Below are 57301 nucleotides of genomic sequence, written 5' to 3'. Positions count from 1 at the left end.
ATTTGAAAGAAACACTTTCTTTTTTCCATATTCCTACTAAATAAAGAGACACAAAAACGCATAGACAGATTTGAAGATAAAAGGTAAGCATACTTTAATGGATCGAAGATGCAGTGAACCATTATAGTTCAAAACGAATGAATTTATCTTTACGGAGAATCAGAAATACAATAAAAAGAAGAGCAGGCGTCAACTAGCCTGCTCTTCTTTTTTGTATATATACAATGTATGATCATCACCATAGTGGAAATGTATGTTGTGGCCATTACTATTTAACACAGGGATTAGGGTGTTGTGATACTCTTCATCATGAACATCCCTAAAATGAAGCTTCAAAGCTTTATTCGTCATAGAAACTTTACCGCTCAGCAATTCAAGATTCTGAGCATCTTCAATTGACGCACGGAGAAGATTTGGGTTAAGAATAAAGTATTCATGAATGTCATATAAAACAATATTTAAATTACTCATCAGCTGTCCTCCTGAATATAGATAATTTATTTATACCCAAAAGAGAAGGGGGGCATACAGCTCTTCTAATAAGTCAATTGCAGCGATTATTTTTTTTGAGCTCGTATATCAACAACCTTGGTAACGATTCATACACCTTCTAATTTTGTTCTGCGGTTCCTATTCAACTTAATGTTTGCAGATTTTGTAACATCAGATACTGAAAAGATTAATGAAGACAAAAAAACGAATGCATAAGAGCATTCGTTTAAAATAGTTATTTTGCGATCAGCACGGAAATAGCTGAGTTATGGGACACTTTATCGCTTACTCCGCCAAACAGCAATTTTTTGAGGCCGCCTGAATCTCTGCTGCCCATAACGATTAAATCAGCATTTTTTTCTTCTGCATAATTCAGAATCGCATCTGATGGAGAACCTGATAAGATTTCAATCTCTCCAATAGCCTGATTCTCATCCATTTTCATCCTGATTCTTGAAACCATTTCATCTGCATTATCAAAATAATCATGCTGGGTGTGAGTTTGATCGAGCCGATGTGACGGTTCAGGCGCGACCGGGTAGTTTTGCAGATTGTCTGTCAAATAGCCATTGGCAGGTGGACTTGGCATAACGGGCTGAATTCCTCTGGTGTGAATGGCATGTTCTTCTTGGTAAACGTGAACGACAGTCAGCCTGGATTCTAATTGTTTGCTCAAATCTATTCCTGTTCTTAAAGCTGCCTGATTTTCATCCTGTCCATCATAAGCTACCACTATATGTTTAAACGTATTCATTTTATCAAATCCTCTCTAGAGAAAATGTGTTTATAAATAAATACCCTTTTTCTGAAAAAATAATCAATTGTCATATAGAAAAAGATTTTATAAAGAATTTAGGGCCGGACAGACACATTTTTTCCTAAATAGGCGTACACCTTTGATAATTAGGGTAATAAGTAGAAGGATTTATTTTTAAATTATAAAAGAATAGAATTGGGCGCATGATGTCTAGCTCTATTACCCAACTCCCCGGCCAGAACAAATCCGGCAAAAAAATCAAACAAGGACATTTCTGCCGGATTCTTATCTGTCTGCCGGAGCTAAACGGGCACTTGCGCTTTTCTATTTTCAGGGGGTTACTCATGGTCAAGTCACTATTTTCAATTAAGGGTGTTTTTACGAAGCTGATTATTTTCTTGCTGCTGGCAATCATCCTTATGTTTATGGTACATAATGTAGTCATCGCATCACAGGATGTCAGCAAATTAGAAGAAAGAGCAAATGCGCCAACTATTATTTATGATCAAAATGGCAAGATTGCAAGCAAAATTTCAACCTCTAAAAATGAGTGGGTAGATTATCAGGATGTGCCGGAGTATTTCTACGAAGCTCTTCAAGCGACGGAAGATCAAAATTTCTACAGTCACGGCGGTATCGATTATTTCGGCATTATGCGCGCTGCCTTTAAGAATGTGGCGGCCGGAGGAGTAGTTGAGGGAGGAAGCACACTCACTCAGCAACTTGCCAAAAATACGCTGCTGACTCAGGATCAAACGTTTAAACGAAAATTCGATGAGTACTTTATTGCAAAAAAGATTGAAGAAGAATATTCAAAGGAAGAAATTTTAGAACTCTATGTCAATAAAATCTATTTCGGAGAAGGAGCATGGGGGCTGAAAAGAGCAGCTAAAGTTTATTTTGGAAAAGAGGCTGCTGATCTTACAATAAATGAATCTGCTATTTTAGTAGGACTTATTAAAGCGCCGACGCACTATTCTCCTGTGAAAAATCTTGAGAAATCATTAGACCGCAGGGATGTTGTCTTAAGTTTAATGAAAAAAGAAAAGTTCATAACGGAAGAAGAAATGAATGAAGCGAAAAATGAAAAAGTCGTGCTCGAAAGAAAGGAACTGGATGAATATAAGGGACGCTTTCCATTCTATGTGGATCATGTCATTGAGGAAGCCATTAAAAAATATGGCCTGACTCAAAATGAAATTTTAGCTGGCGGCTTTGAAATTCATACAGAGCTGCGTCAGGATATGCAATCATCTATTGAAGAGGTTTATAAGAATGATGCTAATTTTCCTGAGAGTCAGAGTGATCAGCTCGTTCAAAGCGGAGCCGTTCTCGTCAACCCTAAAACAGGAGGAGTACAGGCACTTGTTGGAGGAAGAGGGGAGCATTCATTTAGACAGTTTAACAGGGCAACTCAGCTGAAAAGGCAGCCTGGTTCGACGATGAAGCCAATTGCTGTTTATACACCTGCCTTGGAAAACGGAATGGACGTTTATTCAAAATTGAAAGACGAACCGCTTGATATAGACGGTTATTCACCTAAAAACTTTGACGGAACCTATCATGGCGAGGTTACCATGTATGAAGCTCTAATTAAGTCATACAACGTTCCGACTGTATGGGCTCTAAATGAAATTGGCGTACAAGCGGGCGTTGATGCCTCTAAACGCTTTGGCCTGCCGATTAGCGAGAATGACCAGAACTTAAGTTTAGGTCTCGGGGGTCTTGATAAAGGCGTGGCTCCTCTGAATATGGCAGAAGCTTACACTGCTTTTCCAAACGAAGGAACCCGTGTTGAGGCTCATGCCATTACCAAAATTGTAGATGTTCAGGGAAATACGATTGCAGAATGGAAAAAGAAAGAAACAAACGTTACAACAAAGGTAGTAGCGCAAAAAATGACCCATATGATGCTTGGGGTAGTAAAAGAAGGAACAGGGAAAAAAGCACAGCTTGAAAAACATGAGCTGGCCGGAAAAACCGGCTCCACACAGCTTGATATTGATGGAATAGATGGAGTAAAAGATCAATGGTTTGTCGGATATACTCCTAACGTTGTTGGAGCCATGTGGCTCGGCTACGATCAAACAGATCAAAACAATTATCTGAACACATCAAGCAGTGCGACAGCTGCACCATTATTTAAAGTTATTATGGATGCAGCCCTTAAAAATGAAAAACCAGAGGATTTTAATCTACCTCCTCTCAAGGAAACGGAAAGCAAGTCAAAGAAAAAGAAAACAGATCCTTCTAATGAAGAAAGCAAAAAGATACAAGAAGAAAAAAGAAAACAAGAAGCCGATGAAAAAGCTAAACGAGATGAACAGGAACGCTTAAAACAGGAAGAAAAAGCAAAAGCCGATGCGGCTAAGCAAAAGGAAGAAGAGCAAAAACAAGAGCAAAAACGCAAAGAAGAACAAGCTAAAAAAGAAGAAGAACAAGCTAAAAAAGAAGAAGAACAAGCTAAAAAAGAAGAAGAACAGGCTAGAAAAGAAGAAGAAGAAGCTAAAAAAGAAGAAGAACGCAGAAAAGAAGAAGAACGTAAAAAAGAAGAAGAGAAAAAACAAAACGAAGAAAAACCGGCAGAACCGGAACCGCCGGCAGAACCGACAGAACCGCCAGCGGATCCAGAGCCCCCGGCAGATGGCGCTCTGATACCGGAGATACATCAGGAAATTAAGAGGAAAGCTGAACGAGATTAATCTCGTTCAGCTTTTTTACGGACTATTTCTCATTAACAGGTTAGGGTGATTAATTTTTTTTCAAGTAGATAAATTTCGGAAATCGGCTGATAAATCTTTAAAACCGATTGATAAAAAATCGAATTTAGGGAGATGAATTAGAATGGGCAGAAATCATTTTAGCTTTGTCCAGCTTCTCAGTCAGGACGGAATCTTATTAATATAAAAAACACACCCTGCAATGCAGAGTGTGGATTAAAAAACTGAAATTAGTTATTGAAACATTGGTAAAATATAAGTAATTAAAAACCAGATAATACCGAAGAATATAACCAAATATGCCGCATATTTAATAAAAGTGGCTCCAAGAAGACTATTGTTCGTTTTATGCTCTTCTTTTCTCTCAACATTCACTTGTTTATGTTCAGACATAAGGTTCCTCTCCCTTGTTTATCTTTATAGAATTACATTAAGCAGCCAACCGATAACAACAATTGCTCCGATAACGATTAAAATAGTTCTGATCATAAGTAATAATCTCCTTTTCTCTGATGTCTGTAAGTAAGTCATACTCCCTTATCTTTTGTAAGGGTTAACTGATTTTATACCTTTACTTTTTCAGCTGTGTTTAAAAAATTAGATGACAATCTTGATTCAGTAGAACAGATGGTGTCCATTTCAGCCAAGATCTCGCTCGGGCTATCCCCATCAATCAGCACCTTAATCTGATTAGATCCAGATGTCATCAGAAAGAAAGTAATCAAAGAAGGAAACTTTGAGACATCGACGATGCTGCGTTTTCCAGCTAAGAAGTACACCTTTCCTTTATAGTTTTTTGCGAGCTGATTCAAACTGATAATTTGATCCATTCTTAATTGATCCTGGGTACATAGACTAGTGGAAACTAACTGGCTCATTGTTTTCCTCCTTCAATTTTCCTGAACTTCTGTTGTTTGTTACAGTTCTTTACCTTGTTTTCTGTTATTTGAAACATCCAGAAGGTGAAAATGATGATATGCACCTATTTTTTACTCTTTTTATGGGGGTCGATTTAAGAAAAGTAGATGAAAAGATGCAGCTGAAAGAGGGAGGTTCATGCAATCCATCTTAATGCTCCTCAGCTTCCTGACTCATTTTGCTTCACATAGTATCGATGTGTGCTTTATTTACAGTGTTAATGAAAAGGCCGGACTGTAAGAAAAAAGGAGGATGATGAAAGTGATAATCGTAACTACTGACTTTGTTCCGGGAAAAGAAATTAAAGAACTTAAAGGATTTGTCAAAGGAGCAACTGTGCAGACAAAGCATATAGGAAAAGATTTAATGGCGGGACTTAAAACGATTGTTGGAGGAGAGATTTCTGAATACACTGAGATGATGGAAGAAGCAAGGCAAAAGGCAATCGGACGCATGGCCGAGGATGCAAGAAATCAAGGAGCAAATGCGATCATAGGAATGAGGCTGCAGAGCTCTGCCGTTATGCAGAATGCATCTGAAATTATTGCCTATGGAACGGCTGTGTTTGTAGAAGATTAATCATGGAACATTAAGCAGAAAATAAGGAAAAATCCCAATTGACAAAATAATGAAAAATATGGTAATCTATCTAAGGATAAAAAACAATAAATCGGTAAAGGAGGGGTTTAACATGAAAAAATTAATTGTGATTGCGTACGATCGTAACGTTATTTCTTGTGCGGCCCCTCCGTACCTTTATACCATTTAGAGAAATCAGTCTCTGAATATAAAAAGGAAAAGGCACAGGGGTATGCTGCATTGTATACTTCTGTGCCTTTTTATGTTTGATTGTAAAAAGGCAGACCCCGGCATGCGGAGGTTTGCCTTTTTTATATAAATTAAATCTTAAAGGAGGAAGAAATTATGTATGTAATGATGTTGAAACCAGAGAAAGCAGTGAAAAAGGGAGATCCAGACAGCGGTTAGCGAAAAAGGGATAGAGAGACAAAGGAGATGATGACATGTTTTCGGTGTTAGTGAAGTTAGGATGGTTTTTTAAAAAGTATTGGAAGCGGTATACAGCTGCAATCGTATTGCTTTTAGTTGTAAATGTTCTTGAAATTATTCCCCCTAAATTGCTTGGGAATGCAATAGATGATATTCAGGTTGGACGGTTTTCGAGCGAACTGCTCGTTCAATATATTGTATTGTTTCTTGGACTTGGTGTACTTGTTTATATTTTATCTTATTTCTGGATGTACAATTTATTTGGCGGGGCTCATTTGGCTGAAAGAATCCTAAGATCAAAACTGATGGGGCAATTCTTAGTTATGACACCGCGCTTTTATGAGAAAAACAGAACGGGAGATTTAATGGCCCGTGCAACGAATGATTTGAAGGCTATTTCGACGACTGCCGGATTTGGTATTTTAACATTGGTTGACTCAAGCATGTTCATGCTGACGATTCTGTTGACAATGGGAATTCTCATCAGCTGGAAGCTTACTTTTGCCGCGATTCTTCCACTGCCGATTATGGCGATTGCCATGGGAATCTACGGCAAGAAAATTCACGCCAGATTTATGGCAGCTCAGGACGCTTTTGGCGACATGAATGACCAGGTGCTTGAATCAGTGGCAGGCGTGCGAGTGATTCGTGCTTACGTTCAGGAAAAAGCAGATGTAAACCGATTTAACACGTTAACAGATGATGTTTTTCGGAAAAATGTAAGTGTAGCAAAAATTGATGCACTGTTTGAACCAACAATGAAATTGCTTGTCGGGATCAGCTATTTAATTGGACTCGGATATGGAGCTTACCTAGTCTTTCATAATGAAATCACCCTTGGTGAACTGGTGTCCTTTAACGTTTACCTGGGAATGATGATCTGGCCGATGTTTGCAATTGGAGAATTGATCAATATCATGCAGCGTGGAAACGCATCACTTGACCGAATCAACGAAACATTATCATATGAAGCGGATGTGAAAAATCATGAGCAGCCGGAGCATATAGATTCACCCAAAAAGATTGAGTTTAAAGATGTATCGTTCCAATATCCTTCATCAGAAGTGGAGAACTTAAAACATGTCAGCTTTACTGTAAATAGAGGGGACACAATCGGCATTGTCGGCAAAACCGGCAGCGGCAAGACGACAATCGTCAAACAGCTGCTCAGACAATATCCGGCTGGAAGCGGTCATATTACAATGTCCGGGGTTCCGATTGAGAAAATCCCGCTTGAAACACTGCAGCGTTTTATTGGCTATGTTCCTCAAGATCACGTGTTATTTTCAAGAACGGTAAGAGAGAATATTTTATTCGGAAAGAAAGATGGATCAGACGCAGAACTGAATAAAGCGATCGATCTTGCTTTTTTCAGAAAAGATCTTGAAATGCTGCCGGATGGTCTGAATACATTAGTAGGGGAAAAGGGTGTTGCCCTATCCGGAGGTCAAAAACAGCGGATCTCCATTGCACGTGCACTTCTGGTCAATCCGGAAATCCTGATTTTAGATGATTCCCTGTCAGCTGTTGATGCAAAAACAGAAACGGCCATCATTTCTAATATTAGAAGTGAGCGTGCCGATAAGACAACATTCATTACGACACACCGTCTGTCTGCTGTAGAACACGCAGATTGGATACTTGTACTTGATGAAGGAAAAATCATTGAAGAAGGCAGGCACCAAACGCTGCTTGCGAATAACGGCTGGTACAAAGAGCAATATGAACGCCAGCAAATTGAAGCAGAAAACGAAGGCGGGGTGGGAGCATGAGCACAGGAAAAAGACTGATCCGCTATGCAGCCCTTTATAAAAGAACATTAATACTGGCCTTAATCATGCTTGCCGTTGCAGTCGGAGCTGAGCTTACAGGTCCATTTATCGCAAAAAAAATGATCGATGACCACATATTGGGCATTGAGAAAAAGTGGCATGAAACAGCAGAAGGAGAAAATGCTGTAAACTACAATGGATCCTGGTATAAACGGGAGGATTACTTTAAACCAGGTGAAGAAAAAGGCAAGGAAGTTCACATTCTGCAAGTGCAGCGTGATTATTATTTCATACCGGGTGAAATTCAGTTTGACGGAGACAGAAGAGCGAATGGAAAATCGGTCATTATCGAACGTGGAACAGAATCTGCTTCTTATACAGGCAGCAGGCTCACATCTGAACAGCTGTTTACGTTCTATCAGCCAGAAATTAAAGGGCTCATTACTTTGATTGCTATTTATTTTGGTTTGCTTGTATTTGCCTCATTCTTTCACTATGGACAGCGCTATTTTCTGCAGATTACATCAAATCGCATTATTCAAAAAATGCGTCAGGATGTATTTGAACATATCCAGCGCCTGCCGGTTGTTTATTTTGATAACCTTCCAGCCGGTAAGGTTGTTGCAAGAATCACAAACGATACGGAAGCAATCAGAGAACTGTTTGTAGCGGTGCTCTCAACATTCTTTACAAGCGCCATCTATATAACAGGTATTTTCATTGCATTATTCCTGCTTGATGTAAAACTTGCATTAATCTGTACGATTATCCTGCCAATCCTGGTCGTCTGGAGCATCGTATACCGAAAATACGCTTCAACCTACAATCATAAGATTCGTTCGCTTGTCAGCGATATTAACGGAACAATCAATGAATCGATTCAGGGTATGACGATTATTCAGGCTTTCCGCAGGCAGGAAGAAACGAAAGCGGAATTTGAAGAATTAAACACATCCCATTTTCACTTTCAAAATAAGCTGCTGAGTCTGAACTCCCTGCTGTCGCATAATATGGTAGGATTTATGCGGAACTGTGCGTTCGTGGCCCTCATCTGGTATTTCGGCGGAGCCTCTTTAGGCGTTGGTTCAATGGTATCAATAGGAGTTCTTTATGCGTTCGTTGATTATTTAAACAGACTTTTTCAGCCAATCACAGGGATCGTGAACCAATTCGCCCAGCTTGAAACAGCACGTGTTGCTTCTGAGAGAGTGTTTAGCCTGCTTGATGAAAAAGGCACGGATGTCAGCGAGAAAAAAGAGCCGCGATATAAAGGAAATGTCGCGTTTGAAAATGTATGGTTCGGCTATAAAGAAGGCGAATATGTTTTGAAAAATATCGATTTTGAAGCGAAACAGGGTGAAACCGTAGCACTAGTCGGACACACAGGTTCCGGAAAAAGTTCGATTATGAATTTACTGTTCCGTTTTTACGATATTAAAGAGGGTAAGATCACAATCGACGGCAAAGATATTCTATCAATGCCGCGCCAAGCGGTTAGAGAACATATGGGAATTGTGCTTCAGGATCCATTTTTGTTCACAGGAACGATCGCTTCGAATGTAAGCCTTGATAATTCGGAAATCACCAGAGAACAAGTGGAGAAAGCATTAAAAGATGTTGGCGCAGATCAATTGCTTAAGCATCTTCCGCTTGGTTTCGATGAGCCTGTTATCGAAAAAGGCAGCACGCTCTCATCGGGACAGCGTCAGCTGATTTCATTTGCAAGAGCACTTGCTTATGATCCTGCTATCCTCATATTAGATGAAGCTACGGCAAGCATTGACACAGAGACAGAAGCTGTCATCCAAGATGCACTTGAAGTTCTGAAAAAAGGCAGAACAACGTTTATTATTGCTCATCGGCTTTCTACTATTAAGAATGCAGATCAAATTCTTGTCCTCGACCGGGGTGAAATAGCGGAACGAGGCAATCACGATGAATTAATGAAGCTAAAAGGAAAGTACTATCAAATGTATGAACTGCAGCAGGGAAAACAGAATACCCTTGCAGGATAAAAAAAGCACGTTCCTGATTTTTTAGTCAGGAACGTACTTTTTTGTTTGCCCAGATGACAGGAAACCTTAGTATGCAAGTCCAGCGCGTTTACAGATAAAGGACCGTTCAGTTAGAACCTGATAAGTGAAATAACCTGTATCCTCAGCAGATATTTGCTTTCCGTCCTGGGGGAGATAATCTTCCTCAAATCTGAATTTCTTTGTTAATTTTCCATCCGGCAAATAGGTTGGACAAACGATTGTCCATTGGAGATTTGACGCTTTAAGTGTCAGGAAGGCATTTAAATGTTCGTTCGCTGCTCTTGTCATTGTCCGTTTTGACTCATTTGATTGAAATCTGTAAAGCTCAGGGTTGGACCGTGCCTGTAAAATACCAGCTGTACCAATCGTAATCACTCTGTTAATGTTTTCGTTTCTCATTACCTGGACAATAAGCGGCACTGAGACTGTCAGGGTATTATCTCCATCCGTACCGAGACAGCTGACAACAGCATTACAGCCTGAAACTGTATTTTCAATACATTGAAGGTCCAGTGCATTTCCGTTAATGATTTCAGCATTTTTATGTATGTCCTCTATTTTTGCAGGATCTCTGACAAGCATTCTGACCTGGTGACCACCATTTATGGCCTGTTTTAAAAATGCTTTGCCAACTCTCCCTGTTCCGCCGAATAATGCGATTTTCATAACAAACTCTCCTGTCTTTTTCTTTCATTTTACTTCATTTACAGGAGAAGAGAAAACATACTCTGTTCCAATCTGGTTACACTAAATAAAAATAAAACAAATGAATTGACAGAAGGAAGTCTTGGAGGTAAGATTCTAACGTACTTAAATAAAATCCGATAAGATTAGTGGGGGTTGGTTTACTATGAAAAGATTTTTTAGTCTATTTGCACTTTTATCAGTGTTTGTACTGATTTTGTCTGCCTGCGGAACAGGCGGGGATAATAAGAACGAGGGAGATCAGGCAGGTTCTGGCAGTGATGCTGAGCTGTTTGATAAAGTAAAAGAAGAAGGTGTCCTTGTCATTGGTACAGAAGGTACATATCCGCCTTTCACATTCCATGATGACAAAGATAAATTAACCGGTTTTGATGTAGAGATCGCACAAGAGGTTGCAAAGCGTCTTGGTGTGAAAGCTGAATTTAAAGAAACTCAGTGGGACGCTATGTTTGCCGGTCTTGATGCTAAACGCTTTGATATGATTGCCAACCAAGTCGGCATCAAGCCTGAGCGCGAGGAGAAATATGATTTCTCTGAACCGTATATTTCATCGGCAGCTGTACTTGTCACACATAAAGAAAACAAAGACATCCAATCATTTAAAGACTTAAAAGGGAAAAAAGCAGCTCAATCCTTAACAAGCAACTACGGGGAAATTGCCAAGGAAAACGGAGCTGAGCTTGTTGGGGTAGAAGGATTTACACAAGCCATTGATCTCATTAATTCAAAACGTGCAGATGCAACGATTAATGACAAGCTTTCAGTACTCGATTTCCAGAATCAGCGCGGCAACGCTCCGATTCAAATTGTAGATGAGAGCGAAGATGCTGCACACAGCGGATTAATGTTCCGTAAAGACAGCGGCAAGTTAGTGGAAGAAGTGAATAAAGCATTAACTGAAATGAAAGAGGACGGCACATACAAAAAAATCTCCGAAAAATGGTTTGGCGAAGATGTATCTGAATAATATTTTTGCAGACCCTGAACGGTTAGAACGTTTGGCGGATATTGCACAAAGTTCCCTTCTCCCTTTGGTGAAGGGAGCTTTGTATTATACTCTTCCATTAACACTCATAACATTTGTCATTGGACTTATTTTAGCTATTCTTACTGCTTTGGCAAGAATCTCGACAATTAAGCCTCTTCAAATAATTGCAAGAATATATGTATCAATTATTAGAGGAACACCTTTGCTTGTACAATTATTTATTATTTTCTACGGCCTTCCAAGTGTCGGAATCACAATCAGTCCGTTTATTTCTGCAGTTATAGGGTTTTCCCTGAATGTCGGAGCTTATGCATCTGAAATAATCAGGGCAGCAATATTGTCAACACCAAAAGGGCAATGGGAAGCTGGATATTCAATTGGAATGAGTTATGCACAGACTTTAAAAAGAATTATTTTGCCTCAGGCTACACGCGTGTCTATACCGCCGCTGTCCAACACCTTTATCAGTTTAGTTAAGGATACGTCACTTGCATCATTAATTCTTGTAACAGAGATGTTCAGAAAAGCACAGGAAATAGCATCAACGAATTATGAATTTCTTTTGATGTATTCTCTGGCTGGTCTTTTATATTGGATTATCTGTTTTATTCTATCTGTCATCCAGCAGCGCATTGAAGGGAAACTGGACCGTTATGTTGCAAGGTAATAAAGGAGCACTTATATGATTTCAATTAAAGGATTGCATAAAAGCTTTGGTGAGCTAGAAGTTTTAAAAGGCATTGATTTAGAGATTGAAAAAGGAAAAGTTGTTGTTGTCATTGGTCCATCCGGATCAGGGAAAACAACATTCCTAAGATGCTTGAACGTACTTGAACTTCCGACAGAAGGAATCATTCAACTGGATCAGCAAACACTCGATTTCACCGGTAATGTGGCTAAAAAAACAATTACGGAGTTTAGAAGCAATACAGGCATGGTATTTCAAAGCTATAATCTTTTTCCGCATAAAACAGCTCTTGAAAATGTGATTGAAGGACCAGTAATCGTTAAGAGAGAAAACAAAGGAACAGCCGTAAAAAAAGCAAGTGCCCTTCTTGAAAAAGTAGGTCTTGGGGATAAAAAGAATTTTTATCCTTTTCAGCTCTCAGGCGGACAGCAGCAGCGCGTGGGCATTGCAAGAGCTCTTGCGATGGAGCCTAAAGTGATGCTGTTTGATGAGCCTACCTCAGCCCTTGATCCCGAACTTATCGGAGATGTACTGAATGTGATGAAAGATTTAGCAGCAGAAGGAATGACCATGGTGGTAGTCACTCATGAAATGAGATTTGCAAAAGAAGTGGCTGATGAAGTGATCTTTATGGATAATGGAGTAAGCGTAGAACGCGGTGCACCATCTGAAGTATTTGATCGGCCAAAAGAAGAACGGACGAAACGTTTTCTTAGAAAACTTGAAGAGTAGGCGCGAGCATAAGCAGCCTGCTCTTTTTTTAGTTAATTTTTAAAATGAATTTCCAAATGGAATTCACAGCTTTACAGATTTTATATCTTTCAACAGCTGCTTTTTTTCCTGTTCAAAATAATACACTCTGGGCAAGTTAAAGTGAACAATCATTTCATGTGCAAGGCTTGCACAAACGAATGTGACAGATCTCCAATCAATGGTTTCAAACATTTGAGCATTCTCCTTCTGAATGTTTTATTCATGTATATGGAGAAGGGAACTTGTTTGATACTAAGGGGCGAATAAGAAATGCTCTCTTTTGCTCATATGAGAAAAGACCCCGGCGAAATGCCAGGGTCCTATAAGCCATGTTATTCAATTTTCTTATTTAGAAAATCCGCTCATGTTTGATTGAGCAAATGAAACTAAACGCTTTGTGATTTCTCCGCCAACAGATCCGTTAGCACGAGAAGTTGTTTCTGCTCCTAAGTTTACTCCGAACTCAGTAGCGATTTCGTACTTCATTTGATCGATTGCTTGTTGAGCACCAGGTACAACTAGTTGATTTGAAGAATTGCTGTTTGATTGTGCCATATAAATACACTCCTTGATAGAATATAGTTTTTGGGTAAGCTGGAGTTGCACCAGTGCATGAGTCATAATGATTCATGGCCTTCTCGGCTAACCCATCATGATAAGGTGCTGCGGGTTGTTTAACTGTTGTTATTACGTATTATGTATTTCCCGAGAAAATATATGCACATGCTAAAATGGTAATTATTATGGAAATATAGATATTACATATAGTGAAAGAGAGTTAGGGAATATATAAAGAGGAAGCAAGTAAATGAAGCTGCAGGTGATAAAAATGAACATGTGCCCGCTTTGTAATGGGTTTAACGACGAGATCGAAGCCGCAACCTGTCCGAATTGCAAAATTAACATGACGGATTATGGGAAAATAACCGATTATTTGGATGACTACAGCGCATATATGGAGATTGATTCAATGAAGCTTTTTGATGGGGTAATGGACTCCCTTGAATCACATCAGTGCATCCATTTGTTTTCATGCAGCAATTGTCTTCATGAAGAAGCAAAACAAATTAGGGAGCAGGAAAGGGATGGTTCTGTGGAGGGAGGAGCCCTGCAATGAAAAAAATCAGCCTGAGAGATTCTCAGGCTGATTTGGACCTTATTATTGTTCACTTGCTGGACGGATACGAACCTCTGTCTCTTTATCAAAGAAGTGAGCTTTGTTCATATCAAGAGCAAGCTGAATGATTTGGTCTGGTCTTACATCTGTGCGTGAATCTACGCGTGCAATGAAGTCCTGGCCGTCAATTTTAGAGTAGAGCATCGTTTCAGCACCCATAAGCTCAGATACTTCGATTTTGGCATCTACTTTTGATCCGTGAGAAGATTCGATGAAAACTGGCTCATCATGGATATCTTCAGGACGTACGCCCATGATCAATTCTTTGCCGGCGTAGCCTTGCTCACGGAGATACTTCATTTTCCCTTCAGGAACAACGATGGATTGAGTTCCGATTGAGAACTTGCCTTCTGTTAATTGACCTGTAAAGAAGTTCATGGATGGTGAACCGATAAAACCGCCAACGAAAAGGTTTTCAGGCTTTTCATATACTTCTTTCGGAGCGCCGACCTGTTGAATGATACCGTCTTTCATAACGACAAGGCGTGTTGCCATTGTCATTGCTTCTGTCTGGTCATGCGTTACGTAAATTGTTGTTGTTTGCAGGCGGTGATGAAGCTTAGAAATTTCAGCACGCATTTGCACACGCAATTTAGCATCCAAGTTCGATAAAGGCTCATCCATTAAGAATACTTTTGCGTCACGAACGATGGCACGTCCAAGTGCAACACGCTGACGCTGACCGCCTGATAATGCTTTTGGCTTGCGGTCTAAGTATTGATCAAGGCCCAAAATGCGTGAAGCATCTTTCACTCGGCGATCGATTTCATCTTTAGGGAATTTGCGGAGCTTAAGTCCAAATGCCATGTTGTCATAGACAGACATATGTGGATAAAGCGCGTAGTTCTGGAATACCATCGCGATGTCGCGGTCTTTCGGCGCAACGTCATTCATGAGTTTGCCGTCAATTGAGAAGTCGCCTTTAGAGATTTCCTCAAGGCCTGCAATCATACGAAGAGTCGTTGATTTACCGCAGCCAGATGGGCCAACGAAAACGATGAATTCTTTATCTTCAATATGAAGGTTAAAGTCTTCAACTGCCGTAACCTTGTTATCATACATTTTATAAATATTGTTTAATTTAAGCTCAGCCATTTGAATCCTCCTCAGAAAATGAAAACGTTTTATTTATAAATTCAGTTTAATTCAATTCTGAAGATAAGCCTATGGACAGGTTGCACAAAAAAATGTAAGGGTTTTCGTGCAAGATGAACAGCAGAGTTATTCAGTAAAGTGTTCTAGAAACTGCATAACTAAAAATGCAGCGGCAGCCTCATGGAAGTGCTTAATATCTATTCCGGTTTTTTCGATGAATTTCTCGATTCGGTATTGAACGCTATTCCTGTGCATATATAATTTTTTAGCGGTAAGAGAGACGTTAAGATTGCATTCAAAGTAAACTTGGAGCGTTTGAATAAGCTCCCCATCCTCAAATGATTCGGTTAAAAATTCGGATAATACTTGCTCGCTGATCAGGCTGCTGCCATCAAAAATAAGGATGGGCAGAGCTTCATGAAAGGTTATGCATTTCTTCCGTCTAAAGGATTTATAAATCGCCTCAAAACAGCTTTGTTCTGCAAGAATTTTCGTCTTCAATGAGCCGGTCATTCTGTGAAGCTGTCCAATATAAACATACAGCTCAATGAAAAAATCACTTGTAAATGTATCAATCCACTGATCAAAGCTTTCTTTATCAACAACGGGCTCAGAGTTTTCTTCAAAAATAATCCCTTTATGACGGCTGATCCATAATATCGTCGAAGATGGAATCGATCCCTGCATCGCTTCTTCAAAGTTTTGTTTATCTGCGACCGGGTGCTTGCTGTAGAAATAATAGCACCGGATGCTGTTTGAAGAAGGGAGAAATGGAGGAACATTTTCACCGTACAAATAATGCAGCCATTTTTCAGAACGATCGCTGTGTTCCCCAAATCTATGGTCATAGGGTGTATATAATGTGGACAGCAAGTTTTCCTCCTGCTCTGTCACAGCATTTTTCAAAATGCCAAACAGCTGTCCCTCATCTGTTTTGAACCACAAATATTCGGCCTTATCATGAGAATAGGCAAGAGAGAAGGCTTCTTTGTAATGGGATGCTAATTTCTCAATCATAATGATATCTCCTTTCCCTGCCTTTCTATTATATAAAAAGAAGAGAGCCTAAGCGATAGCCTAGCTCTCATTTTGAGCGGGAGGTTCTTCTTGTTCGAAGTCACGTGCTTCTTCAATATTCGTGTACATATCCCGCATATGCACAGAACCGCCTGATAATCCTTCATTGATCATTCGGTCTATATCCAGAAATGCTTGATCTCTGCCCTCATACTCCATATCTTTTTGTTCATGCGTTTCCTTGTTTTTCATGATGACCCCTCCTTCGATGTATGTTTTTATTTTGCGGAGGAAGGGTGGAAATTAACCATCATAAACATGAAACAGCATTAACTCGTGAATATGCGAACGAATTTGTTCTTCATCATCTAATGCAGGAGTGGAAGTTCCCCATTCGATTTCGCCATTTTTATGGTAAACCGCATCGTAGTGAATTCCTTTAAAGTAAAAAGAGACCCGCCAGCCAGGCAAATTTGTTTGTTTGAATAAAGGCTTCCATTGAAAATGTGTAATCATCTCATTCATCGCTCCTTATACTTTCATCTTAAAGGAAGTTGAGAACGAAGTGAAGATGTTCCTGAAGATAGCTGAAGAAATAAATCTGAAAGCTTCTCGATGCGGTGTGTTTGAATATGGAACTCATCAAAGCTCATGGGCTTGCTGTTCACTTCGTAAATGACCGGGCCTTTTTCCGTTACTCCAATATCCATTGAAAATTCGCCGACCTGCCCAAAATGGGAAACTAACTCCCTGCCGGCAATTTTTACAATTAACTGAAGCTCCTCCATGCTGACTCTGTCTGAAACAGATTCAAATGATAAAATCGACCCGCCATTTTGAACATGTGTGGTAAGTGACTGATTATTTGCAGCTAAACGTACGCCAATTCCGCAGATGAGAAAATCATTTCCAGATAGAAGTGCAAGTACCCGAAGGTCATATTTTTTGTGATGAAACGTATTTGCGGCTATTTCTTCTTGTATGAGATAGCCTTCATAAAAAGGGAATTTTTTTGCTGCAAAAACCTGCTTATCGAAGAATTCACATGTGCCATCAACCGATGTTACCTCATAATCATGTCCTGCAGATCGTATCCGGCAGATTCCCTGGCCCTGACTGCTCCTCAATGGCTTCAAATACGCACATGAACGGGAAGAGAGAAAAGATTTGATTTCCACTGCTGAATGAACTTTTTCTGTATAGGGAAGATAGGCATGCAAAGATTTGGACAGGACTTGGTGCACCTTCCACTTATCAAAAAAGAAAGGATTAAAAAAGGGGATTTGTGCTGAAATCATTTGTTCTTTAAATAACTGAAAGTGCTCTCTGCTTTCTTCATCCCGGGAAGCGATCCGATTGTAGATGACATCCGGGTACGGACATGCAATTTTTGCCCATTGCTGTTTTTTCATACTGAAGGCAAATCCTTCAACATGGCGATTTCTCACGCCGCTTAAAGTAAAAACATAGCAAAAGCCTCCAATTGCTTTCAATTTACGCTGAAGACTTTTAAAGTACGCACCATCCCCATGAAAGATTTTCCCCTGTCCTCCTTCACCCGTAAGGATGCCGACGATTGGTCTGCAGAGAAGCAGGCTCATTCGTAGAGGACCTCTGGTTCTTCAATCGCTATTTTCGTCAAATACAGAGCGTACTGAAGAGACAGCTTTCTCGAATGCAAATCTTCTTCTTTTAATGCAGGATGAGAAAAGATGGATCTTCCCGGTTTTGAATTTGCCTCAAACAGCCACACATTTTTGCAGGCGTCAATGCCCAAATCAAAGCCAATCTCACCAATAAAACCATCAATGCTTTGGTCAATCTTCTCGCTTAGGACGAGAGCTGCAAGAGTGAGGGAACGAAAAGCCTGATTGCGTTCATCTTCCTGTTCAAATAGCTCTTCAAGGGTTTTGATCATGCCGCCATTATCTAGATGAGTAGTAACACTGCCTTTACCTGCCATTTTGGCGGCAATGGCTGTAACATGAAAGCGGCCTTTTGAATCCTTATTCGTATGAACACGAAAGTCAATCTGCTGCTGATCAACCCGGATTAGTTTTATCCGCTCTTGAAGGAGGTAATCATCCATCTTCCTGCTTCCAAATGAATACATGAAAAATTGATCAAGCGATCTGTATTTGCGCAGAATGTTATCTTCCTGTTCTGAACGGTATCTGCAGTAGTAAGTCTGCTCATCGGGAGAATATATTAATTGAAATACACCTAGTCCAAGACTGCCGTTGCGCGGCTTTAAATACACGCTTTTATGACGGTTGAGCATTTCTTCTATTGCCTCTTTAGAGGGAGCAAGCTTAGTTTCCGGCAAATACAAGGCTGTCTCAGAGTGGGGTAGCAGGAGCTGGTGAATGGTCCATTTATCAAAAAAACCAGGATTAAACCATGGAATTCCATACTCTGTTCTAAGACGCTTTTTGACCATTTTCAAGGCATGATGTTCTTCTATCTCCCTGTTCGGCAAACGGTCATATACAACGTTCGGAAGCGGAATTTTCACTTGTCTAAAACCATCATCATCAAATGTAAAACCATTGACAATGCCAGTTTCCCAATCAATGAGGTGTGCCCCAAAAACATAAGCAAACAATCCTGCTGATTTTTGTGCTGTTAAGTACTTTGCAAAAAATAACGAGCGATTTCCTATTGGCCGCAGAATCGAGCCGGTGAATCCAGCAGTGAATATGCCTATCAGCGGTCCAAGGTAGACAGTGTTCTGGTGAAGAATCAATTGCGTTTTTCCAAGTGGAAGATGGAGATCATCCATTAAGTCCTTTGAAATTCTAATTGCTCCATTCAGCTCCTGAAATTCGACAAAACAACTGGATGCTGCAGTTCCAAAGATAACCGCCGTAATATCTTGATTTGTTTCATGCCTTGCGGAAGCCGGAAGAATTAATGTTTTTGATGCAGTGAAAGTGACGGTTATGTTGTAAGAAGAATTCATAAAACACCTCCTGCCTATTTTTTGTATTCAGCTTAATGTCTTTCATCCTGATGAGATTCGCTCAGAAATAGAGAGTAATCAATAATGGAGCGCGCTGATGGACGTGCTCCCAAGGATTTGCGCTCTTCTGCATTTTTGGAAGGCTTTGTGTTGACTTCAATAATCCAGGGATGCCCTCCTGAATCAATGGCAAGATCAATTCCGAATTCGCCGAAAAGCCCGCCTGCAAACATACCCAATGCCTCCGCAATCTCAAGTGAAAGTTCATTTAAAAGCTTTCTAATATGAGCTGCTTCTGACAATTCAAACGAAGATGATAATGCAGCTTTAATTGTGTACAGCGAGCCGCCGCGGGCTAAATTGGCTACAAATTGATTTTCCGCTGAAACCCGGGCTACGGCAGAAGAGATTTTCCACTGCGAGAAATTTCTTTTATGGCACAAAATCCGAAAATCCATTGGCCTGTTCTCATAATTCAGCAGGTCGATTCCTTCTTGTACGATAAAAGCCTCCTTCTTTATTCTTGGAAGCAGACTTTGAAAAAGCTCGTCGAAAGAAAGATAATCCCGCAGCAAATGCCCTGAAAATGTAGAATAATCAAGTTCAAATCCTTCATCCGAATGAGAGATTCTGTAAATCCTTTTTCCCTGGCTGCCGTTAATAGGTTTGAGGAAAACAGCAGGGTACTGTTGAACCATAGATTTAAGAACCGTTTTTGACGTGATCAGTTCTGTTTTCGGCAGGAAGGGAGTCAGGTGGGAATTTGAACATAAAATCTGATGAACTTCCCATTTATTTAAAAATCGATCATTAAAATAGGGAACTTTATGGTGTATGAAATCTGCTGTCATGTTTAAAAAGTCCTGTGACTTTTCCAGGGTGCGGGAATGAATGCGATTATGAACAGCACTTGGATGCGGAACGGAACATTCCTGCCATTCATTCTGTCTGAGTGTGTAGCCCCTCATCTTTTCTTTATGAAAATCAGACAGGGAGAAAACATAAAAGAAGATTCCCTTTTCAAAGCTGCATGAAGCGAGTTCTCTGCAAAAGGAATCAATACTTCCAAAGGATACAGGCTTCTCACAAGCATTGGTTTCAGTTAATACCGCAAAAACAGGCCCAAGCTCAAGCATGGTTTTCTCTGAATCGTATCTTATGCTTATCGTAAATGGATGGACAGGAAGCGAAAGCTCTTTAAGCAGCTCTTCATGAACAGAAACATGTGAATGTTCTTCATTCATACATACGATTTTTGCAAAAATACTATTCCTTCCGCACACTACTTTTGAGAAGCCTGAGGCAAATGGCAATCTTAGTTTTTCTCTCAAAGAATGACTGATTCGAATGCTTTTGCTGCCATGAGATGTAAGATGGGGTGATACATCTATTTTTTCTCTATTCATAACGAAACCCTCATTTGCTCACTGTTCTAACAAGCACTATAATAAGTTTATAGGCAGACGCTGATATGAACATAGTATGATAAATCAGGGAATCGGTGAGATTTGGAAGGCAGATGGATATGACTGGATTGACATTAATTTTGTTTATGGTAGCTATTGGAGCAGCAATTGGCGGAGTGACAAATCACCTTGCCATTAAGATGCTCTTCAAACCTCATAATGCGAAGTATATATTTGGAAAGAGAATTCCTTTTACACCTGGACTTATTCCAAAACGGCGCGAAGAACTTGCAGCTCAGATGGGGGAAATGGTTGTCGGGCATTTGCTTACCCCAGAGGGCATTCGAAAAAAACTCGCAAATGATGATTTTCATAAAACGGTGACATCATGGGTAAATAATGAAGCGAAACGGTTTATAAACAGTGAAAAAACAGTGACAGCATATGCTGCTGAAATTGGCATCACAGATTTGGATGGGAAAATTGAAACAAAGCTCAGTGAGATGATTGACTATAAATTGAAAGGGAAGGTTGAGCAATATCGGGGGCTTACTGTTAAAGAAGCATTACCTGCACACCTGAACGAAAAAATAGAGCAATCACTCCCTGCAGTTTCAGAATTTATTGTTCAGAAGGGCATCGACTATGTTCAGAGCGAAGAAGGAAAGCAGCGCATGAGAAGCATGATTGATGACTTTCTTGCAGAAAGAGGCATGCTCGGGGGAATGCTTCAAATGTTTTTAGGAAATACGAGCGTATTTGATAAGGTGCAGCCAGAAGTGCTGAAATTCCTTCGAAACGGTGAAACAAAAAGATTGCTTACTTCCATACTTGAAAAAGAGTGGAAGAGAATGAAAGACCTTAAACTGAAAAACTTTGAAGAAAAATTCAGTCTTGATGAGATACTGACTCTGACAAAGCAGGCAATTCTGAAGGAAATCGCGATCAAAGACAGGCTGAATGTTCCTGTTTCCCACTATTTACTCACTTATGCCGATTCGATCACACATGACTTTATTCCAAGAATGGTGAAATTGGCAGTTGAATACTTACAAAACAATATGGAAAAGATTCTTGGACAGATGCACCTTCAAGAGATTGTCAGAGAGCAGGTTCAATCTTTTTCTGTATCCAGACTTGAAGAAATGGTTCTCGGAATTTCGAGAAGGGAATTTACTATGATTACTTACCTCGGTGCATTACTTGGGGGAATCATTGGAGGTTTTCAGGCTATCGTCGTCATGCTTATCGGATAGAGAAATGGGCACAAAATGAAATTTGTTGAATAGTTTGTTATAGTTGTAGGGTGCTTTAAGGCACTGCGTGAAAAGATGTTAGGAGGAATACTTATGGCAGCGAATGTTTATGACTTAGGATATGATCTTGAGAAAGCACTTAGGGAAAGCGATGATTTTAAAACACTAAAGAGACTTTATGATGAAGTGAACGCTGATAATTCAGCACGCACTTTGTTTGAAAGCTTCAGGGATATTCAATTAAATCTTCAGCAAAAGCAAATGTCAGGCCAGGAAATTTCTCCTGAAGAAATTGAACAGGCACAAAAATCGGTTGCCCTTGTTCAGCAGCACGATAAGATTTCTAAGCTGATGGAAGCTGAACAGCGCATGAGCATGACAATAGCAGAATTGAATAAAATCATCATGAAGCCGCTTGAAGAGCTTTACGGCAGTCTTCAGCAGTAATATGGATAAACGGAGCGAAATAGATGCTCCGTTTTTTTTATGGGTGTACATCTTCAGCTAGTAAGTTGTGATTTTTTTCAGAATAAATCAAATAATAAAACGCTTTCATTTATTTATTAAAACCCCTTGTCAAAATAGACTTAACTTGCAATAATAAATGTAAGCGTTTTATTACACTTATTTAATGGTCTGCGATTATGGGGATAATCGCTTGAACCGTTCTGTCTTCGGAGTTTGCGGGTAACAGATTCCGGCACGTTCTACTGGGAGAAAGGTAAATATAGGGGTTTTCACTTATAGAAACAGCTCTGTGACTAAAATCACAGAGCTGTTTTCGTTTTTTAGAGGATTGTTTTCTAAATCACTTCACAGAGGATGGAGGTCATTTCGTTCTATTTCAGGATGAAGGGACATATCCTCATATTAGAAATCAGACATCAGGTGAAGGGGGATTCACAGTGATCTACCGACTACTAGCGTTAAATATTGATGGAACATTGCTTCGTTCCAACGGTCGACTTCAACCTTCTACAAGGGAAGCGGTCCATTATGTTCAAAAAAAGGGAGTCTACGTCACTCTCGTTACAAGCCGCCATTTTCAGACGGCCAAAAAACTTGCAAAAGCGCTTAAGATAAACAATATTTTGATTACGCACAGCGGTGCGTTCATTTCCGATAAAGTTGACAGATCTTTTTATGAAAATAGAATATCCGAGGAAAAAACATTTAACCTTGTTCAAGTGCTTGAAACATTTGATTGCAACGTCCGAATCGTGCATGAGCGTTTTTCGCTCGGAAACCGGAAGAAAGTATCATCAAATATCGTAGGAAAAACATTGTTAAGCCCATCGGATCCTTTGTTTTATCCAGTCCAGTTTGTTGATTCACTTGGTGAAAACTTAAGAGATGAACCGCTCTCAGCTCCAAAGATTGAAGTGTACTTTTCAGAAGAACATGAATGCAGAGAGGTTGAAAAGCTCCTTTCTGACTCGTTCGAAGGCATTACAATAAGGGGGAAAAACCAAACAGTACTTGAAATTACAGCGAAAGGCGTTTCAAAGGAGAACGGCTTAAGGGTGCTCGGTCAGCATTTAAACATTCTGCCTGAAGAAATGGTTGCAATTGGAGACGCGGATGATGATAAAGAAATGATTGAGATGGCCGGTCTTGGAGTAGCGATGGGGAACGCGCCAAATCATGTAAAAAAAGCTGCTGACTGGATTACCAGAAATAACGATGATCAGGGCGTTTCATACATGGTAAAAGAACATTTCAGAAAGCAGCATCGGATTGAGTTTTTAGATGAATTGAAGGTTGATCGATAAAAATAGATCACAGCTTATTAGGAGAGCTTTAAGGGAGAAAACATCAAAATACAGGGAAAACGGGTCCTAAATTGCAAAGCAATTTGTATCCGTTTTTTTGTTGTTTCGGGGTATCACTCACTCTCAATGAATACGTAAAACCCTGAGTTGGCGTGTATCGTGGAATCAAAGAACCTTCAAAGATCAGGATAAGGTCGAAAAGAGCCCGACTGCCCGCAGTCTTGAAAAAGGAAGCAAAGATATTAGCCAATAACTGAACATCCCGCCCCTTTAAGCTAATTGTAAATTCTATGTTAATCTGTATCCTTTTACAAAGGATTTTTATAGATTAATAAGAAGATATAAGGATGCTGAAAAAGGAGGACCATCATGATAAACAAAGCAGCTGTACGAAAGCCGTTTCTTATGAAAATGTGGGAGCATTACCCGAAGCTTTGGAAGGGTTTAATTGATTTTGGAATACTGATGAAATACAGAACATTGGATATCAGCAAACTTCCAGACAAAATTGTGCTGCCGTCCTCAACCGTTCTTTTTGTCGATGCAAAGGAGAATCGGGGCAGAGCTCTGCTGATCAGCGGGGGAGTAACACAAAAGAGGCTTCTTTCTTTTTGGCAGCAGGCTGTTGAAACAGTGAAGCCGGACTATATCATTGATATTGGCGTCAACTACGGCGAATGTATTTTCTCAGTGATCTATCCAAAACATACAAAGATTTATGGAATTGAAGCAAACCGAAACCTGCTTACATATATCAGCCAATCCCGGGATGCTCATCCGAATTATTCACAAATCAGGATTGTTCATGCTTTTGCTTCCGATTCAGACGGAGAAGATAAACTCTTTTTTATAGATAATCATTGGTCAGGCACATCTTCAGCTTCCTATATGCCTGCGCATCAAATGGTAGACGAGGTCTCAATCAAGACAATAACAGTTGATTCATTATTTAAAAAGGACATGGAAAATGAAACGGTTCTTTTTAAAGTTGATGTGGAGGGATATGAGGCTTTCGTTTTAAAGGGAATGAAGCAATTATTTGAAAAAAGCCGTTCAGTTCTTGGTTTTATTGAATTCAACAGTGAGTATTTTGAAAAGTCAGGGGTAGACCCGAATCACTTTTTCGAGTATCTCAATCAATATTTTACCATTTATATTTATAAAGAGAATGACGATATTGTAAAAGTAAATTCACTCAAAATAGAAAAACTCCATGAAATGTTCGGATCTCATTATGTTCATACAGATCTTATCTTGGCGACAGATGAAGAAATGGCAGATTCATTAACAGGGAATGGAAAGAGCTGATGCATACAGCTCTTTTTTTTTGAGATTTTTGTATTCTTATAAAAAACAATCTATGCAAAAACAGTCATTGTTCAAAAGTACGAGAAGGTATTTCCGTTTTTATTTAGAAATAATAAGGTATATATTTTTTCTAGAGAGATAAGAAAGTATAAATTTTTGCGCATTGATGTCTAGCTCCACCGCCCAACTCCTCGGACAGAGCAAATTAGTCAAAAAAGTCAAATCCGACTTTTCTGACTGATTCTTATCTGCCATGCCTTAAGCTAAACGGGCGCTTGCGCTTTTCTTATCATGTACGGAGGCAATCACACTATTCCTTGGTCATTAACTAAAGAAAGAAGGGAAAGAGATGAAAGGGGACTTCTTTTCAAATTACGAAAAGTATATTATTGTGCCGCTCGAAGTACAAAATGCTAATCAAGAATTTAATCCAGGCGAGTATCAATCGCACTTTATTCTTACACTGTCCCTTTATGATTCACTTATCTCAAATTGGAGTGAAGCTGGCAAATTCGAGATTGAAATAGGAATGGACCTTGAAAAGGTTCTTGAAGATTTTAACCGTAAACATGGGGATAGTTATCATCTGCAAGTTCTCGAACTGGATCATGAAAAGCCATATTTTGTTTTGGCTTTCTCAAGTAAAGCCAAAATTGCGAGTGAAGAAGCCGAAGACCGAATTTCCTATGTGTTAGAGATCCTGCTTTCAAATCACTTTTATGTCGGGCAAAGCTGGTACAGGCTGATTGGCGATAAAGGGAGAATTAAACGCCAGCTTTTCAGCTACTCTATTAAAGAGTACTTTGCAATGGAATCCGCTAATGTTTAATGAATAATAAATCTGTTTTAACAAGCAACATAAGACAGCAGCAGGCATTCATTTGGTTTATCAGCCGGGAAAATGATATTCTATGTAAAGAGCTGACAAGGTATAGGAGGATTTTTACATGAATATTAAACTTATTGCACTTGATATGGATGGAACACTGCTGAATGAAAAAAAAGAAATTTCAGAAGCAAATCGAAATGCGATCAGAGACGCTGAAGCTCGGGGCATACATGTAGTGATAAGCACCGGCAGAAGCATGGCAACACTGAGGGATCTTGCTAAGTCACTCAGCTTATCTTCTTATTTGGTAACTGTAAATGGAAGCGAGATTTGGGATGAGCATGGGGAACTTGTAGAGAGGAATATTGTCCATAATGATTTGATGACATGGATGTTCGACCTTTCTAAAGCACATAAAACGGGCTATTGGGCAACGAGCACAGAAAGAGTATTCTTCAATGAAATGCCAGAGGACTTAAGCACTTATCAGTGGCTGAAGTTTGGATACGAAATTGAAGATGACAAAGCACGGGAGACCATTTTAAATGAGCTCCGCAGCAGAGGAGAATTTGAAATCACCAATTCAAGTCCTACAAACCTCGAGGTGAATGCAATTGGAATCAATAAAGCCAAAGGCATTGAGAAGGTATGCGGCCTGCTCGGCATTACAATGGAAAACGTGATGGCCTGCGGCGACAGTATGAATGACCTGGCGATGATTAAAGAAGCCGGTCTGGGTATTGCCATGGGAAATGCACAGGAGATCGTCAAAGAAGCAGCAGACTGGGTCACTTTGTCAAATGATGAAGACGGAGTTGCAGAAGCAATTAAAAAATACGTGCTGTAAATTGGGAGCAGATGGCGTTTAGCCATCTGCTTTTTACCTTTTTCGGCTAAAAAAGATGATTTCAGCTAAATCATAAGATTTGCAAATAAATGCAGCAATTATTGGCTAAAACAAAAAAGCCGTTAGCTAATAAAACCTTTGAAATGGCTAAATGAATCAGAAAAACCGCTATAAAAACTTAAGTTTTCGCTAATAAAAATGTCATTTTCGCTAAATGGCCAGCTGCATTTGGAGCAGGCTCACTGCTTGCGTCTCTGCTTTTCTAAATTGACCATAAGCTCCAGGTTTTGTACACTTAAGGAAGTTTTGAATCTAAAAGAAGATAAGGTGAGAGTCTTGCGTTTTAATATAAATGGCATAAGTGATGAACGATTTTATCGTCCGCTGCAGTTAATTTCAAATTTGTTTTATGAAGAAACAGAGCTGAAGTTTGAAGAGTCAGAAGCGGACCTCAGCATCGTTTTTGAAATAGAAGTAAATAACGGCAACATCAGTGTCCGCGGAACTTTGTCTGATATGAAAGGATATGAACAAGCGGCATCGCACGAAAAAATAATTCCAGCTGACCAGAGTGAAAAAGAAACATTCAAAGCGGTCAAACATTCACTTGTTTTTGTGCATCTGAACCTGCTTCAGGAATACACTGGCATCATTCAGCAGTGGGGGATTTTAACGGGCATACGTCCAACAAAGCTTCTTCATAAAAAATTGCGTGAAGGCATGTCAAAAGAAGAAGCGCATAAAATGCTGAAGGAAGAATATTTAATTTCAGACGAAAAAATTCAGCTGATGCAGCGGATCGTAGACAGGCAGCTTAGCGTTGTGCCTGATTTATATGACCTTTCAAAAGAAGTGAGCATTTATATTGGAATCCCGTTCTGTCCTACTAAATGTGCTTACTGCACCTTCCCGGCATATGCAATCGGCGGAAGACAGGGATCTGTCGATTCATTTCTCGGCGGACTGCATTATGAAATCCGGGAGATGGGAACATGGCTGAAAGAGAAAAACATTAAAATCACGACTGTATATTATGGCGGAGGAACTCCAACCAGCATTACGGCAGAAGAAATGGATATGCTGTATGAGGAAATGAACGCAGCTTTTCCCGGTGTGGATAAAATCCGTGAACTGACAGTAGAAGCAGGCCGTCCGGATACAATTACTGAGGACAAACTGAACGTGTTAAAGAAATGGAATATTGACCGAATCAGCATCAATCCTCAATCATATATTGACGAAACATTAAAAGCCATCGGCCGGCATCATTCTGTTCAGGAGACCATTGATAAATTTCATTTAGCACGCCAAATGGGCATGAACAATATTAATATGGACTTGATTATAGGACTGCCAGGTGAAGGAATTAAAGAATTTGATTATACTCTATCGGAAACAGAAAAATTGATGCCTGAATCCTTAACGGTTCATACCCTGTCCTTTAAACGCGCATCGGAAATGACAAGAAATAAACAAAAGTACAAAGTAGCAGGCCGTAAAGAAATCGAAGAAATGATGGAACATGCTGTCAAATGGACAGATGAGCACGGCTATACACCATACTACTTGTACCGTCAAAAAAACATCCTTGGAAATCTTGAAAATGTCGGCTATGCTCTTGAAGGCCAGGACAGCATTTATAACATTATGATCATGGAGGAGCAGCAATCCATCATTGGCATCGGATGCGGCGCTGCAAGCAAATTCATTCATCCTGAAACAGGTAAAATTACGCAATTTGCGAACCCGAAGGATCCAAAATCCTATAACGACAGCTTTGAGCATTATACAGAAGCGAAAATTAAGATTCTGGAAGAAATGTTTGGGTGATCTGAATATAAGAGGCTTTCCCGTGGGGGAGAGCTTCTTTTTTATGGATTTTTAATGAAGCTGAAAAATTAGATATAATTTAGAGCCTTTATTTCACTTTTGAAAAGGATTGGGGCAGTTAGTATTTTTTACTTAACATGAAAGAAAGTATAGTATATTAGTTCACTTTCAAAATGAATAGAATTATCCATCGTTTTAATGAAAGAATTAGTATATGGTAGAAATAGGCAAGGGCAGAAAAAAACAAAATTGGAAGAATCTTTCTTTAGGAAAGGAAAAAGCGGCGGCCGTCAAAATAGTGACTATCATAATAGAGCTTTTTTTCTTTCGGATTGAGCATTTTTTGAATGCATTCTTTTGATTATGGCGGATTTCTCCCTTATAAGAATTTGCTTATTTTTCATCATATGTACGGCATCTAGTATTTACAGCTTACAAGACATGAGGCCGTGCAGAGAGCTATCATTTGTCGTATCTATATCGTATTGTGCCCAGGACATCAGATATGGAGGTAGGAGAATGAAGAAAAGATCGTATTGGCTATCCGTTGCCCTGATTCTGACGTTAGTGTTTAGTTTTTTAGTCCCTCCGGAGTCGATTGAGGCCAAACAGAATCAAGTGTCAGACGTCGAAGGTACGAGTAAACTAGAATCCTCGGAAAGTAAACCGCAGATGTATTTTATCCCGACTAGTGACCCGAAAAAAGCTGATGAAGTGAGGAAACAGCTTGAGCGAGGTAAATCTCCAAAAGAACTGGGTCTGATTTCTGAACAACAGCATGCACAAAGAAAACAAACCTTGCAGCAAATGGCATCTGAAGCTGCAAAAAGTAAAAAAATCTATCCGGTAAGTGTGGACAATTTTAAAACGGCAGCTGAAGGGGACGATTGGACTCCGCCTGCTTTTGAGTATGATGATATACAATTTGATGCATGTGTTGAGAACGATCAATCATCTGAAGGCTGGATCAAAAACCACTATTCGTATTGCTGGTCCAATTATATTGTGTACTCCGATCCAGTTGGATGCGGTCCCAGCCCATTCCCGTTCTTTTGCGATTGGGTATCATTTAGACTGACCGTCATTGGCAATAGTATGAATGGGGCGCGAACCGTCTTCTACAATTATACAGTAGACGACATTCAAATGGATTTTGACAGTAAAGGCTGGATCGGTTCTAAAGTATCCGTCAGTATCAAGTGTGACGGCATCTCTGAGAACCGCGATTGTTTAGGGGATGATTCACCAGACACTCGAACTTTGGCTCAATGGAAATCAAATGATGATGGGTCAACCTTATTTGATTCAGATCCGCCGCCAATTACTGCAGGCAATAAGGATCAAATAAGCTATATGGACCTGTGGCCGAGAGTGACAGTCGACCCCCCGGGCAATAAATACCCGGCGATTACCAATGATGGACCTAAAGAGAAGATTCGTATGGACTCAGCTGATTACCTGTTTGTGTTCAATCCTAATTTCTTTCCAAAAGAAGGGGCGGTTTTTGCTAACGTCCAACCGGTTTTCTTTTATGATATGAATAATCCTTACTTTAGTGTTATGAAGGAAGCCTTTCAACATCATAAGGACGCACTTACATCCCCAGGAAGCTTAATCCCGGGGGTAGAAGGAAGGCCGCCTCTCACTCGGTTGTATTCCAAATATGATCCTGCGCAATATGCAGCTAATAGAAAAGCCAAAGATGCAGCCTGTTCCAAACTAAGTAAGCCTGAAGGGTATGAATGTGACGAATTTCCGTTTGCCAGCACTTATGAAGGGGCCGGGGCGGGAGATGGAAGATTTTCAGTGCGGTATATTCCAAGAGCAGCTAACAATACTCATGGACGCTGGCTTGGCGCATGGTACGCTTATGATCGAATTTTACACAAAGATCCGTTCTATATCGGATTTAAATAGTATAATTGAAACGGTTTACGCTGGAAGAGGCATGATAGAAAAAGTGAGCAAAGTGTAACGAGTTCCGTTTAGAGGGTCAAAACAGTAAATCGCATAGAATGTAACACACCATTTATCATGAAATGGTGTGTTTTTTTAGTTCAATTATAATGTAAGGCTTTTTTAATTGGTCTGTAAGTATTCAATTTTTAGTTTTATAGGTCTGTTTTTGGAGCTTCTTTAAAAAAGAGGAGGGGTCTTTTTCCTTTGGTTTAATCATAAATCATATTTAACAATACCTTTTATTGATATAATGAAGGAATTTTCTGATAAAAGATGAATGTTAATAAAGGGATTAAATAATGAAGCATTTCTGCCCTTTTTGTAAACGCTTTCTATCTGAAGGAGGAGTTTCTATGTATTCAACGATTGGACGAGTATTTGATTTGACTGCTGACAAGTTCCCTGCAAAGGAAGCCATTTATGATGTCCGGAGAGGAATTAGATGGACTTATTCAGAGTGGCAAAAAGAAGTGAATAAGCTTGCGAATGCGTTTTTAGAAGCAGGCGTTAAAAAAGGTGACCGGATTTCAACGTATTTATTTAATACGATTGAGCTCGCAACGGCTTATTTTGCAAGCGCCAAAATCGGTGCGGTCATCAATCCAATCAACTTCAGGCTGAAAGCTCAGGAGGTAGCATACATTTTAAACGATGCAAAGCCTTCCTTAGTTCTGTTTGAAAGGGCACTCGAGCAGCAAATCAGCGAAATTCAATCACAGTTTGAAGATATTTCCTTCTGGTTCATTGATGGTGAACCGCCATCATATGCTTTAAGCTATCACGAGAAAGTTAAGCATTCAAGCGATAGACTCAGTGATCTTGAAGTAACTGAAAATGACCTATATGCGATCATGTACACGAGCGGTACGACGGGGCGCCCGAAAGGAGTACTTCATCGTCACCGGGATATGATTGAGCAGAATCATGTTTGTATTGCTGCAAAAAGGCTGACAAAGGATGACCGCGGTTTAGTGGCAGCACCGATGTTTCACTGTGCCGAGCTGCACTGCTGTTTCCTTCCGCGCGTCCAAGTTGGAGGAAGCAATGTCATTCTTCATCATTTTGAGCCGGAGCTTGTGCTTCAGCTTATAGAAGAAGAAAATATCACCGTTTTCTTTGGAGCTCCAACGATGTGGAACATGATGCTTCAGGAAAAAATTGAAACGTACAATCTAACTTCCCTGAGACTAGGTTTGTACGGAGCAGCCCCAATGGCACCGGCTCTAGTCAAGCTGTGCAAGGAAAAGCTCGGAACCGACCTTATCCAGGCTTATGGCATGACAGAGATGGGGCCTGCTGTAACCTTCCTGTCAGAGGATGAGCAGCTCACTAAGGTAGGCTCTGCGGGAAAGGTGTGCTTTGGGCATGAGCTGCGGATTGTAAAGCCCAATGAGAATGGACCATCAGAACCTGATGATCTTCTGCAGCCGGGACAGGTTGGTGAAATTATCGTAAAGGGACCTTGCATGATGGCAGGCTATTTCAATATGAAAGATGCATCAGAAAAGGCGCTGTACAAAGGCTGGTATCATTCAGGGGATTTAGGATATTTGGATCATGACGGGTTTTTATATGTGGCTGACCGAGTAGATGACATGATCATAAGCGGCGGAGAAAACGTGTACCCGAGGGAAGTTGAGGATGTTTTATTTGAGCATAAAGGTGTCCTGGATGCAGCTGTTTTAGGAGAGCCGCACGAGAAATGGGGAGAATGCGTAACTGCCTTTATCGTCAGAAAAGATTTGAATTTAACAGAACAAGAGCTTGATGAATTCTGCAAGTCGAGCGATAAGCTTGCGCCGTATAAAAGACCGCGCAAATATCATTTTGTAGAGGCGCTGCCAAGAAACGCAAGCGGCAAAATACAAAAATTTCTTTTAAGAGAAAAGCTCGCAGAACAGCCGAGCGCATAATACAGGGGGTTTGAGTGAAATGCCGGCAGCTTACTTGCAAAAAGAGCATCAAATTTTCCGTGAAGCACTGAGAAAATTTCTTCAAAAAGAAGCAGTGCCATACTACGACCAGTGGGAAAAAGCAGGAATGGTTCCGCGTGAACTGTGGATCAAAATGGGAGAGCAGGGCTTTTTGTGTCCCTGGACAGATGAGAAATATGGCGGATCAGGAGTAGATTTTGCCTATTCCGTCATTATAAACGAAGAGCTTGAAAAAGTGGGGGGAAGCCTGATCGGGATCAGCCTTCATAACGATATCGTCGTGCCGTATTTTGATTCTTACGGAACGGAAGAGCTGAAGCAGAGATTCCTGCCGACTTGTGTGACGGGAGAAACCATTACAGCCATTGCAATGACAGAGCCAGGGGCAGGGTCAGATCTCTCTGCAGTAAAAACGACAGCTAGTAAACAAGGAGACTACTATATTTTAAATGGAGAGAAGACATTCATTACGAATGGAATCTGTGCTGATTTAATTGTTGTAGTCTGCAAAACGGACACAAAGTCAGTGCCTGCTCACAAAGGAATCAGCCTTCTCGTCGTTGAAAGAGATACACCTGGCTTTAAAAGAGGGAGAAAACTAGAGAAAGTAGGTTTGCACGCCCAGGATACAGCAGAGCTCATATTTGAGGATGCAAAAGTGCCTGCAGCAAACCTTTTAGGAGAAGAAGGCAAAGGGTTCTATTACTTAATGGATAAGCTGCAGCAAGAGCGTCTCCTTGTAGCAATCGGAGCACAGACTTCTGCTGAGAGAATGCTTGCGATCGCCAAGCAATACACAAAGCAAAGAAAGGCGTTTGGAAAATCAATAAGCGATTTTCAGACCGTTCAGTTTCGCCTGGCAGAAATGGCAACGGAAATAGAAATTGGCCGTACCTTTTTAGATTCTGTCATTGAAGAGCATATATCAGGCAAAAATGCTGTTACACGTGTTTCCATGGCGAAGTACTGGATTACGGATATGGCGAAAAAAGTAGCGTCAGAGGTCATGCAGCTGCATGGGGGATACGGATATATGGAAGAATACGAGATTGCCAGACGATATCGGGATATTCCTGTTTCAGCCATTTACGCCGGAACAAATGAAATCATGAAAACCATCATCGTAAAAAATTTAGATTTAGCTTAATCCAATCACCATAAATCAAGGGGGACTCACTTCCATGAGCATACAGAAAATAGCCGTTATCGGTTCAGGTTTAATGGGGAGCGGGATTGCCCAATCCTTTGCAGCGGCAGGAAAAACGGTTCACTTATATGATGTTTCAAAAAAAGCGCTGGAAAAAGCACAATTTGGAATCGATAAAAGCTTATCAAGGTTCGTTAAAGCGGGTCATCTTTCAGAAGCTGATAAGTCAGCAGCATTAGAAAATATCCGCCATTTTACCGTGCTTGCAGATGCAGTGAATGCAGCAGAGCTGGTTGTTGAAGCAGTTCCTGAAAATCTGGACCTTAAAAAAGCGATCTTCAAAGAACTTGATGAATTAACCGAAAAAGGTGTTATCCTGGCAACAAATACGTCAGAACTAAGTGTTACAGCCATTGCGGCTGCAACTAAAAGACCGGATCAGGTTATTGGCATGCACTGGTTTAACCCGGCCCCTGTCATGAAGCTGATCGAAATTGTAAAGGGTATAGATACCTCTGATCAGACCATAGAAGCGATCAGGAAATTATCAGATGAAATAGGGAAAGAAACGGTTTTAGTAAAAGATGCTCAGGGCTTTGTCACAACAAGAGCTCTGTCTGCTCATATGCTTGAATGCATCCGGATTTATGAGGAAGGCATTGCAAGTGCAGAAGATATCGACAAAGCGGTTAAGCTTGGGCTGAATTATCCAATGGGACCGCTTGAGCTTGCTGACTTAGTCGGCCTTGATACGATGCTGTTTGTCAGCAATGGGATGGCGGATGCATACGGTGACCGCTTTTTGCCTCCGCAGCTATTAAGAAAGCTTGTTGAAGCCGGCCATCACGGGAGAAAAACCGGAAAAGGATTTTACACATACGAAGGAGAGAGAAAATGACACGGGAAGTAGTAATTGTTGAGGCGGTAAGAACGGCTGTTGGAAAAAGGAAGGGCGCCTTTAGAGAAACACATCCTGTTCATCTTGCAGCTGCGGTGTTAGATGAGGTTGTGACAAGAGCGGGTCTGCCGAAAGAACAGGTTGAGGATGTGGTCATGGGCTGCGTATCCCCAATTGCAGAACAAGGCTTTAACATTGGGAGGCTCGCCGCTCTTGAAGCCGGATTTCCTGTCACCGTGCCTGCCGTTCAAATTAACCGCATGTGCGGATCAGGCCAGCAGGCTATTCATTTTGCCTGCCAGGAAATCAGGTCGGGTGATATGGACATTGTCATTGCAGCGGGTGTAGAGAGCATGACGAAGGTTCCGATTCTGAGCGATGGCAACGACGAAACGATTCCTGCAAGCTTGCATGAAAAATATAACTTTGTTCATCAGGGCATTTCAGCCGAAATGATTGCAGAAAAACATCAGATTACCCGGCAGGAGCTTGATGCTTTTTCACTCAGGAGCCATCAGAGAGCACTTGAAGCAATTAAAAATGGAATCTTTCAATCTGAAATTCTGCCTCTAAAAGGATTGAATAAAGAGGGCGATGAAATCGTATTTGACCTGGATGAGGGTCCTCGTGCCGACACCTCTCTTGAAGCTCTGTCAAATTTAAAAACGGTGTTTAAAGAAGATGGCGTTGTGACGGCAGGGAATGCCAGCCAAATGAGTGATGGGGCAGCGGCTGTGCTTTTAATGGAGGGAACCAAAGCACGGGAGCTCGGACTAAAACCAAAGGCTAGAATTGTTTCACAAGCCGTTGTAGGCTCTGACCCTACCTATATGCTTGAAGGAGTCATTCCTGCGACTCAGAAGGTACTTGCGAAAAGCGGGCTTACTGTAAACGATATTGATCTTTTCGAAATCAATGAAGCATTTGCTCCTGTTGTCCTTGCCTGGCAGAAAGTGATTGGGGCAGACCTTGAAAAAGTGAATGTTAATGGAGGGGCAATCGCTCTTGGACATCCACTGGGTGCTACTGGGGCAAAGCTTATGACGAGCCTTGTCAATGAGCTTGAACACAGGAAGGCACGCTACGGTCTGCTGACAATATGCATTGGACACGGAATGGCGACAGCCACAATTGTGGAGAGAATTTAAATTATCTGAAAATAATATCAATTCTTTTCATAACTGGCTATAATAAATAGTGAGGATGGATATTTAATTAAGGGGGATGGATATGGAAACTGTTACATATTCGGTACATGGAAGATATGCGACGATTGAAATGAACAGGCCTGATGTTTTAAATGCCATGAATGAACAAATGCTGAGAGAACTTCTTCAGGCACTGAAACTTGCTTGTGAAAGTGAAGCGGATATTGTGGTTCTGTCTGGAAGCGGACGGGGATTCTCGGCTGGCGGGGATATTAAAACCATGCTGAATTCAATGGATAATTCGGGTTTTTCAGGGGTTATGGATTTAATTTCAGAGGTCATCACGACGCTTTATACACTGCCTAAGGTAACGGTAAGCGCCATTCACGGACCGGCAGCCGGCTTAGGATTCAGCCTGGCTTTAGCGGCAGATTACGTTGTCGCACATTCAAGCTCAGTTCTTGCCATGAATTTTATCGGCATCGGTCTGGTACCTGACGGAGGAGGACACTATTTCATGGAAAAACGCTTAGGCGAAGCGAAGGCCAAGCAATTGATCTGGAGCGGTGATAAGTTAAGCGCGGATGAGGCTTACAAACTTGGACTTGTTGACTTAGTCTGCGATGTTGATTTAAAAGATGCTGTACAATCCCTTGTCAGCGAATGGCTGCAGAAACCTGTAAAAGCGATGATTGCCAGCAAAAATATTTATTCAGCTGTAAAGAAATTAGAATTGGAACAAATCCTTTCTCTTGAAAAAGAAACCCAATATAACATGAGACAATCTCAGGATCATCAAGAAGGCATAAATGCATTTTTAGAAAAAAGAAAACCTCAGTTTACAGGTAAATAAATTGAGAGCGGTTACGATTGTTGTAACCGCTTTTCTATTTCACTTTGGCAATTAGGAGGCGAATGGAAAAAAGAAAGTAAATCGTTCATTTTGGAAAGTGTTTAGCAGACTTTGGAAAGTAAAAATGCGATTTTGGAAACTAAGGCGATCTTTTTGGAAAGTAAACACAGTTTCAGCTTGGAACTGTGTCCTTTCAAACAATAAAATCTAACTGCAACTAGGAAAAACCTATCCGTTTTATAACGATAAGCCAGAAAACAGAAGCATTTCATTCAAAACCCGGGAATTTTTCTGCTTTTCGCCTGGAAAAGAGCATTTAGGGAAACTTTTAGAGTTGCTTCTAAACCACCGGATTGTAATTAAAGTATGATAAAAAAGACATTCCATATAAGAAATGCCCTCATCATCTTTTTACTTATCTTATCTTTCAAACAAAATCAATTTACCGCTTGCCGATGTACAGCGGTGCGTTTTTTTTAGATAATTTTTCTCTTCAAGCTTTTGCTCGCCGACTTTTTTTGCTTCCTGGTCACTCGTGGCTTCAAAGCTTTCATCCATTAATTTTTCCCCGTCTTTATTAAATGCCGTTAAGTAATACATGCCCATTTAATAGCCCCCTTTGCATATGAAGTTTAAAATTTTTATAGGCTTATTCCTATAATTCTCATTTTCTTCTCTTTTTCCTGCAAGGAATGAAACATTTGCTTAATGAGTTTCGTACATAAGATAGACAGGAGGAATCAGGATGACATTAAAATTGGATGGAATTACAAAACGATTCGGATTACACACTTCGGTTGATCAGCTTTCATTAACGATTCCAGAGAGTGAAATGTTTGGTTTGCTCGGGGCCAATGGCGCTGGGAAAACGACAACATTCCGGATGATTTTAGGCTTATTAAATCCATCAGCCGGGCAAATTTCATGGGACGGAAAGCCAATCGGATATGATGCGAGTGATAAAATTGGCTATCTCCCGGAGGAAAGAGGGCTTTATCCTAAAGTGAAAGTGCGTGATCAGCTTATTTATTTAGGGCGGTTAAAAGGGATGAATAAGCAGGCGGCGCAAAAAGAAATGAATGAATGGCTTGAACGGTTTAAGATTCCGGAATATGCAAACAAGAAAGTAGAGGACCTCTCAAAAGGAAATCAGCAAAAGATTCAATTCATTACAGCAGTACTGCATCGTCCAAAGCTGCTGATTCTGGATGAGCCGTTCAGCGGTCTGGACCCAGTTAATGTAGAGCTCCTTAAGGAGGCTGTATTGGACTTAAAAAACGGGGGGACATCCATTGTATTTTCCAGTCACAGAATGGAGCATGTAGAGGAGCTGTGTCAGCATTTGTGCATTATGCATAAAGGAAAGCCTGTAGTTCATGGGGCATTAAAGGATATTAAGCGTTCCTTTGGAAGGAAAAACGTGATCGTTCATGCTGATTTTGATTTGTCCTACTTGAAGGAATTTGAAGGTGTGACAAAATATAAGCCGTTTTTTGAAGGAATAGAGCTTCAGGTAACAGGCGAAGATGTCTCGCAGGAAATTATGGCTTCTTTGCAGGGCAAAGGATTTGTCCGGAAATTTGAACTGGCAGAACCATCTCTGAATGATATTTTCATTGAAAAGGTTGGTGCGGAGTATGAATAAATTTTGGATCATCTTTTGGCATACATATTCAAGCAAATTAAAGACAAAATCATTTTTGATTACAACAGGAATTACGCTGCTGCTGATCTTTGGACTGACAAACCTGCAAAATGTGATTGAGTTTTTTAATAATGGGGACAAAGAAGCGACTAAGGTAGCTGTTATTGATCAAACGGAAGACAAAAGTATATATCCTGTTTTTGAGCAGAATGCTTCAGCACTGGATGAGAACCTGCAGCTGAAACGCGCAGAGAAGTCAGAGGAACAGCTGAAAAAGGATGTCCTTGATGACAAAATGGAAGGATATTTGATTCTGAGTCTTGACCAAAATGGTTTGCCGCAGGGCTCCTTTTATGCAAGGTCCATTGTAAACTCAAGTGTTTCAGAAACAATGGAGCAGGCTCTTCAGCAAACGAAAATAGCTGCAGGTACAGCAAACCTTGGCTTAAAAAGTGAGCAGCTAAATCAGCTGTTTGCCCCTTCAGAGCTTAAGAAAACGGCCCTTTTAGAAAATGCAAAATCTGAAGAAGAACTGAATCAGGCAAGAGGGCTGGTTTACGTTCTGCTGTTCATTATTTATTTTTCAGTGATCTTATATGCAAGTATGATTGCGATGGAGGTAGCGGTAGAAAAATCATCACGGGTGATGGAAATTCTGATCAGTTCTGTTTCTCCCATCAAGCAAATGTTTGCGAAGCTGCTTGGAATCGGTTTATTAAGCATAACACAGTTCGGTCTAATTATCTTGGTTGGATACAGCTCTATGAAAGGGAATATGGAAAATGCCGAATTAATGGGTGACGGATTCTTCAGTTTTTCAGAAGTACCTGTTGCGACATTAGTCTATGCCATTGTTTTCTTTATTCTCGGGTACTTTATTTTTGCAACTCTCGCTGCTTTTTTAGGATCGCTTGTCAGCAGAATTGAAGATGTACAGCAAATGATTTCACCCATGACGTATATAATTGTGGGGGCATTCATTATCGCAATGTTCGGGCTTGGAAATCCTGAAGCGCCTTTCATCACGGTTACCTCCTTTATACCGCTTTTCTCTCCAATGATCATGTTCTTGAGAGTAGGGATGCTGAGTGTTCCTGCATGGGAAATCGGGTTATCAATTGGAATTTTGGTTATTACCATAATCGCTCTTGCGGTATTGGGCGCTAAAGTTTATAAAGGCGGCGTCCTCATGTACGGTAAATCCTCATCATTCAAGGATGTCAAGAAAGCCTTGCAAATGTCAAAGGATCAATAGGAAGAAGGAAGCAGAGTCTGTGCGGCTCTGTTTTTTTAATTTGAAAGAAGATTTGCAGTAGATCTTATGGGCGCTTCCTTATTCGGTTAAAAATTGATTCGGCTGAAAAAGGATGATTTAAGCTGATAGAAAAGAAAAGCGGCTGAATGCGCAGTTAAAAAGGCTGAAAGAATTAGAAAAACGACTGTAAAAATTCAATTTCCGGCTGATAAAATTGTGAATTAGGCTGAATGATTGGCTGCGGTTATCCAGCTCCATCGCCCAACTCTTCGGCCAGAACAAATCCCCGAAAAAGCCAAAACCGGACTTTTCCGGTGAATTCTTATCTGTCTGTCGGAGCTAACCGGGCGATTCCGTATTTCTGGTTGTCCAGCTCCATCTCCCAACTCCTCGGCTAGAACAAATCCCGAAAAAGTCAAAACCGGACTTATCCGGTGAATTCTTATCTGTCTGTCGGAGCTAACCGCGCGATTCCGCATTTCTGTGCAGAACGTGCATTCGTATTTCTGAGGTGGTACAATATAGAATAAGAGAGAAGTAAAGGAAGGAAACAAGGATGGAACCTATTCGATTTATTCATGCTGCGGATTTACATATAGACAGCCCGTTTGCCGGAATGCATCAGCTGCCGGAAACCATTTTTGAAAGGCTGAAGGAAAGCACATTTGCCGCTCTGGACAATTTGATTCACCTAGCCATCAGCGAAAAGGTTGATTTCATATTGATAGCCGGGGATTTATACGATGGTGAGGACAGGAGCTTAAAGGCGCAGCTGAAGCTGAAAAAAGCATTTGAACAGCTTGAGCAGCACGGGATTCAGGTATACGTTATACACGGTAATCATGATCATATGAGCGGAAGATGGCTGGATCTTAGCTGGCCGCATAATGTTCATGTTTTTTCAGACAAAGAAGTGGAGTGTAAAACATACTGGAAAAACGGAAATACACCGGTCAATTTATATGGATATAGCTATCCAAAGCGCGCTGTCATTGAAAATATGACACCTTTCTATAAAAAGCAGGGAGAAGCCTGTTTTCATATTGGACTTCTACATGGATCGATTTCGGGCATTACAGAACACGATGTGTATTCTCCTTTTTTGATCAGCGATCTGCTTGAAAAACAGCTTGATTATTGGGCGCTTGGTCATATTCATAAACGGATGCATCTTCATGAGAATGAGCCGCCGATTTTGTATTCAGGCAATATTCAGGGAAGAAACAGAAAAGAAACCGGAGATAAAGGATGCTTTCTGGTTTCCATGTCAGAAAGCACCGTCTCTTACACGTTTAAACCGCTTCATGATGTGATATGGGAAGAACTCGCAATAGAGATTAAAGGAAGTTTTCAGGAGTGGATCGACAGTCTGCATCAGCAGCTGCAGCAGCTAAGAGGCGACAATGTGCCGCTTGTGGTTACGATCCGAATAAGCGGAACAAATGAGCTGTACCATTTGTTTCAGGAAGAGAATGTTCTAGAAGATTTAATGGATCAATGGAATGAAGATGAGACGGGGCGTGAGAACTTTTTATGGATCTCCTCCATCATCAATGAATCAATGCCGGTTATCAGCAAGGAATCGCTTCAGCTTGATTCTCATTTTTTATCGGATTTAACAGACATTATTGAAAGCTTTGATGACTTTGAGGATACCATTCAGCCTCTGAAACAGCATGCATTATACAGGAAACACATTCCGGCATTTGATAACGAAGAACAGCAGCAGATTGAAAAAGAAGCTGAATATCTGCTGTTTCAGGAACTTTTAAAGCATAGAAGACTGTGAGGGTGAAAAGATGAAAATCATTGAACTGAATATCTATGGGTATGGACAATTTAATCATATAAATTTCACCCTTCATCCCCATGCCTTTCAAGTTATTTACGGAAAAAATGAAGCAGGAAAATCTACCATTATGTCATTCATACAGAGTATCTTATTTGGATTTCCTGCAAAAATTCAAAATGAAAACAGGTATGAACCAAAACGAGTGAAAACATACGGCGGAGCACTGATTGTCGATACAGAGCAATATGGAAAAGTCAAAATTGAGAGATTGCCTGGAAAAGCAGCAGGTGAAGTTACGCTGTACTTTGAAAATGGAGAAACCGGAAGCGGGGAAATCCTTAATAAAATGCTGTCTCATTTTGATAAATCGATGTATAAGTCTATCTTTTCATTTGATATTCACGGCATTCAGCAGGTCAGTAAAGTAAGTGCTGATGAACTTGGGAAGTTTTTATTGTCATCCGGCTTGCTTGGGACAGATGCTCTCTTACAGACGGAAAGCCATCTCTTGAAAAAACAGGAACTGCTGTATAAGCCTAACGGCAAAAAACCCGAGATCAATGCAGCATTAAGCAGACTTAAGAGCATTCATTCAGAAATGCTGAAAGCAAAAGAACTGATTCAGCCTTATGAAGAACTTATGAAAGAAAAAGAAGTGATTGAACGTCAGCTTAAGGAAAAAGAAGTAAGCAAGTCCACGCTGGAAGCACAATCAAGAAGATTTGCTGAAATAATAGATGTTCTCCCATTGTGGCTTGAAGAAGAGACAATTCATACAGAATTGACAAAGACAAATCAGGCATTTCCTGCAGATGGATTAAAGCGCATGGATGAGATTGAAGCGAAGGAAGAGCCTTTGCAATCTGAAAAGCTGTCCCTTATGCGCGCAATAGAAGATCTTCAACAAACCATTTATCAGATGAATGTCAATGAATCTATCCTTTCGCATCATGCGGAAATCGACCATCTCAGGGAGGCATACTCCGCATATCATGCGAAAAGAGATCAGCATCAGCAGTACAGTCTGAAATACGAGGCACTTACACGGCAAATTTTTGATGGAAAAATGCGGTTTTTTGCAGAAAATATAGATGATAAAGCCGTGCTATCATTAAACACTTCTATAACAGCCAAAGAAGAAATAAGAGAAATCGTTTCGGATTATCAACAGCTGCAGCAAAGAAAGCAGTTGCTCGATCAGCAGTTTGAACGGGCTAAAGAAAATCTGGAGGAGAGCGAAAATAGATTAACAGATTACGCAAAAGGAATGCTTGATGCAGAAGAAAGAAAGCTTCTGGAAAAAAAGGTAAAGCAGCATGAAGCCATGCAGCAGCAAGTATTGGATGAAAAAAGATTACAAGAAGAATATCGGAATAATGAAAAGAAAATCAATGAACAAAGCAAGATGAACCAATCTAAAAAGAATCAAATGAAAATAATGAAAGCAGCTGCGGCTGTTTTACTGATTTTGTGTTCCGGATGGCTCATATATGAGCAGCAATGGCTCATCTTGCCGTTTTTCTTAGGCTTAACCGGACTCGTTTTATTCTTTATTTTTCAAAATGATAAAGGAGAAGATGCGTTTCTCATTCATTTGCGGGACAAACAGGAGGAATTAAAACGGCAGCTTGAACAATCGAGGGTGCAAGGTCATACAGAAATAGAAGAGCTGGGAGGCATCCTATGGAAGGATGAGCAGCTGAGACGATCTCATGAACTTGAGCAAGTGACATTTACACAGAATGAGAGAGCGTATCACCGCACAGTAAGCGGTTTTGATGAGTGGGAAGAGGAACTTTATCAGTTAAATCGAAAAGTCAAAAAAGCGTACAGTGATTTTAGAGTGAGAAGTGAATTCTCTCCGCTTGCCCTGCCAGATCTTCTGCAAACATTGATTCAGCTCCAGAAAGATGTCCGGGAGAGCTCTCAAATTGAAACGAAACTTTCTGAGCTCACAGCTGCCCTTTCGGCTTATGAAAAACGGCTCAGGGGTGTATGTGAAAAATGCGGTTTTGAGCAAAAGACTGATTTGAATGAAACAATGCGGAATTTGTCTGCCGCTCTTCAAGATTCGATTGAAAAGAAGAGCAGGCAGCTTATGTATAAAGAGAAAATAGCTGTTGCCGAGGATCGATTAGTAAAAATCGAAGCAGAGCTCAGTCTTCTATCTGAGAAGAGAATGGAGCTTTTCATCTTATCAAATTCAGCTGATGCAGAAGATTTCCGGAAAAAGGCAGATGAAGCGAATCACAGAAAAGCATTAGAGCAAAAATTAAAATGGATTCAGCAGCAGCTCCATGCTAAACAGCATTTGCTCAAAGATGGAAAGCTGGATCTTCTGATTGATTATAAAGAAGAGAAGCTTTTATGTGATAACCAGCTTAGAGCAGAAATGGAACAGGAAAGCAGCTTGCATAGGCGGCTGGCAGAGCTAAAGGCTTCTCTTCTGAATATAGAGAGTTCAGGACTTTATTCAGAGCTAAAACAGAAGTATGAGCTTGAAAAGGGAGCAGTGAAGCAGCTTGCACACAAATGGGCCGTGCTTGCAGCCGCGAAAAATATGCTGAATAAAACAGTGGAATTTAACCGCTCAGTGAGACTTCCGAAAGTATTGAAAGGGGCAGAGCACTTTTTCTCTGTCATGACGAATCATCAATACAGAAAAATATTTCTGCCTGATGCTGAACAAACATTAATTGTAGAAAGAATAGATGGAAACCGATTTGCTGCAAACGAGCTTTCTCAGGCAACAGCAGAACAATTATATATTTCACTGAGGCTTGCCCTTGCACGTCACTTGAGCACTGGACAGGGCCTCCCGATTATGATTGATGATGGTTTTGTTAATTTTGATTTTGAAAGGACAAAACAAGTCCTGTCATTGCTGAAGGAATTTTCAAAACAGCACCAGATTATTTTCTTTACTTGTCAGGAGCACCTGCTGCCGCTGTTTGAAGAAGATCAAATTCTTGATTTAAAAGCAGTTGAGTTAGCTTCAAAACAAGTATCTATTGGGCAGAGATTATTGTAAAATGAACTGACGAAAGGTACCTGAAAGGAAGTACGTAATGCAGCAAAATAAACATGAGAAAAAGCCGCTTGGCAAACCTCTTTTTTTACTGAGCTTTAACTTATTTATTATTATGGTGGGCATAGGCTTAGTCATCCCGATTCTGCCATTTTATGTTGAAAAATTCGGAGCAGATGCAGCAACACTTGGATTTCTGGTTGCTGTATTTGCACTCATGCAGTTTTTTTTCGCTCCGATATGGGGGCGGTTATCTGACAAAATTGGCCGAAAACCGTTGATAACGCTTGGTTTGTTTGGATTCGCATTAGCTGAATTTATTTTCGCTTTTGCAACGGATTTATGGATGCTGTTTTTATCAAGGATAATTGCAGGTATATTCGGTGCGGCGATTATGCCGAGTGCAATGGCATACGTTTCTGATGTAACAACACCTGAAAATCGCGGGCAGGGAATGGGGTATTTAGGCGCCGCAATGGGTCTTGGTATTGTAGTTGGCCCGGGGATCGGCGGCTGGCTTTCTGAATTCAGTCTTTCTTTTCCGTTTCTTTTTGCGGGAATAGCGGCATCACTGGCAGGAATTGTATCTATCTTCGTTTTGCCTGAATCTCTTTCAAAAGAAGCGATGCAAAAGACCACTGCTGAAAATGAAAAACGAGAAAATCAATTTATTCTAATCAAAAAAGCTCTTCAAAGCCCTGTAGGTTTTTTACTGATCCTTGTCTTTATGATGAGTTTCGCATTAACGATTTTTCAGGCAATCTTTGGCTTCTACGCATTAGAGCGCTTCGGTTATGGACCGCAGGAAGTCGGTCTGATTATCCTTATAACAGGGATTGTTGGAACCATCACACAAGGAGCAGCAGTTGGAAGGCTTGTGGCTAAATTCGGCGATGAACGGGTTGTCACCTCTGCTCTTTTGTTGAGTGCATTTGGATTTGTGATTATGACATTTGCTAACTCCTTCGCCACGGTCTTATTGACAACCTCTGTCTTCTTTTTAGGGAATTCTATTTTGAGACCTTCTTTAAATACGTTTATCTCAAAATTAGCAGGAAGCAAGCAAGGTATGGTGATGGGGCTTAATAATTCTTTTATGAGTCTTGGGAATGTCGCGGGCCCTATTTTAGCGGGCTACGTATTTGAGTATCAAATCAATCTTCCTTATTATATTGGTGCTGGGGTCATGCTTGCCGCACTTATTTCAACTAAGGTTTGGATTTCAAGAAGAGAGCAAGCTGATGTCTCAGCCTAGCTGCAGGCGGGAAAAATAGACAAAATTTATGCTATACTCAGGATACTGAGGCAATTTGGGAGGGACCGTTTTAATGATGACAAAAGGAATTAATCATTACGAGGTAGGCGAGCAAGCGGATGTTTTTCTGCTCGTTAAATCATCGACTAAAGGAATAGCCAGTAACGGAAAACCATTTTTAACATTGATTCTCCAAGATCAATCCGGGGAGATTGAAGCAAAGCTATGGGATGCCGGACCAGATGATGAGGTGTCCTACAGTTCACAAAGCATTGTAAAGATATATGGCGATATTCATCACTACCGTGGACGAAATCAGTTAAAGATCCGCAATATCCGAACTGCCTCAAACACGGATAACGTAAAAATATCTGATTTTCTTGAAACGGCTCCGGTTGGACAAGAAGAAATGATGGAAAAAGTAACACAATATATTTTCGAAATGAAAAACCCTAACATACAGCGTGTGACAAGATATCTCATGAAAAAGCATCAAAGTGAATTCCTTGAATATCCGGCTGCTACAAAAAATCATCACGAATTTGTATCTGGATTAGCTTATCATGTTGTTTCAATGCTTGATTTAGCAAAGTCCATTGCAGCTTTATATCCAAGTCTTGATACAGATTTGCTTTATGCAGGAGTCATTCTGCATGATCTTGGGAAAGTAACTGAGCTCTCAGGTCCTATTGGCACAACTTATACAGTCGAAGGAAACCTGATCGGCCATATTTCCATCATGGTAAATGAAATTGCCAAAGCAGCAGAACATTTAGGCATTGAGGGAGAAGAAATTGTGATCCTTCAGCACCTTGTCCTCAGTCATCATGGCAAAGCAGAGTGGGGTAGCCCTAAACCGCCGCTGATCAAAGAAGCCGAAATTCTTCATTATATTGATAATCTCGATGCGAAAATGAACATGCTTGACCGTGCATTAGAGCGGGTGAAGCCCGGCGAGTATACGGAACGTGTTTTTGCACTTGATAATCGGTCGTTTTACAAACCAACGTTTCATAACTAATCAGGAGGGTCTTTCTTCTTTGAAGAAAGGCTTTTTTTGCTGTTACTTGAAAATCGGCATAAAGCTTGAAGTCTCGGAAACTCGTAAAAAAGTGTGAAAGTCTTGGAATTAAGTTGAAAAGTCACGGAATTAAGTGTGAAAGTCTTGGAATTAAGTGTGAAAGTCTCGGAATTAAGTTGAAAAGTCTCGGAATTAAGTGTAAAAGTCCCGGAATAAAGTGTGAAAGTCCCGGAATTAAGTTAAAAAGTCCCGGAATTAAGTTAAAAGCTCTATGAAAAGCTTCGGAATAAAGCTTGAGAGTCCCGGAAAAAAATAAAATGACTATCACGATTTATTGCATCCAAGAATCATAACAAGTTCTCTTTTCATCTTCTAAAAATCATGTATAAATGGATCGAGATCCTCATATAGTGCAGTAAAGGGCTTGTCAATGAAAAGGGGGAAGCGGGAATGATCTTGCTGCCGTGGTGGGTTTACCTCTGTATACTTGGGATTTTATACAGCGGTTACATGGCTTTTTCAACAACAAGGAAAGAGAAGATTGTTGAGGAAGCGTATATAGAAAAAGAGGGTAATGTTTATATTGAAAGAATGCTTAAGGAACGTGAGATTCGAAGAAAAAATCAGGATGATGAAATGTGAAAAACTCCCCCATTTTTAAAATGGGGGAGTTTTGCTGTTATTGTCCTTCAGCAGGCTCTGCAGGAGCCGCAGGTGCTTTGAATGTATCTTCTAATTCTTTGTCTTTAACCTGAACGTCTGCTTCTTTAAGAGCTTTGTCCAATGCTCCCTGAACAGCATCAGGCTGACTTGTTTTTTGTTTTTTTACATCTGCTTCAAGTTCTTTTTTCATTTCTTCATATGGCTTCACCGTTTTTGTCACTTTAATGATGTGGTAGCCAAATTCAGATTTTACAGGCTCGCTTACTTGGCCTTCTTTAAGGGCAAATGCTGCTTTTTCGAATTCAGGCACCATTTGTCCTTCGCCGAACCAGCCTAAGTCTCCGCCGTTTTGTCCAGATGGATCTTTAGAAGCTTCCTTCGCTAAATCCTCAAACTTTTCGCCTTTATCAAGACGGGCTTTAATTTCTTTTGCTGTTTTTTCATCTTCAACGAGGATGTGGCTTGCTTGTACTTTGCCTTTTAGGCTTTCATAGTATTTTTTTGTATCTTCTTCTGTTACTTTCACTTCTTTTTCAGCTGCTTTTTTGCGAAGCAGATCGACTTTCACCATATCTTTAACAGTCTTTTCACCTTGCTGCTGAATGACTGCTTCAAATTGAGGGCCGTATTGCTGAGTTAAATTGTCAATTTCTTTATTTACTTCTTCGTCAGAAACTTTGTATTCTTTGCTTAAAACTTTTTCATGTACAAGCTCTGTCAGAACATCTTTTCCGAAGCGGTCTTTCATTGCTTCATAAAATTCGTCTTTCGTTACATTGCCTGCTTTTGTTTCAGCAATGACCTCGGAACCGCTGTCATTATTATTGCATGCGCCTAGCGCCAAAACACTTGATGCTGCTGCTAATGCAAGAGCAAATCTTTTCATCTGATACAACTCCTACTTCTGTTTAATTTAAAGACTGCCTAATAATTGAAACACTATACCACATTGTGCCATGAACTAAAAAGTTTTGCAATAGGACTAGGGTAATCAGGGCATTCGTCTAGGTCAAAATGGGAAACCGTCCATATGATGTATAGAACGCCGATAAGGGAGGTTTTAACATGGGTGGAGGATATTCAAACGGTTTTGCATTGCTTGTTGTTCTGTTTATTTTGTTGATCATTATTGGTGCTTCTTACATTTGCTAGGAAGCAATAAGGGCTTTAGATTTTTTAATAAAGATTGCTTAAAACAAATGATATATGCCTATTCGTTACATGATGATCGTGCATAGAATAACTTACCGACGCATAAAGGAGGTGTCATTATGGGAGGATACGCTGGAGGCTTCGCGTTAATCGTTGTTTTATTCATCTTATTGATCATTGTTGGTGCTGCTTGGCTGTAAGCCAAAATAAACATAGCTGACAGATTAACCTGTCAGCTATGATTGTATAAGCTGTGTGCTAATGATTGCATGCAGCTTTTTATAATGGTGAAATCTAAGTAAATAAGATTTCTATGTAAGAAGAAACTAATAAAATGGTAATCAGGACGTTGATTGTCCGGAATACTTTTGTTTGTCGGTCTTCAGGAATCTCTCGGACCAGGCAAAGCGTATTGGTCAATTTATTTATATAGAATAAAATGAACACGGCAAACAAAATGAAAAATGCTATCATATGAGATTCCCCCTCTCCTCACTGATACATATTACATTACCAAAAAAATGATGAAAAAGATAGCGATGACTCCTAATAAATAGCAAAAGAAAAGCTTCTCCTGAAAGAGAGGCTTTTCTTATATATATAAGCATATCATATTCATTCTAAATAAACTGCTTAACCATATGTCCAGAACTGTTTTTATTCATTTCTGAAATAAAATTTCAAAGCTTTCATCGGCTTCTTCAATGAAACAGGCTTTCGGAGCTTTGGATAGCTGGCTCAAAAAAATAAAATCAGTGATACACAACCCTGTATGAAAGGCAATTCCCAAACAAAAGTAGTGCAAATAAGAAGGAAATTGAATCAGTCCTGCAGTCATAAATGAAGTGACAACTATAAAAGGTGTAATAAGAGACAGCAGCATATTGGCTTTGCTTACATTGCAGTTTGTTTTCAAAAAAAGAATCGGAATGAAAGACTGGAACTTCAGTTTAAGTGATACGCGGTATCCGGACATCCACAAAGGCAGGGCATGAAGCAGTTTGTGACATGGCACGATGCATGCGATAAACAGCAGCAATAAGAAAAAATAATCTTCTTTTAATTGGATAGAAGGAAAAACAACCACAAGCGGTAAATATATGCTAATAAAGGTAATCATCATTGTTAATACAGAGACTATAAAAAGTCTATAGAATCCATAATCTTTTGAAAGATTAATGGTTTTCCAGCAATTCATTTAAATCACCGTCCGAAAGTTATAAATGTTTATGCGGGTGCATGATTGATCAAGTCCTTACATACTTTACGATGTTAAGTTGGAAAAAGCAATATGAAATTTTGCGTGTAAGCGATTAAAATAAAAAGTAAAGTTTTACAAAATAAGAAACTTTCGAAAAAGAGAAGAATGATTTAAAATAAATAAACGAAGAAGAAAGAAAGAAAGAAAGAAGTGAACCTTAGTGGAATCCTTGGAAAAACGAATGGCAAATTTGGAGTACTACCAGAGGTTGCTTGTAAAGATGGTTGACGCGGAGAAATACCCTTTTTATCTGTCGGTCATGAAAACAGGTTTATCTGCTGAAGAAATTGAGGACATACATCGCATTTGCGCGGAACTTGAGCAAATGCTTTCAGAACAAAAAGAGCAAGGACTCCTCGATTACATGAGTCTCCTTACTCTTTTCGCCGGACAGCTGAATCATAAGCTTTCAGTTGATGATACGATTCTTGCCTTGCATAAGCAGGGAATGTATGTGCCGCTGATGACAGAATTCAAAAAAATTATTCGGAAATAGCTGAAGCTGTTTCAGCAGCAGGATCTTTCCGTTTTTTAAGCTTCCGGTTTTCCTCAACAAATTCTTTCTCAATATTCGTAAAGGAATGTTCGAAGATCTCCATAAAGTCATCACCGTATATGTTTCGTATGATACACATCATTTCCATAATTTCAGGGAATTTCCCATATAGGTTTTGAAGCGGCAGAGCGCCTTTAAAGACAGCGTTTCTGCTTGGATCATAGTCTTCTAAAAGCTTAAGCAGTATTTCCTCTCCCTGTTCCGTCAGCTGAATGTACGTATTGCGTTTGTCATTCTGCTTTTTCGAAAACTCAAGATAGCCTCTCTCTTCAAGCTTCTTTGAAAAGTTGAATGCAGTCGATACATGCATCACTCCAAATTTAGCAATCTCTGAAATAGAAGCACCCTTTAAATGATAAGCAATCCATAAGATGTGATGCTCATTGATATTCAAATCATAGGGCTTAATCCATTGCTGCCAGTCTTTTTCGATGGATTTCCACAAAGCTTTGCTGAGCTGCGCGATTCTCTGGCTGAATAAAAGCGCTTCTTTTATAGAATAATCCTGTTCGTTACGTTTCATCCCCAGTCACCTACTTTTTCTCTTTTGCTCTTATATTCTATTATGCCAATAAAATAAAGATTAATAAAGATTAAATTTACAAAATTTTTAAATAAATCTTAAAAGCTTAGGAAAAGCGTTGAATTTTTAGGTAAAAAAAAGAGCGGCATGTGAGAAAATCTGCCGCTCGTACAAGTTAATTGCTTTGTCTGCAAAAATATTCTATTTGTTTAAAGTTTGCTCTAATTCTTTAATTTTCTGTTCGATTTCATTAATTTCTTTTTGAAGTTCATTTTTATGAGGCTCAATTTCTTCTTGCCAAGTCTGAATTGATTTTTGGAGATCAGCTGTTACATCTTTTAGGACTACAACACTTTCTTTAGCTGTTTTTACCACTTGCTCTTTTAGCGATACACTGTCATCTTTCAGCTGAATTAAAATATTTTCGAGTTTTTGTTTATTTTGCTTTAACTGGCTGCGCAACTCTTTTCCGGAAGAAGGGGCGGAGAGGATTGTTGCTAAACCTCCAATAACGCTCCCAACTAAAAGACCAGCCATTAATGATTTTCCTTTTGCCATAGGTATCACTCCATTTTGAGAATAATTGTATGTACTTTTTCAAGAAAGGAACAGGAAAGTCCTTCTTATATAAGTACCCCCTGTCAGGATAGATAAACGCTGTTTTATACATAGCTTGTGATGCCTCTGCATAGATATGAGTAAAAGGGGGGAGGAGCTTGGCTGGTGTTATCTTTCTATTTTTCACCATAAGCTTGCTTTGTTTCATAGGGGCTTTTCATTACCTCAAACTAGCGCAGCAATCAGCATCCTATCCGCCAAAACATGTTGTCCACCAAAAAGCTGCTGTGCTTGCAGGAGGCGGCGTACTTGCACTGATGATCGGCATTTTATTCTATTCTTTCCAATAGGCTTCATTTTGATAGATTTTCACAAAAAACCCGACCGGCAAGGATCGGGTTTTCTTATATGTTATTCAACAGCGATGTTAGAACGCTTCAATATAGTCTGTACAATCGGATAAATGAAAACCATTGCGATGGTATTAAGGGCAACTGCCGGCAAGACAACTGCTATGAATAATGCCATAAATCCTGCACCGCCCGGAAGACCGACAATGAATAATGCGGCTGTCAGGAAAACAGTACCGGAAACAAGTGTTCCGACCGCTGTCAGGATTCCTGCTCCAGCAGTGGATGCAGCAAATTTCTTCATTACAATAACTAAAAGATAAAAGACAAATGCAGTCACAAATTTATCAATGACATTCGGCAGAAGTCCGCCTGGAAAACTAGTTGTTAAACCGGACAGGACACCAGTAACGGCTCCAAGTAAAAACACATTGCGAATGTTTGGGAACAGCAGGATGCCTAAGAACATCATAGTGAGCATCATATCTGGCTTCATCCCACTGAAAAATGGCGGGATAATTCCGTGCAATGCCAGTCCCATTGCGACAAATAAAGATAAAACGACTAAAACTTTTGTATTCATTTCTCAACTCTCCTCAGACTAAGCTCTTATTTTTGAACTCCCCAATAATGACCTATGTCTTATTGCAGGAGAACTTACAAAAAGTATAACAGGTATTTCAGACCTTGTAAAAATAATTATTCGTGCTTTTTCTGGAATTCAGCCATGAACTCAGCAAGTGCCTCGCACGCTTCCAAGGGCACTGCATTATAAATGGAAGCCCTGCAGCCCCCAATCGACCGGTGTCCGCCGAGACCTGAAAAGCCTTTTTCAATGGATTCTTTTAGAAAAGCTTTCGTTAAATTTTCATCTTTAAGAGTAAAAGTAACATTCATTGCTGATCGGCTATCCTTTTTTGCGTGTCCCTTATAGAAGCCGCCGCTTTGGTCGATGCACGAATAAAGCAGGCTTGCTTTATTCTTATTCAGATCTTCAATCGCTTTTAAACCGCCTTTATCCTGCATCCACTCCAGAACAAGGGAAAGCATGTAAATTGCAAATGTAGGAGGTGTATTGTATAGGGAATTCTGCTTTGAATGTGTGCTGTACTTCAAAATAGCAGGGATACCCTCATTTGCATTCTCAAGCATTTCTTTTTTTACTATGACGACTGTAACACCTGAAGGGCCAAGGTTTTTTTGAGCTCCGGCATAAATAAGCGAGAAACGGCTGACGTCAATTTCCCTGCTCATGATGTCACTTGACATGTCAGCAATTAAAGGCAGTTTTGTTGAAGGGAATTTTTGCCACTGTGTGCCGTAGATCGTGTTGTTTGAGGTTAGGTGTACATAGCTTCCTTCTTCAGGATCCTCAAAGCTTTCCGGAATATATGTATAACGATCTTCTTTACTTGTTGCAATGATAGTCGTGCTTCCGAGTTTGCCTGCTTCTGATTGTGCTTTTTCAGACCAGACTCCGCTCATGATGAAATGGGCAGAAGACCCGTCTTTTAAAAAGTTCATCGGAATCATGGCAAACTGAAGGCTTGCCCCGCCTTGAAGAAATAATACTTCATAATCCTCAGGGATCTCCATCAGTTCTCTCATTAAAGAGGCAGCGCGGTTGTGAACTTCTTCATAAGGTTTGCTTCTGTGGCTCAGCTCCATGACTGACATGCCTGTTCCGTTAAAATCAACTAGTTCGCTTTGCGCTTTTTCCAAAACAGCAAGAGGGATTGCTGCTGGCCCTGCGTTAAAGTTATACGTTCTTTTCATGGGAAAATGACACTCCTTACTTTGTCGCGTTGCATGATTAAATACTTTTTATTATCCTAACATGAAAAAGGGGGTTGGAGTCGGAATTTTAAAAAAATATTACAATCAACAAAAAAACCCGCATGATGCGGGGGTTAGAGCAAGCCTTCCTGAATGGATGAAGCGATTTGCTTTAAGTCTTCTGGCGTATATTCTTCTGTATGCGTTTTCCAGACAGCGCCAAATCCATCGCCCTTTCCATAGCGGGGAATCAGGTGAATATGGTAGTGAAACACAGATTGTCCGGCTTTTTCGCCGTTATTATTAAGAATATTCATGCCGATAGGCTCGAATTGTTTTTTAATGGAATTGGCGATTTTTGGAACGACTTCAAATACATTTCGTGCAATATCCGGTGTTAGCTCGTAAATATTTTCTTTATGTACTTTTGGAATAACCAGTGTATGTCCTTTTGTCACTTGACTAATATCCAGAAAAGCAACCACATGTTCGTTTTCAAAAACCTTTGCACTCGGAATCTCTCCGTTCACAATTTTACAGAAAATACATCCGCTCATCATGTTTCATCCCTTTCTCAATATAAACTGAATCTTAACCGTATTTTACCATAAATAATTGAGAGATAAAATCACTTAAGAAAAGCGCAAGCGCCTTTTTGCGAAGGCATGGCGGATTCGTTTTGACCGTGGAATCAGGCGCTTTTGCTTGCCATCAATTCGCAGCCTTTTCACTTTCCTAAACTTAAAAAGAAACAGGATGATCAAAAAGATCATCCTGTCCTGCAGAGGAAGCAAACTGGCGCAGCTTAAAGATTAAGGCTCACAAAACTCTTTGTCATTTCCCTCATTTGCTTGGAAATGAAGGAAAAAAAGAGTGAATAATTGTTGTTAAACATTGTTCAAAGCAACCATCCCCTAGTTAAGAAAATCATATAAAGGATAAACTCTTAACAAATCAGTAAACGGTCTTTGACGAACACCTCATTCACAAAATGAATTTATATATGAGCATCTATTACGAAAAGTAACGGCCCGTAGACACCTCATCTCGAAATGGAAATTGATCATCATTTTTTCAATGTTAACTTACTCAAGGATTCCTTAACATAAACTGTCTTTAACACACACCTCATTTGAACTGAATGTCTGTGACAGCTGCATTCCTCTACACACATTATGATGTCCGGAAGAGAATTGATTATGCATCGTAAATTAGCAAAAGTGCCGCGTGATTTGTTAAAATAAAAGAAAACGGTGAAGGGACGAAAACATGAGCTTATTAAAAGTAAATCACCTGACAGGAGGATACACACGCAATCCTGTCTTAAAAGATATATCGTTTGAAATTGAAAAGCACCAAATTGTCGGTCTGATTGGTTTAAACGGAGCCGGAAAAAGCACAACAATCCGTCATGTGATCGGGTTAATGGAGCCGCATAATGGAGAAATTGCCATTAACGGCATTTCCTTTCACGAGCAGCCGACTGAATACCGAAGCCAATTTTCATTTATTCCTGAAACACCGATTCTTTATGAGGAATTAACGCTTTATGAGCACTTGGAGCTCACGGCGATGGCGTATGGACTTAGTCAGGAAACGTTTAAACAGCGTCTTCACCCATTATTGTCTGAATTCAGAATGGAAAAAAGACTAAAATGGTTTCCAAGTCATTTTTCAAAAGGCATGAAGCAAAAAGTCATGATTATGTGTGCGTTTTTAGTTGAGCCTGAGCTCTACATTATTGACGAGCCATTTGTCGGACTTGATCCGCTCGCTATCAATGCGCTGCTTGAGATGATGAACAAAGCGAAAAAAGACGGAGCGGGAATTTTAATGTCAACACATATTTTAGCAACAGCGGAACGCTACTGTGATGCGTTTATTATTCTGCATAATGGAAAAATCAGAGCAAAAGGGTCGCTTGAGGAGCTCCGGTCGGAGTTTGGAATGAGGGACGCGACGCTTGATGATTTGTATATCCAGCTCACGAAGGAAGATCAAAATGAGCAGCATTGATCAGATATGGAAAACCCGATTAGAGGCTCATCTAAAAGAAGTGCAGTCTTATACAAAATATATGTTTAATGACCATTTAATTTTTGTTCTTGTATTCTTGGGAGCAGGCGGTGCTCTCTCTTATCAGGAGTGGCTGAAATCAATGCCAGATGACTTTCCGGTACTTGCGATATTAACGGCTGTATTTGCTCTGATTATTACGGCATCGAGTGTCCGGACGCTATTAAAAGAACCTGATTTAGTTTTTCTTTTGCCGCTGGAAGAAAAAATGGCCGGCTATTTTCAAAAAGCTCTTGCATACAGTTTCTTTAGTCAGCTGTATGTGTTTTTGATCGCAGCATTAGTGCTCGCACCCATGCTGTTCAGGGCTGAGAGCTTATCCGGGACAGACTACCTGATTATCTGTATTCAAACCCTTCTTGTAAAAGGCTGGAATTTAATGCTGAATTTCAGAATATCCTTTTATACTGAACCGTCAGCAAAAATATATGATTTTATTATCCGTCTGGCAATAAATGCATTAACCATTTTCTTTTTGCTGTCAAAGGCCTATATTTATGTATTCATTATGTATGGAGTTATGGCAGTGCTCTACATTTATTTTCACAAAGCCACTAAAGCAAAAGGAGTTAAATGGGAGAAGCTGATTGACCTGGAGCTTGAGAAAAAGCAGTCCTTCTATAGAATCGCAAACCTCTTTACAGATGTTCCAAAGCTAAAGAAAAAAGCAAAGCGCAGAAAGTATTTAGACGGGCTGCTTGCGTTTGTTAAATACAAACAGGAAAGCATGTACAGTTATTTATATACAAGGGCATTCTTTCGTTCCAATGATTATCTGGGCATCTTTTTGCGTCTGACAATTATCGGGGGAATCGTCCTCTATATTATCCCGACAAATCAGTTTAGTGTGCTCGCGATAGCTATTCTTGTTCTTTATTTAACCGGGATTCAAATGATCGGACTTTATAAGCATTACGACATGCTTGCTCTGCCGGACTTATATCCGGTTCAGCCGCAGTTTAAAAAAGCAAAATTCCTTAAACTCCTGTTTATCATGGTAATATGCCAGCACGTGATATTAACTCTGATCGCTCTGCTTTCGGGGAATATCATCCCTGCTCTGATTCTCTTTGCAGCCGGTTTTATTTTTGTCTATGGGTTTGTTTATCTTTATGTGAAATCAAGGCTGGTGAAAATGGATGCCAGCGTATTCTAGTGTAAAGGCAGCTGATACAGATGATTTATGAAAAACAGCTGGAAGAGGATCTATTTCAGTGGAAAAAGAAATTGCTGAGAAAGTCCTCCATGTTTGAACGTGTTTCTAAAAAAACACAAATGAAGATTAATGAGCACATTCCGGAAAAAGTTCATGCCATCATTACGGAGAGCATTAAAAAGATGGTGCAGGCAACACTTGCGGGATCAAACCTCACAACAAGCGAAAAGAAGCTGGAAGGACTGACACTTGAAGAAAAAGAAAAGAAAGTCAGGCAAACTATCGGCACCTTCCAAAAGACTGCTGCCGTAGAAGGAGCAGGAACCGGGGCCGGCGGAATTTTCGGGTCGGCTGCTGACTTTCCTTTACTCCTTGGCATTAAAATGAAGTGCTTATTTGAAATTGCGACTTTATACGGGTTTGACCCAAAACAATATGAAGAGAGACTGTTTTTACTCTATGTCTTTCAATTGGCTTATTCCAGTGACGAGCATCGAAGAAATACGTTCGAGCTGATTGAAAACTGGGACAAAAGAAAAAATGAACTGAAAGAGATTGACTGGCAAACCTTTCAGCAGGAATACAGAGATCACATCGACCTTGTCAAACTGCTGCAGATCATGCCGGGAATCGGCGCAGTTGTCGGCGGTGTAGCGAACTACCACCTTGTCCGGCATTTAGGTGAAACGGCAATGAATTGTTATCGGCTTCGAATTATGAATAAATGAAAAGAGTGCGATTTTAAATCGCACTCTTTTGGATTCTAATACTTATTTCTCAGCCGAAACAGCATTGTGTTCAGACTGATAAGTCAATAATGCCAAACTGAATGTTTTTGCTGCGATCAGCATAGCTTTTTCATCAATATCGAATTTAGGATGATGGTGAGGATAAGCTGTTTCTGAATAAGTTGGTTTCGCTCCAGTGAAAAAGAACGTGCCTTTAACATGCTGCAGATA

Annotated in this window: 59 protein-coding genes (1 of these 59 only partly in view); 35 read left to right on the top strand and 24 right to left on the bottom strand. The window is 40.1% G+C overall.

What is annotated here, in order from left to right:
- Positions 1–189: 189 nt before the first annotated feature.
- Both QFZ72_RS24390 and QFZ72_RS24385 read right to left on the bottom strand, forming a co-directional pair.
- Positions 190–471, bottom strand: coding sequence for a hypothetical protein (locus QFZ72_RS24390; RefSeq protein WP_307438603.1), 282 nt, complete (start codon positions 469–471; stop codon positions 190–192).
- Between the two features lie 256 nt (positions 472–727).
- Positions 728–1246, bottom strand: a complete 519-nt coding sequence (locus QFZ72_RS24385) for a universal stress protein (protein ID WP_307438602.1) — start codon at positions 1244–1246, stop codon at positions 728–730.
- 347 nt (positions 1247–1593) lie between these two features.
- Here QFZ72_RS24385 and QFZ72_RS24380 point away from each other — a divergent pair, with 347 nt between their 5' ends.
- On the top strand, positions 1594–3951 hold the full coding sequence (locus QFZ72_RS24380) for a transglycosylase domain-containing protein (protein WP_307438599.1): 2358 nt from the start codon (positions 1594–1596) through the stop codon (positions 3949–3951).
- Between the two features lie 252 nt (positions 3952–4203).
- Here QFZ72_RS24380 and QFZ72_RS24375 read toward each other — a convergent pair whose 3' ends face one another.
- Together QFZ72_RS24375 and QFZ72_RS24370 are read right to left on the bottom strand one after the other, a co-directional pair.
- Positions 4204–4362 (bottom strand): hypothetical protein, encoded by a 159-nt coding sequence (locus tag QFZ72_RS24375; protein ID WP_165970973.1) that lies wholly within the window; start codon positions 4360–4362, stop codon positions 4204–4206.
- Between the two features lie 170 nt (positions 4363–4532).
- Positions 4533–4847: a hypothetical protein gene (locus QFZ72_RS24370; protein WP_307438597.1), complete on the bottom strand. Its 315-nt coding sequence runs from the start codon at positions 4845–4847 to the stop codon at positions 4533–4535.
- A gap of 301 nt (positions 4848–5148) precedes the next feature.
- Here QFZ72_RS24370 and QFZ72_RS24365 point away from each other — a divergent pair, with 301 nt between their 5' ends.
- The 3 genes from QFZ72_RS24365 (at position 5149) to QFZ72_RS24355 (ending at position 9682) form a co-directional block, all read left to right on the top strand.
- Complete coding sequence (locus QFZ72_RS24365; RefSeq protein ID WP_223440099.1) at positions 5149–5466, top strand: YbjQ family protein; 318 nt, start codon at positions 5149–5151, stop codon at positions 5464–5466.
- Between the two features lie 443 nt (positions 5467–5909).
- The gene (bmrC, locus tag QFZ72_RS24360) at positions 5910–7667 is read left to right on the top strand and encodes a multidrug ABC transporter ATP-binding protein BmrC (protein ID WP_307438594.1); all 1758 of its coding nucleotides are present in this window, start codon (positions 5910–5912) and stop codon (positions 7665–7667) included.
- Positions 7664–9682 carry an ABC transporter ATP-binding protein gene (locus QFZ72_RS24355; protein ID WP_307438592.1) on the top strand — a complete coding sequence of 673 codons (2019 nt, stop codon included), beginning with the start codon at positions 7664–7666 and terminating at the stop codon, positions 9680–9682. Before bmrC ends, QFZ72_RS24355 begins: the two co-directional genes overlap by 4 nt.
- Positions 9683–9748: 66 nt before the next feature.
- On the opposite strand, the gene QFZ72_RS24350 is transcribed toward QFZ72_RS24355, so the two are convergent.
- Positions 9749–10369 (bottom strand): NAD(P)-dependent oxidoreductase, encoded by a 621-nt coding sequence (locus tag QFZ72_RS24350; RefSeq protein WP_307438591.1) that lies wholly within the window; start codon positions 10367–10369, stop codon positions 9749–9751.
- Positions 10370–10553: 184 nt separating this feature from the next.
- On the opposite strand from QFZ72_RS24350, the gene QFZ72_RS24345 reads away from it, so the two are divergent.
- The 3 genes from QFZ72_RS24345 to QFZ72_RS24335 are packed head-to-tail and all read left to right on the top strand — an operon-like array spanning position 10554 to position 12816.
- Positions 10554–11375 carry an amino acid ABC transporter substrate-binding protein gene (locus tag QFZ72_RS24345; protein ID WP_307438589.1) on the top strand — a complete coding sequence of 274 codons (822 nt, stop codon included), beginning with the start codon at positions 10554–10556 and terminating at the stop codon, positions 11373–11375.
- Positions 11362–12063, top strand: coding sequence for an amino acid ABC transporter permease (locus tag QFZ72_RS24340; protein ID WP_307438588.1), 702 nt, complete (start codon positions 11362–11364; stop codon positions 12061–12063). Before QFZ72_RS24345 ends, QFZ72_RS24340 begins: the two co-directional genes overlap by 14 nt.
- 15 nt (positions 12064–12078) lie before the next feature.
- Complete coding sequence (locus QFZ72_RS24335; RefSeq protein ID WP_307438586.1) at positions 12079–12816, top strand: amino acid ABC transporter ATP-binding protein; 738 nt, start codon at positions 12079–12081, stop codon at positions 12814–12816.
- Positions 12817–12879: 63 nt separating this feature from the next.
- On the opposite strand, the gene QFZ72_RS24330 is transcribed toward QFZ72_RS24335, so the two are convergent.
- Both QFZ72_RS24330 and QFZ72_RS24325 read right to left on the bottom strand, forming a co-directional pair.
- The gene (locus tag QFZ72_RS24330) at positions 12880–13029 is read right to left on the bottom strand and encodes a hypothetical protein (protein WP_307438585.1); all 150 of its coding nucleotides are present in this window, start codon (positions 13027–13029) and stop codon (positions 12880–12882) included.
- Between the two features lie 153 nt (positions 13030–13182).
- Positions 13183–13392, bottom strand: a complete 210-nt coding sequence (locus tag QFZ72_RS24325) for an alpha/beta-type small acid-soluble spore protein (RefSeq protein ID WP_307438583.1) — start codon at positions 13390–13392, stop codon at positions 13183–13185.
- Positions 13393–13645: 253 nt separating this feature from the next.
- Here QFZ72_RS24325 and QFZ72_RS24320 point away from each other — a divergent pair, with 253 nt between their 5' ends.
- Entirely contained in the window at positions 13646–13954 is a 309-nt protein-coding gene (locus QFZ72_RS24320; protein WP_307438582.1) for a hypothetical protein, read from the top strand.
- Positions 13955–13996: 42 nt separating this feature from the next.
- On the opposite strand, the gene QFZ72_RS24315 is transcribed toward QFZ72_RS24320, so the two are convergent.
- From QFZ72_RS24315 to QFZ72_RS24285, 7 genes are all read right to left on the bottom strand, one after another.
- Entirely contained in the window at positions 13997–15109 is a 1113-nt protein-coding gene (locus tag QFZ72_RS24315; protein WP_307438580.1) for an ABC transporter ATP-binding protein, read from the bottom strand.
- A gap of 126 nt (positions 15110–15235) precedes the next feature.
- On the bottom strand, positions 15236–16126 hold the full coding sequence (locus QFZ72_RS24310) for a PucR family transcriptional regulator (RefSeq protein WP_307438578.1): 891 nt from the start codon (positions 16124–16126) through the stop codon (positions 15236–15238).
- A gap of 60 nt (positions 16127–16186) precedes the next feature.
- Entirely contained in the window at positions 16187–16378 is a 192-nt protein-coding gene (locus QFZ72_RS24305; RefSeq protein WP_307438577.1) for a hypothetical protein, read from the bottom strand.
- Positions 16379–16429: 51 nt separating this feature from the next.
- A complete protein-coding gene (locus QFZ72_RS24300) occupies positions 16430–16642 on the bottom strand; it encodes a YheE family protein (protein ID WP_252203777.1) in 213 nt (70 codons plus the stop codon).
- Between the two features lie 23 nt (positions 16643–16665).
- A complete protein-coding gene (locus tag QFZ72_RS24295; RefSeq protein ID WP_307438573.1) occupies positions 16666–17727 on the bottom strand; it encodes a YheC/YheD family protein in 1062 nt (353 codons plus the stop codon).
- The gene (locus tag QFZ72_RS24290) at positions 17724–19088 is read right to left on the bottom strand and encodes a YheC/YheD family endospore coat-associated protein (RefSeq protein WP_307438572.1); all 1365 of its coding nucleotides are present in this window, start codon (positions 19086–19088) and stop codon (positions 17724–17726) included. The genes QFZ72_RS24295 and QFZ72_RS24290 overlap by 4 nt, the downstream gene beginning before the upstream one ends.
- Positions 19089–19120: 32 nt before the next feature.
- Positions 19121–20494, bottom strand: coding sequence for a YheC/YheD family endospore coat-associated protein (locus QFZ72_RS24285; protein WP_307438571.1), 1374 nt, complete (start codon positions 20492–20494; stop codon positions 19121–19123).
- Between the two features lie 119 nt (positions 20495–20613).
- Between QFZ72_RS24285 and QFZ72_RS24280 the strand changes: the two genes are divergently transcribed.
- The 13 genes from QFZ72_RS24280 to QFZ72_RS24220 all read left to right on the top strand — a co-directional run bounded on the left by QFZ72_RS24280 (position 20614) and on the right by QFZ72_RS24220 (position 36275).
- On the top strand, positions 20614–21750 hold the full coding sequence (locus tag QFZ72_RS24280) for a DUF445 domain-containing protein (protein ID WP_307438570.1): 1137 nt from the start codon (positions 20614–20616) through the stop codon (positions 21748–21750).
- Between the two features lie 93 nt (positions 21751–21843).
- On the top strand, positions 21844–22197 hold the full coding sequence (locus QFZ72_RS24275) for a YlbF/YmcA family competence regulator (RefSeq protein WP_307438568.1): 354 nt from the start codon (positions 21844–21846) through the stop codon (positions 22195–22197).
- 458 nt (positions 22198–22655) lie between these two features.
- Positions 22656–23522 (top strand): Cof-type HAD-IIB family hydrolase, encoded by an 867-nt coding sequence (locus QFZ72_RS24270; protein ID WP_307438565.1) that lies wholly within the window; start codon positions 22656–22658, stop codon positions 23520–23522.
- Positions 23523–23891: 369 nt separating this feature from the next.
- Positions 23892–24830, top strand: coding sequence for an FkbM family methyltransferase (locus QFZ72_RS24265; protein WP_307438563.1), 939 nt, complete (start codon positions 23892–23894; stop codon positions 24828–24830).
- A gap of 349 nt (positions 24831–25179) precedes the next feature.
- Positions 25180–25659 carry a hypothetical protein gene (locus tag QFZ72_RS24260; protein ID WP_307438561.1) on the top strand — a complete coding sequence of 160 codons (480 nt, stop codon included), beginning with the start codon at positions 25180–25182 and terminating at the stop codon, positions 25657–25659.
- Positions 25660–25777: 118 nt separating this feature from the next.
- On the top strand, positions 25778–26506 hold the full coding sequence (locus QFZ72_RS24255) for a Cof-type HAD-IIB family hydrolase (protein WP_307438559.1): 729 nt from the start codon (positions 25778–25780) through the stop codon (positions 26504–26506).
- A gap of 336 nt (positions 26507–26842) precedes the next feature.
- The gene (locus QFZ72_RS24250; protein ID WP_307438557.1) at positions 26843–28336 is read left to right on the top strand and encodes a coproporphyrinogen III oxidase; all 1494 of its coding nucleotides are present in this window, start codon (positions 26843–26845) and stop codon (positions 28334–28336) included.
- Between the two features lie 519 nt (positions 28337–28855).
- Positions 28856–30253, top strand: coding sequence for a NucA/NucB deoxyribonuclease domain-containing protein (locus tag QFZ72_RS24245; RefSeq protein WP_307438555.1), 1398 nt, complete (start codon positions 28856–28858; stop codon positions 30251–30253).
- A gap of 395 nt (positions 30254–30648) precedes the next feature.
- Complete coding sequence (locus QFZ72_RS24240; protein WP_307438553.1) at positions 30649–32208, top strand: fatty acid--CoA ligase; 1560 nt, start codon at positions 30649–30651, stop codon at positions 32206–32208.
- Between the two features lie 19 nt (positions 32209–32227).
- Complete coding sequence (locus QFZ72_RS24235) at positions 32228–33376, top strand: acyl-CoA dehydrogenase family protein (protein WP_307438551.1); 1149 nt, start codon at positions 32228–32230, stop codon at positions 33374–33376.
- A gap of 34 nt (positions 33377–33410) precedes the next feature.
- The gene (locus tag QFZ72_RS24230) at positions 33411–34274 is read left to right on the top strand and encodes a 3-hydroxyacyl-CoA dehydrogenase family protein (protein WP_307438548.1); all 864 of its coding nucleotides are present in this window, start codon (positions 33411–33413) and stop codon (positions 34272–34274) included.
- On the top strand, positions 34271–35422 hold the full coding sequence (locus tag QFZ72_RS24225; RefSeq protein ID WP_307438547.1) for a thiolase family protein: 1152 nt from the start codon (positions 34271–34273) through the stop codon (positions 35420–35422). Before QFZ72_RS24230 ends, QFZ72_RS24225 begins: the two co-directional genes overlap by 4 nt.
- An 82-nt stretch (positions 35423–35504) precedes the next feature.
- Positions 35505–36275, top strand: a complete 771-nt coding sequence (locus QFZ72_RS24220) for an enoyl-CoA hydratase (RefSeq protein WP_373464631.1) — start codon at positions 35505–35507, stop codon at positions 36273–36275.
- Positions 36276–36695: 420 nt separating this feature from the next.
- Here QFZ72_RS24220 and QFZ72_RS24215 read toward each other — a convergent pair whose 3' ends face one another.
- Positions 36696–36881: a YhzD family protein gene (locus QFZ72_RS24215; protein ID WP_307438544.1), complete on the bottom strand. Its 186-nt coding sequence runs from the start codon at positions 36879–36881 to the stop codon at positions 36696–36698.
- 139 nt (positions 36882–37020) lie between these two features.
- Here QFZ72_RS24215 and QFZ72_RS24210 point away from each other — a divergent pair, with 139 nt between their 5' ends.
- From QFZ72_RS24210 to QFZ72_RS24180, 7 genes are all read left to right on the top strand, one after another.
- Entirely contained in the window at positions 37021–37920 is a 900-nt protein-coding gene (locus tag QFZ72_RS24210; protein ID WP_307438542.1) for an ABC transporter ATP-binding protein, read from the top strand.
- Positions 37913–39175 carry an ABC transporter permease gene (locus tag QFZ72_RS24205; protein WP_307438540.1) on the top strand — a complete coding sequence of 421 codons (1263 nt, stop codon included), beginning with the start codon at positions 37913–37915 and terminating at the stop codon, positions 39173–39175. Before QFZ72_RS24210 ends, QFZ72_RS24205 begins: the two co-directional genes overlap by 8 nt.
- 556 nt (positions 39176–39731) lie before the next feature.
- Positions 39732–40964, top strand: coding sequence for a metallophosphoesterase family protein (locus QFZ72_RS24200; RefSeq protein ID WP_307438538.1), 1233 nt, complete (start codon positions 39732–39734; stop codon positions 40962–40964).
- A gap of 10 nt (positions 40965–40974) precedes the next feature.
- Complete coding sequence (locus tag QFZ72_RS24195; RefSeq protein WP_307438536.1) at positions 40975–43998, top strand: ATP-binding protein; 3024 nt, start codon at positions 40975–40977, stop codon at positions 43996–43998.
- 37 nt (positions 43999–44035) lie between these two features.
- Positions 44036–45250, top strand: a complete 1215-nt coding sequence (locus QFZ72_RS24190) for an MFS transporter (protein ID WP_307438534.1) — start codon at positions 44036–44038, stop codon at positions 45248–45250.
- A 76-nt stretch (positions 45251–45326) separates the two neighbouring features.
- Positions 45327–46271, top strand: a complete 945-nt coding sequence (yhaM, locus tag QFZ72_RS24185) for a 3'-5' exoribonuclease YhaM (RefSeq protein ID WP_307439982.1) — start codon at positions 45327–45329, stop codon at positions 46269–46271.
- Between the two features lie 450 nt (positions 46272–46721).
- Positions 46722–46913: a sporulation YhaL family protein gene (locus tag QFZ72_RS24180; RefSeq protein WP_070879394.1), complete on the top strand. Its 192-nt coding sequence runs from the start codon at positions 46722–46724 to the stop codon at positions 46911–46913.
- 37 nt (positions 46914–46950) lie between these two features.
- Here the strand turns inward: QFZ72_RS24180 and QFZ72_RS24175 are convergent, their stop codons facing one another.
- Complete coding sequence (locus QFZ72_RS24175; protein ID WP_307438531.1) at positions 46951–47820, bottom strand: peptidylprolyl isomerase; 870 nt, start codon at positions 47818–47820, stop codon at positions 46951–46953.
- 179 nt (positions 47821–47999) lie between these two features.
- Here QFZ72_RS24175 and QFZ72_RS24170 point away from each other — a divergent pair, with 179 nt between their 5' ends.
- Both QFZ72_RS24170 and QFZ72_RS24165 read left to right on the top strand, forming a co-directional pair.
- Positions 48000–48086 carry a YjcZ family sporulation protein gene (locus QFZ72_RS24170; RefSeq protein ID WP_307439980.1) on the top strand — a complete coding sequence of 29 codons (87 nt, stop codon included), beginning with the start codon at positions 48000–48002 and terminating at the stop codon, positions 48084–48086.
- Positions 48087–48205: 119 nt separating this feature from the next.
- Positions 48206–48286 (top strand): YjcZ family sporulation protein, encoded by an 81-nt coding sequence (locus QFZ72_RS24165; protein WP_101567585.1) that lies wholly within the window; start codon positions 48206–48208, stop codon positions 48284–48286.
- A 94-nt stretch (positions 48287–48380) separates the two neighbouring features.
- On the opposite strand, the gene QFZ72_RS24160 is transcribed toward QFZ72_RS24165, so the two are convergent.
- Both QFZ72_RS24160 and QFZ72_RS24155 read right to left on the bottom strand, forming a co-directional pair.
- A complete protein-coding gene (locus QFZ72_RS24160; RefSeq protein WP_070879396.1) occupies positions 48381–48560 on the bottom strand; it encodes a hypothetical protein in 180 nt (59 codons plus the stop codon).
- Between the two features lie 187 nt (positions 48561–48747).
- Entirely contained in the window at positions 48748–49284 is a 537-nt protein-coding gene (locus QFZ72_RS24155; protein WP_307438527.1) for a DUF3267 domain-containing protein, read from the bottom strand.
- 244 nt (positions 49285–49528) lie between these two features.
- Here QFZ72_RS24155 and QFZ72_RS24150 point away from each other — a divergent pair, with 244 nt between their 5' ends.
- On the top strand, positions 49529–49843 hold the full coding sequence (locus QFZ72_RS24150) for a DUF1878 family protein (RefSeq protein ID WP_373464630.1): 315 nt from the start codon (positions 49529–49531) through the stop codon (positions 49841–49843).
- Here the strand turns inward: QFZ72_RS24150 and QFZ72_RS24145 are convergent.
- Positions 49830–50426 (bottom strand): HTH-type transcriptional regulator Hpr, encoded by a 597-nt coding sequence (locus QFZ72_RS24145; protein WP_307438524.1) that lies wholly within the window; start codon positions 50424–50426, stop codon positions 49830–49832. The genes QFZ72_RS24150 and QFZ72_RS24145 overlap by 14 nt on opposite strands.
- 201 nt (positions 50427–50627) lie before the next feature.
- Positions 50628–50984 (bottom strand): YtxH domain-containing protein, encoded by a 357-nt coding sequence (locus tag QFZ72_RS24140; protein ID WP_307438522.1) that lies wholly within the window; start codon positions 50982–50984, stop codon positions 50628–50630.
- A 158-nt stretch (positions 50985–51142) separates the two neighbouring features.
- Between QFZ72_RS24140 and yhzF the strand changes: the two genes are divergently transcribed.
- The gene (gene yhzF / locus QFZ72_RS24135; RefSeq protein WP_307438520.1) at positions 51143–51334 is read left to right on the top strand and encodes a membrane protein YhzF; all 192 of its coding nucleotides are present in this window, start codon (positions 51143–51145) and stop codon (positions 51332–51334) included.
- A gap of 61 nt (positions 51335–51395) precedes the next feature.
- On the opposite strand, the gene QFZ72_RS24130 is transcribed toward yhzF, so the two are convergent.
- The 3 genes from QFZ72_RS24130 to QFZ72_RS24120 form a co-directional block, all read right to left on the bottom strand.
- Positions 51396–51917, bottom strand: coding sequence for a tryptophan transporter (locus QFZ72_RS24130; RefSeq protein WP_307438518.1), 522 nt, complete (start codon positions 51915–51917; stop codon positions 51396–51398).
- Between the two features lie 116 nt (positions 51918–52033).
- On the bottom strand, positions 52034–53110 hold the full coding sequence (serC, locus tag QFZ72_RS24125) for a 3-phosphoserine/phosphohydroxythreonine transaminase (protein ID WP_307438516.1): 1077 nt from the start codon (positions 53108–53110) through the stop codon (positions 52034–52036).
- 134 nt (positions 53111–53244) lie between these two features.
- Positions 53245–53667 carry an HIT family protein gene (locus QFZ72_RS24120; RefSeq protein ID WP_307438514.1) on the bottom strand — a complete coding sequence of 141 codons (423 nt, stop codon included), beginning with the start codon at positions 53665–53667 and terminating at the stop codon, positions 53245–53247.
- A 712-nt stretch (positions 53668–54379) separates the two neighbouring features.
- Here QFZ72_RS24120 and QFZ72_RS24115 point away from each other — a divergent pair.
- From QFZ72_RS24115 to QFZ72_RS24105, 3 genes are read left to right on the top strand one after another with little or no spacing between them, the layout of a single operon-like run.
- Entirely contained in the window at positions 54380–55126 is a 747-nt protein-coding gene (locus QFZ72_RS24115; RefSeq protein ID WP_307438513.1) for an ABC transporter ATP-binding protein, read from the top strand.
- On the top strand, positions 55113–56342 hold the full coding sequence (locus QFZ72_RS24110; RefSeq protein ID WP_307438511.1) for an ABC transporter permease: 1230 nt from the start codon (positions 55113–55115) through the stop codon (positions 56340–56342). Before QFZ72_RS24115 ends, QFZ72_RS24110 begins: the two co-directional genes overlap by 14 nt.
- Positions 56343–56362: 20 nt before the next feature.
- Positions 56363–57070 (top strand): EcsC family protein, encoded by a 708-nt coding sequence (locus QFZ72_RS24105; protein ID WP_373464629.1) that lies wholly within the window; start codon positions 56363–56365, stop codon positions 57068–57070.
- 42 nt (positions 57071–57112) lie between these two features.
- On the opposite strand, the gene QFZ72_RS24100 is transcribed toward QFZ72_RS24105, so the two are convergent.
- Positions 57113–57301, bottom strand: the end of a protein-coding gene (locus tag QFZ72_RS24100; RefSeq protein WP_373464715.1) for an amidohydrolase. The gene runs 1020 nt beyond the window's last position; only the last 189 of its 1209 coding nucleotides appear in the window; its start codon lies beyond the right edge, outside the window; it ends in the stop codon at positions 57113–57115.

Source organism: Bacillus sp. V2I10, assembly GCF_030817055.1.
In the GTDB taxonomy this organism is placed as follows: domain Bacteria; phylum Bacillota; class Bacilli; order Bacillales; family Bacillaceae; genus Bacillus_P.
Note: the sequence above shows the minus strand (reverse complement) of the source record. Positions and strands in the feature narration are given on the sequence as shown.

Bases quoted from the DNA above. Each gene is read 5' to 3' on its own strand.
- QFZ72_RS24375 (WP_165970973.1), bottom strand. From the start codon at position 4,362: ATGTCTGAACATAAACAAGTGAATGTTGAGAGAAAAGAAGAGCATAAA.
- QFZ72_RS24380 (WP_307438599.1), top strand. From the start codon at position 1,594: ATGGTCAAGTCACTATTTTCAATTAAGGGTGTTTTTACGAAGCTGATT.
- QFZ72_RS24155 (WP_307438527.1), bottom strand. From the start codon at position 49,284: ATGAATTGCTGGAAAACCATTAATCTTTCAAAAGATTATGGATTCTAT.
- QFZ72_RS24335 (WP_307438586.1), top strand. From the start codon at position 12,079: ATGATTTCAATTAAAGGATTGCATAAAAGCTTTGGTGAGCTAGAAGTT.
- QFZ72_RS24160 (WP_070879396.1), bottom strand. From the start codon at position 48,560: ATGATAGCATTTTTCATTTTGTTTGCCGTGTTCATTTTATTCTATATA.
- QFZ72_RS24305 (WP_307438577.1), bottom strand. From the start codon at position 16,378: ATGAAAAACAAGGAAACGCATGAACAAAAAGATATGGAGTATGAGGGC.
- QFZ72_RS24315 (WP_307438580.1), bottom strand. From the start codon at position 15,109: ATGGCTGAGCTTAAATTAAACAATATTTATAAAATGTATGATAACAAG.
- QFZ72_RS24300 (WP_252203777.1), bottom strand. From the start codon at position 16,642: ATGATTACACATTTTCAATGGAAGCCTTTATTCAAACAAACAAATTTG.
- QFZ72_RS24115 (WP_307438513.1), top strand. From the start codon at position 54,380: ATGAGCTTATTAAAAGTAAATCACCTGACAGGAGGATACACACGCAAT.
- QFZ72_RS24170 (WP_307439980.1), top strand. From the start codon at position 48,000: ATGGGTGGAGGATATTCAAACGGTTTTGCATTGCTTGTTGTTCTGTTT.
- QFZ72_RS24195 (WP_307438536.1), top strand. From the start codon at position 40,975: ATGAAAATCATTGAACTGAATATCTATGGGTATGGACAATTTAATCAT.
- QFZ72_RS24330 (WP_307438585.1), bottom strand. From the start codon at position 13,029: ATGTTTGAAACCATTGATTGGAGATCTGTCACATTCGTTTGTGCAAGC.
- QFZ72_RS24205 (WP_307438540.1), top strand. From the start codon at position 37,913: ATGAATAAATTTTGGATCATCTTTTGGCATACATATTCAAGCAAATTA.
- QFZ72_RS24225 (WP_307438547.1), top strand. From the start codon at position 34,271: ATGACACGGGAAGTAGTAATTGTTGAGGCGGTAAGAACGGCTGTTGGA.
- QFZ72_RS24340 (WP_307438588.1), top strand. From the start codon at position 11,362: ATGTATCTGAATAATATTTTTGCAGACCCTGAACGGTTAGAACGTTTG.
- QFZ72_RS24385 (WP_307438602.1), bottom strand. From the start codon at position 1,246: ATGAATACGTTTAAACATATAGTGGTAGCTTATGATGGACAGGATGAA.
- QFZ72_RS24105 (WP_373464629.1), top strand. From the start codon at position 56,363: ATGATTTATGAAAAACAGCTGGAAGAGGATCTATTTCAGTGGAAAAAG.
- bmrC (WP_307438594.1), top strand. From the start codon at position 5,910: ATGTTTTCGGTGTTAGTGAAGTTAGGATGGTTTTTTAAAAAGTATTGG.
- QFZ72_RS24325 (WP_307438583.1), bottom strand. From the start codon at position 13,392: ATGGCACAATCAAACAGCAATTCTTCAAATCAACTAGTTGTACCTGGT.
- QFZ72_RS24290 (WP_307438572.1), bottom strand. From the start codon at position 19,088: ATGAATTCTTCTTACAACATAACCGTCACTTTCACTGCATCAAAAACA.
- QFZ72_RS24110 (WP_307438511.1), top strand. From the start codon at position 55,113: ATGAGCAGCATTGATCAGATATGGAAAACCCGATTAGAGGCTCATCTA.
- QFZ72_RS24230 (WP_307438548.1), top strand. From the start codon at position 33,411: ATGAGCATACAGAAAATAGCCGTTATCGGTTCAGGTTTAATGGGGAGC.
- serC (WP_307438516.1), bottom strand. From the start codon at position 53,110: ATGAAAAGAACGTATAACTTTAACGCAGGGCCAGCAGCAATCCCTCTT.
- QFZ72_RS24310 (WP_307438578.1), bottom strand. From the start codon at position 16,126: ATGATTGAGAAATTAGCATCCCATTACAAAGAAGCCTTCTCTCTTGCC.
- QFZ72_RS24285 (WP_307438571.1), bottom strand. From the start codon at position 20,494: ATGAATAGAGAAAAAATAGATGTATCACCCCATCTTACATCTCATGGC.
- QFZ72_RS24355 (WP_307438592.1), top strand. From the start codon at position 7,664: ATGAGCACAGGAAAAAGACTGATCCGCTATGCAGCCCTTTATAAAAGA.
- QFZ72_RS24345 (WP_307438589.1), top strand. From the start codon at position 10,554: ATGAAAAGATTTTTTAGTCTATTTGCACTTTTATCAGTGTTTGTACTG.
- QFZ72_RS24215 (WP_307438544.1), bottom strand. From the start codon at position 36,881: ATGGGCATGTATTACTTAACGGCATTTAATAAAGACGGGGAAAAATTA.
- yhaM (WP_307439982.1), top strand. From the start codon at position 45,327: ATGACAAAAGGAATTAATCATTACGAGGTAGGCGAGCAAGCGGATGTT.
- QFZ72_RS24130 (WP_307438518.1), bottom strand. From the start codon at position 51,917: ATGAATACAAAAGTTTTAGTCGTTTTATCTTTATTTGTCGCAATGGGA.
- QFZ72_RS24280 (WP_307438570.1), top strand. From the start codon at position 20,614: ATGACTGGATTGACATTAATTTTGTTTATGGTAGCTATTGGAGCAGCA.
- QFZ72_RS24350 (WP_307438591.1), bottom strand. From the start codon at position 10,369: ATGAAAATCGCATTATTCGGCGGAACAGGGAGAGTTGGCAAAGCATTT.
- QFZ72_RS24275 (WP_307438568.1), top strand. From the start codon at position 21,844: ATGGCAGCGAATGTTTATGACTTAGGATATGATCTTGAGAAAGCACTT.
- QFZ72_RS24180 (WP_070879394.1), top strand. From the start codon at position 46,722: ATGATCTTGCTGCCGTGGTGGGTTTACCTCTGTATACTTGGGATTTTA.
- QFZ72_RS24245 (WP_307438555.1), top strand. From the start codon at position 28,856: ATGAAGAAAAGATCGTATTGGCTATCCGTTGCCCTGATTCTGACGTTA.
- QFZ72_RS24370 (WP_307438597.1), bottom strand. From the start codon at position 4,847: ATGAGCCAGTTAGTTTCCACTAGTCTATGTACCCAGGATCAATTAAGA.
- QFZ72_RS24175 (WP_307438531.1), bottom strand. From the start codon at position 47,820: ATGAAAAGATTTGCTCTTGCATTAGCAGCAGCATCAAGTGTTTTGGCG.
- QFZ72_RS24200 (WP_307438538.1), top strand. From the start codon at position 39,732: ATGGAACCTATTCGATTTATTCATGCTGCGGATTTACATATAGACAGC.
- QFZ72_RS24265 (WP_307438563.1), top strand. From the start codon at position 23,892: ATGATAAACAAAGCAGCTGTACGAAAGCCGTTTCTTATGAAAATGTGG.
- QFZ72_RS24145 (WP_307438524.1), bottom strand. From the start codon at position 50,426: ATGAAACGTAACGAACAGGATTATTCTATAAAAGAAGCGCTTTTATTC.
- QFZ72_RS24235 (WP_307438551.1), top strand. From the start codon at position 32,228: ATGCCGGCAGCTTACTTGCAAAAAGAGCATCAAATTTTCCGTGAAGCA.
- QFZ72_RS24220 (WP_373464631.1), top strand. From the start codon at position 35,505: ATGGAAACTGTTACATATTCGGTACATGGAAGATATGCGACGATTGAA.
- QFZ72_RS24255 (WP_307438559.1), top strand. From the start codon at position 25,778: ATGAATATTAAACTTATTGCACTTGATATGGATGGAACACTGCTGAAT.
- QFZ72_RS24320 (WP_307438582.1), top strand. From the start codon at position 13,646: ATGAAGCTGCAGGTGATAAAAATGAACATGTGCCCGCTTTGTAATGGG.
- QFZ72_RS24150 (WP_373464630.1), top strand. From the start codon at position 49,529: ATGGCAAATTTGGAGTACTACCAGAGGTTGCTTGTAAAGATGGTTGAC.
- QFZ72_RS24140 (WP_307438522.1), bottom strand. From the start codon at position 50,984: ATGGCAAAAGGAAAATCATTAATGGCTGGTCTTTTAGTTGGGAGCGTT.
- QFZ72_RS24295 (WP_307438573.1), bottom strand. From the start codon at position 17,727: ATGAGCCTGCTTCTCTGCAGACCAATCGTCGGCATCCTTACGGGTGAA.
- QFZ72_RS24390 (WP_307438603.1), bottom strand. From the start codon at position 471: ATGAGTAATTTAAATATTGTTTTATATGACATTCATGAATACTTTATT.
- QFZ72_RS24260 (WP_307438561.1), top strand. From the start codon at position 25,180: ATGAAAGGGGACTTCTTTTCAAATTACGAAAAGTATATTATTGTGCCG.
- QFZ72_RS24190 (WP_307438534.1), top strand. From the start codon at position 44,036: ATGCAGCAAAATAAACATGAGAAAAAGCCGCTTGGCAAACCTCTTTTT.
- QFZ72_RS24120 (WP_307438514.1), bottom strand. From the start codon at position 53,667: ATGAGCGGATGTATTTTCTGTAAAATTGTGAACGGAGAGATTCCGAGT.
- QFZ72_RS24240 (WP_307438553.1), top strand. From the start codon at position 30,649: ATGTATTCAACGATTGGACGAGTATTTGATTTGACTGCTGACAAGTTC.
- QFZ72_RS24165 (WP_101567585.1), top strand. From the start codon at position 48,206: ATGGGAGGATACGCTGGAGGCTTCGCGTTAATCGTTGTTTTATTCATC.
- QFZ72_RS24210 (WP_307438542.1), top strand. From the start codon at position 37,021: ATGACATTAAAATTGGATGGAATTACAAAACGATTCGGATTACACACT.